The 44,447-nt window shown below is 72.6% G+C and carries 30 protein-coding genes and 1 riboswitch; of the genes, 12 read left to right on the forward strand and 18 right to left on the reverse strand.

Going from position 1 to position 44,447, the window contains the following annotated elements:
* Positions 1–42: 42 nt before the first annotated feature.
* On the forward strand, positions 43–618 hold the full coding sequence (locus ACFU74_RS12690) for a DUF6114 domain-containing protein (protein ID WP_380755631.1): 576 nt from the start codon (positions 43–45) through the stop codon (positions 616–618).
* Positions 615–1,952 (forward strand): hypothetical protein, encoded by a 1,338-nt coding sequence (locus ACFU74_RS12695; RefSeq protein ID WP_380755632.1) that lies wholly within the window; start codon positions 615–617, stop codon positions 1,950–1,952. The genes ACFU74_RS12690 and ACFU74_RS12695 overlap by 4 nt, the downstream gene beginning before the upstream one ends.
* Positions 1,953–2,027: 75 nt before the next feature.
* On the opposite strand, the gene pyk is transcribed toward ACFU74_RS12695, so the two are convergent.
* From pyk to ACFU74_RS12735, 8 genes are all read right to left on the reverse strand, one after another.
* Complete coding sequence (gene pyk, locus ACFU74_RS12700) at positions 2,028–3,455, reverse strand: pyruvate kinase (RefSeq protein WP_380755633.1); 1,428 nt, start codon at positions 3,453–3,455, stop codon at positions 2,028–2,030.
* A gap of 93 nt (positions 3,456–3,548) precedes the next feature.
* Positions 3,549–4,781 carry an acetate kinase gene (locus ACFU74_RS12705; RefSeq protein ID WP_380755635.1) on the reverse strand — a complete coding sequence of 411 codons (1,233 nt, stop codon included), beginning with the start codon at positions 4,779–4,781 and terminating at the stop codon, positions 3,549–3,551.
* Positions 4,778–6,925, reverse strand: coding sequence for a phosphate acetyltransferase (gene pta, locus ACFU74_RS12710; RefSeq protein ID WP_380755636.1), 2,148 nt, complete (start codon positions 6,923–6,925; stop codon positions 4,778–4,780). Before pta ends, ACFU74_RS12705 begins: the two co-directional genes overlap by 4 nt.
* Before the next feature lie 134 nt (positions 6,926–7,059).
* A complete protein-coding gene (locus ACFU74_RS12715; RefSeq protein WP_380755638.1) occupies positions 7,060–7,734 on the reverse strand; it encodes a hypothetical protein in 675 nt (224 codons plus the stop codon).
* A gap of 49 nt (positions 7,735–7,783) precedes the next feature.
* Positions 7,784–10,147 (reverse strand): 1,4-alpha-glucan branching protein GlgB, encoded by a 2,364-nt coding sequence (glgB, locus tag ACFU74_RS12720; protein ID WP_380755639.1) that lies wholly within the window; start codon positions 10,145–10,147, stop codon positions 7,784–7,786.
* Positions 10,148–10,190: 43 nt separating this feature from the next.
* A complete protein-coding gene (locus tag ACFU74_RS12725) occupies positions 10,191–11,681 on the reverse strand; it encodes a phosphotransferase (RefSeq protein WP_380755641.1) in 1,491 nt (496 codons plus the stop codon).
* 242 nt (positions 11,682–11,923) lie between these two features.
* Complete coding sequence (treS, locus tag ACFU74_RS12730) at positions 11,924–13,648, reverse strand: maltose alpha-D-glucosyltransferase (RefSeq protein WP_380755642.1); 1,725 nt, start codon at positions 13,646–13,648, stop codon at positions 11,924–11,926.
* On the reverse strand, positions 13,645–15,600 hold the full coding sequence (locus ACFU74_RS12735; protein ID WP_380755680.1) for an alpha-1,4-glucan--maltose-1-phosphate maltosyltransferase: 1,956 nt from the start codon (positions 15,598–15,600) through the stop codon (positions 13,645–13,647). The genes treS and ACFU74_RS12735 overlap by 4 nt, the downstream gene beginning before the upstream one ends.
* A 1,055-nt stretch (positions 15,601–16,655) precedes the next feature.
* Between ACFU74_RS12735 and glgP the strand changes: the two genes are divergently transcribed.
* A complete protein-coding gene (glgP, locus tag ACFU74_RS12740; protein ID WP_380755644.1) occupies positions 16,656–19,319 on the forward strand; it encodes an alpha-glucan family phosphorylase in 2,664 nt (887 codons plus the stop codon).
* 42 nt (positions 19,320–19,361) lie between these two features.
* Here the strand turns inward: glgP and ACFU74_RS12745 are convergent, their stop codons facing one another.
* From ACFU74_RS12745 to glgX, 4 genes are all read right to left on the reverse strand, one after another.
* Entirely contained in the window at positions 19,362–20,114 is a 753-nt protein-coding gene (locus ACFU74_RS12745) for a class I SAM-dependent methyltransferase (RefSeq protein WP_380755646.1), read from the reverse strand.
* Between the two features lie 107 nt (positions 20,115–20,221).
* Positions 20,222–22,090, reverse strand: coding sequence for an ABC transporter ATP-binding protein (locus ACFU74_RS12750; protein ID WP_380755648.1), 1,869 nt, complete (start codon positions 22,088–22,090; stop codon positions 20,222–20,224).
* Positions 22,087–23,937 carry an ABC transporter ATP-binding protein gene (locus ACFU74_RS12755; RefSeq protein ID WP_380755650.1) on the reverse strand — a complete coding sequence of 617 codons (1,851 nt, stop codon included), beginning with the start codon at positions 23,935–23,937 and terminating at the stop codon, positions 22,087–22,089. Before ACFU74_RS12755 ends, ACFU74_RS12750 begins: the two co-directional genes overlap by 4 nt.
* An 84-nt stretch (positions 23,938–24,021) precedes the next feature.
* Positions 24,022–26,238 (reverse strand): glycogen debranching protein GlgX, encoded by a 2,217-nt coding sequence (gene glgX, locus ACFU74_RS12760; protein WP_380755652.1) that lies wholly within the window; start codon positions 26,236–26,238, stop codon positions 24,022–24,024.
* A 547-nt stretch (positions 26,239–26,785) separates the two neighbouring features.
* Between glgX and ACFU74_RS12765 the strand changes: the two genes are divergently transcribed.
* The 4 genes from ACFU74_RS12765 to ACFU74_RS12780 all read left to right on the forward strand — a co-directional run bounded on the left by ACFU74_RS12765 (position 26,786) and on the right by ACFU74_RS12780 (position 31,780).
* Complete coding sequence (locus tag ACFU74_RS12765) at positions 26,786–28,156, forward strand: Ig-like domain-containing protein (RefSeq protein WP_380755654.1); 1,371 nt, start codon at positions 26,786–26,788, stop codon at positions 28,154–28,156.
* 234 nt (positions 28,157–28,390) lie between these two features.
* Positions 28,391–29,611, forward strand: a complete 1,221-nt coding sequence (locus ACFU74_RS12770) for an Ig-like domain-containing protein (protein WP_380755656.1) — start codon at positions 28,391–28,393, stop codon at positions 29,609–29,611.
* A gap of 192 nt (positions 29,612–29,803) precedes the next feature.
* Positions 29,804–31,090 (forward strand): Ig-like domain-containing protein, encoded by a 1,287-nt coding sequence (locus ACFU74_RS12775; protein WP_380755658.1) that lies wholly within the window; start codon positions 29,804–29,806, stop codon positions 31,088–31,090.
* Between the two features lie 192 nt (positions 31,091–31,282).
* Complete coding sequence (locus ACFU74_RS12780; protein ID WP_380755660.1) at positions 31,283–31,780, forward strand: ATP-binding protein; 498 nt, start codon at positions 31,283–31,285, stop codon at positions 31,778–31,780.
* A gap of 356 nt (positions 31,781–32,136) precedes the next feature.
* Here ACFU74_RS12780 and ACFU74_RS12785 read toward each other — a convergent pair whose 3' ends face one another.
* A complete protein-coding gene (locus ACFU74_RS12785) occupies positions 32,137–32,694 on the reverse strand; it encodes a DUF4240 domain-containing protein (RefSeq protein ID WP_380755662.1) in 558 nt (185 codons plus the stop codon).
* A gap of 121 nt (positions 32,695–32,815) precedes the next feature.
* Between ACFU74_RS12785 and ACFU74_RS12790 the strand changes: the two genes are divergently transcribed.
* Entirely contained in the window at positions 32,816–33,421 is a 606-nt protein-coding gene (locus ACFU74_RS12790; RefSeq protein WP_380755664.1) for a VOC family protein, read from the forward strand.
* 1 nt (position 33,422) lies between these two features.
* Here ACFU74_RS12790 and ACFU74_RS12795 read toward each other — a convergent pair whose 3' ends face one another.
* The 5 genes from ACFU74_RS12795 to gcvT form a co-directional block, all read right to left on the reverse strand.
* Entirely contained in the window at positions 33,423–34,001 is a 579-nt protein-coding gene (locus tag ACFU74_RS12795; RefSeq protein WP_380755666.1) for a CAP family protein, read from the reverse strand.
* A 172-nt stretch (positions 34,002–34,173) separates the two neighbouring features.
* The gene (locus ACFU74_RS12800; RefSeq protein WP_380755668.1) at positions 34,174–35,541 is read right to left on the reverse strand and encodes an L-serine ammonia-lyase; all 1,368 of its coding nucleotides are present in this window, start codon (positions 35,539–35,541) and stop codon (positions 34,174–34,176) included.
* 179 nt (positions 35,542–35,720) lie between these two features.
* On the reverse strand, positions 35,721–36,989 hold the full coding sequence (gene glyA / locus ACFU74_RS12805; protein WP_380755670.1) for a serine hydroxymethyltransferase: 1,269 nt from the start codon (positions 36,987–36,989) through the stop codon (positions 35,721–35,723).
* Between the two features lie 80 nt (positions 36,990–37,069).
* Positions 37,070–37,453, reverse strand: a complete 384-nt coding sequence (gene gcvH, locus ACFU74_RS12810; protein ID WP_380755672.1) for a glycine cleavage system protein GcvH — start codon at positions 37,451–37,453, stop codon at positions 37,070–37,072.
* A gap of 86 nt (positions 37,454–37,539) precedes the next feature.
* Positions 37,540–38,661: a glycine cleavage system aminomethyltransferase GcvT gene (gene gcvT / locus ACFU74_RS12815; RefSeq protein ID WP_380755674.1), complete on the reverse strand. Its 1,122-nt coding sequence runs from the start codon at positions 38,659–38,661 to the stop codon at positions 37,540–37,542.
* A 220-nt stretch (positions 38,662–38,881) separates the two neighbouring features.
* Positions 38,882–38,988: riboswitch (glycine riboswitch) on the reverse strand.
* A 177-nt stretch (positions 38,989–39,165) separates the two neighbouring features.
* On the opposite strand from gcvT, the gene ACFU74_RS12820 reads away from it, so the two are divergent.
* From ACFU74_RS12820 to ACFU74_RS12835, 4 genes are all read left to right on the forward strand, one after another.
* Positions 39,166–39,960 (forward strand): enhanced serine sensitivity protein SseB, encoded by a 795-nt coding sequence (locus ACFU74_RS12820; RefSeq protein ID WP_380755675.1) that lies wholly within the window; start codon positions 39,166–39,168, stop codon positions 39,958–39,960.
* A gap of 175 nt (positions 39,961–40,135) precedes the next feature.
* Complete coding sequence (locus tag ACFU74_RS12825; protein WP_380755677.1) at positions 40,136–41,080, forward strand: enhanced serine sensitivity protein SseB C-terminal domain-containing protein; 945 nt, start codon at positions 40,136–40,138, stop codon at positions 41,078–41,080.
* Between the two features lie 477 nt (positions 41,081–41,557).
* Positions 41,558–42,547, forward strand: coding sequence for an ABC transporter permease (locus ACFU74_RS12830; RefSeq protein ID WP_380755678.1), 990 nt, complete (start codon positions 41,558–41,560; stop codon positions 42,545–42,547).
* Positions 42,548–42,603: 56 nt separating this feature from the next.
* Positions 42,604–44,379, forward strand: coding sequence for an ABC transporter substrate-binding protein (locus ACFU74_RS12835; RefSeq protein ID WP_380755679.1), 1,776 nt, complete (start codon positions 42,604–42,606; stop codon positions 44,377–44,379).
* Positions 44,380–44,447: the final 68 nt, after the last annotated feature.

Below are 44,447 nucleotides of genomic sequence, written 5' to 3' on the forward strand. Positions count from 1 at the left end.
CCCTTTCTGTTTCACCTCGTCACCTCATCGAGGAGCTGCATCGTGTCCAGCACCCTTGCCGAGCCGCGGCCCGTCGAACGCGAGAACCCCGTCCGGTGGGTACGCCGGGTGTTCCGTGACTTCCGCCGCTCCCGGCCGTTCTGGGGCGGGCTGCTGGCCGTCTTCGCCGGCCTCCCGATCATGTACTTCCCGTACGCCAACCTGTCGTTGAACGGCATGACGATCGCCATGGCCACCACGGCCGGCGCGGGCTCGCTGATCATCGGGGTGCTACTGGTGGTGCTCGGGCTGACCGGCTGGTTCCAGCCGGTCGTCCGGGTCTTCGCGGGCATCGCCACCACCCTGCTCACCCTGGTCTCGATCCCGGTCTCCAACCTGGGCGGCTTCGGGCTGTCGGTCCTTCCGGGCCTGATCGGCGGCGGTCTGATGATCGCCTGGGCGCCGCTGCCGGAGGCCGACCCGGCCGAGGCCGAGGCCGTCGCCGCGCCCGCCGACCGGGCGGCCGTCGACGAGCCCGCCCACGAGCCCGCCGACGAGCCCGCCGTCCGGCAGCCCCCGGCCGCCGTCGAGGGGACCGTCCCGGCGCAGCAGGCGGGCGAGCCCAAGGAGGTCCGGTGAGCGAGCCGCGCGAGGAGCTTCCGCAGTCCCCGGCACGGCGCCCGCCCCGGCACGCGGCGCCCCGCACGCCGGTGCGGGTCCGGCTGCGCGGACGGGCGCTGGCGATGGCCGCCGTGCCGACCGCGCTGCTGATGGCCGCCGCCTACACCCCGAACCCGGCGATCGCCGAGTCCACCGCCGGAAAGCCGTGCGCCACCGCTCCGGACGCCGTGCCGCGGACGCCCGTGGTGGCCGAGACACCGGTGCCCAAGAGCGAGCTGCCGCCGCCGGTCCCCGGCCCGTCCGTCCCGCTGCCGGAGGCCCCGGCCACCGGGACGCCCGCCCCGACCGCGGCCCCGACGGCCGCGCCGGAACCGACGGCCGCGACGGCCGGGCCGGAACCGACGGCGACCGCGACCGCAGGGCCGACCGCGACCGCCGGTGGCGGGGCCGTCCGGGCCGGGCTCGTCGACGACACCGTCGGCGGCATCACCGGCCCGGCCTCCCCGGAAAGCCCGGCGAGCCCCACCGCCACCGCGGGCCCCTCCGCCGGGGCACCGACCGCCGGGACCCCGGCCACGGCGGCACCGACGGGCACGCCGACCACCGAGCCGACGGGCACACCGGCCGGCACCGCCGCACCCACGGCCGCCGCCACCCCTGGAACGACCGCGCCGACCCCGCCCGCCACCCCGGGCGCGTCGACGGCGCCGGCCGCCCCGAAGCCGTCCGGCACCCCGTCCGCCCCCGCGAGGCCGACCGCCTCCGGCAGCCCCTCGGCCACCCCGTCGAAGGACCCGAACTGCCTGGTCGACACCGAGGCGCTGGCCCCCGACGGCAAGCCGGCCGACAACCCGGTCCTGGTGCCGGACCAGAACTGGACCCTGGAGACCACCCGGCTCGCCCTGAACCACGCCGTGCTGCTCGGCGTGGTCAACGTCCGGACTCCCACCGGCACCAAACGGGTGCTGAAGTTCGAGGTGGAGAGCGTCGACATCGAGAACCTGCACATGTCGACGCTGGAGGGCAACGGCAGGACCTTCCACGTCAAGGGCGCGCCCGGCTCGGTCTCGACCATGCGCAAGGGCCCGGTCACCATGTACGTGGAGCGGCTCTCCGGCCATCTGTCCAAGGTGCTCGGCCTGCCGGTCCCGATCGACCTGGGCGAGCTCACCCTCACCCCGGACGGCCCGCTGCCGCAGTGGCTGTACGACCTGATCGGCCAGCTGCAGCTGCCGCTGTGGATCGAGCTGACCGGGGTGACCGCGATCCAGTCGGGCCAGTTCGGCGGCACCCTGAGGATTCCGGGCATGCAGCTCTACAACGACGACCTGCCCTACCCCGGGAACGCCTGAGCCCGGCCCCCCGACGCCCGCGGGGCGGCCCCTCCCGTCCGGAGGGACCGCCCCACGGGCGTGCTTCGCGCCGTCTTACGCGGTGCGGGTGCCCAGGTGGTGCACCTGGACCATGTTGGTGTTGCCGGGGACGCCGGGGGGCGAGCCGGCGGTGACGATCACGGTGTCGCCCGCGCCCAGCTCGCTGATGCGCAGCAGCTCCCGGTCGACCTGCGCGACCATCTCGTCGGTGGTGTCCACCTGCTCGGTCACGTGCGCCTCGACGCCCCAGCTCAGCGAGAGCTGGTTGCGGGTGGCGTGGTCCGGGGTGAAGGCGATCACCGGGATCGGCGAGCGGTAGCGGGAGAGCCGGCGCGCGGTGTCACCGGACTTGGTGAACGCGACCAGCGCCTTGCCGTTCAGGAAGTCGCCCAGCTCGCACGCGGCGCGGGCGATGGAGCCGCCCTGGGTGCGCGGCTTGCGGCCGGGGTTGAGCGGCTGGAGGCCCTGGGAGAGCAGCTCCTCCTCGGCCTTCTCGCAGATCCGGCTCATGGTCCGGACGGTCTCGACCGGGTACTTGCCGACGCTGGACTCGGCGGACAGCATGACCGCGTCCGTGCCGTCCAGGATGGCGTTGGCGACGTCGGAGACCTCGGCGCGGGTCGGGCGCGAGGCGTGGATCATCGACTCCATCATCTGGGTGGCGACGATGACCGGCTTGGCGTTCCGGCGGGCCAGGGTGATCAGCTGCTTCTGGACCAGCGGCACCCGCTCCAGCGGGTACTCGACGGCCAGGTCGCCACGGGCCACCATGATCGCGTCGAAGGCGAGGACGATCTCCTCCATCGCCTCGACGGCCTGCGGCTTCTCGATCTTGGCGATCACCGGCACCCGGATGCCGACCTCGTCCATGACCTCGTGGACGTCCTTGATGTCCGCGGCGTTGCGGACGAAGGAGAGGGCGACCATGTCGACGCCCAGGCGGAGGGCGAAGCGCAGGTCCTCCTTGTCCTTCTCGGACAGGGCGGGCACGTTGACGGCCGCGCCGGGGAGGTTGATGCCCTTGTTGTTCGAGAGCACGCCGCCCTCGACGACCACGGTCTTGACCCGCGGGCCGTCGACGCTGACGACCTCAAGGGCGATGACGCCGTCGTTGATCAGGACCGGGTCGCCGGGCTTGACGTCGCCCGGGAGGCCCTTGTAGGTGGTTCCGCAGATGTGCTGGTCACCGGGGACGTCCTCGGTGGTGATGGTGAACTCGTCGCCGTTGTCGACGGTCACCGGACCGTTGGCGAAGGTCGCCAGACGGATCTTGGGGCCCTGGAGGTCGGCCAGAACGCCGATGGTCTTGCCGGTGTCCTCCGAAACCTGGCGGACCTTGCGGTACCGCTCCTCGTGTTCCCCGTGGGAGCCGTGGCTCATGTTCAGGCGGGCGACGTTCATGCCCGCTTCGACGATGGCCTTGAGCTGTTCGTAGGAGTCCGTCGCGGGACCCAGGGTGCAGACAATTTTCGCTCGGCGCATATCGATCAGTCTATCCGTTCGTGTTATTGGTGCATTCGGCGCGAATGGAGAGGAATCGCCGGCCAGGAGTCCGCAGAACGAGACGACGGGGGGTCAGTTTTCGGACGACCGGTGCACCAGGGCGAAGGTCTGCCGGGCGATCTCCAGCTCCTCGTCGGTGGGGACGACGGCGACCGCCACCCGGGCGCGGCCCCCCGAGGGGAGCAGGGCGGGGGAGATGATCCGCGGCTCGCGCGAGCGTACCGAGTTGAGTTCGGGGTCGACGGCGATGCCGAGCTCCTCCAGGCCGGCCGTGGCGGCGGCCCGCACCGGTGCCGCGTTCTCCCCGACGCCCGCGGTGAAGGCGATCGCGTCCACCCGGCCGAGCACCGCGTAGTACCCGCCGATGTACTTGCGCACCCGGTGGACGTACGCGTCGAAGGCCAGCTTCGCGTCCGCGTCGCCGTCGTCGGCGCGGCGCATGATCTCGCGCATGTCGTTGTCCCCGCACAGGCCCAGCAGGCCGCTGCGGCGGTTGAGCAGGTCGTCGATGCCGTCGATCGACAGCCCGCCCACCCGGTGCAGGTGGAAGACCACGCCCGCGTCGATGTCACCCGAACGAGTGCCCATCACCAGGCCCTCCAGCGGGGTCAGGCCCATCGAGGTGTCGACGCAGCGCCCGCCGGCCACCGCCGAGGCGGAGGCGCCGTTGCCCAGGTGCAGCACGATCACGTTGACCTCGGCCGGGTCCTTGCCGAGGAGCCGCGCGGTGGCCCGCGAGACGTACTGGTGCGAGGTGCCGTGGAAGCCGTAGCGGCGCACCCGGTGCTCGTCGGCCACGTCCTTGTCGATCGCGTACCGGGCGGCGTGCTCGGGCATCGAGGAGTGGAAGGCGGTGTCGAAGACGGCCACCTGCGGCAGGTCGGGCCGCAGCCCCCGGGCCACCTCGATGCCGGTGATGTTGGCCGGATTGTGCAGCGGCGCCACCGGGATCAGCCGGCGGATCTCCTTGAGCACGTCGTCGGTGATCACGGTCGGCTCGGTGAACCGCAGCCCGCCGTGCACCACCCGGTGGCCGATCGCGGCCAGCTCGGGCGAGTCCAGCCCCAGCCCGTCGGCGGCCAGCTCCTCGGCGACCGCCTTGAGCGCCGCGCCGTGGTCGGGGAAGGCCTGGACGGTCTCCCGCTCCGCGCCGCCGCGGGGGGCGTGCAGCAGCCGCCCGCCGGCCTCGCCGATCCGCTCGACCAGCCCGGAGGCGAGCCGGTCGCCGTCCAGCATGTCGATCAGCTGGTACTTCACCGACGAGGAGCCGGCGTTCAGCACCAGGACCCGTGTGCCCGCACTCATGCCGTGCCCCCTTCACCGCGCGGCCCGGACCCGCGCTCCTGCGACTGGATGGCGGTGATCGCCACCGTGTTGACGATGTCCTGCACCAGCGCGCCGCGCGACAGGTCGTTGACCGGCTTGCGCAGCCCCTGGAGCACCGGTCCGACGGCGACGGCCCCGGCCGAGCGCTGGACCGCCTTGTAGGTGTTGTTGCCGGTGTTGAGGTCCGGGAAGATCAGCACGGTCGCCCGGCCGGCCACCGGCGAGCCGGGCAGCTTGGCCGCCGCGACGTGCGCGTCCACCGCGGCGTCGTACTGGATCGGCCCCTCGACCAGGATGTCCGGGCGCAGCTCGCGCACCAGCTCGGTCGCCTTGCGGACCTTGTCGACGTCCGCGCCGGAGCCGGAGGTGCCGGTCGAGTAGGAGAGCATCGCGACCCGCGGCTCGACGCCGAACTGGGCGGCGGTGGCGGCCGACTGGATGGCGATGTCGGCGAGCTGCTGGGCGTCCGGGTCCGGGTTGACCGCGCAGTCGCCGTAGACCAGCACCTTGTCCGCCAGGCACATGAAGAAGACGCTGGAGACGATGGCCGCCCCCGGCGAGGTCTTGATCACCTCGAAGGCGGGGCGGATGGTGGCGGCGGTGGAGTGCGCCGCGCCGGAGACCATGCCGTCGGCGATGCCCTCCTGGACCATCAGGGTGCCGAAGTAGGAGACGTCGGTGACCACGTCCAGGGCCAGCTCGACGGTCATGCCCTTGTGCGCCCGCAGCTTGGCGTACAGCTCGGCGAACTGGCGGCGCAGCGGGCTGGTGGCCGGGTCGACGATCCGCACCTGCGCGCGGTCGGCGGCCGGGTTCTCGGCGGGCAGGCCGATGCCGAGCGCGGCGGCCTTGCGGCGTACGGCGTCGGGCTCGCCGAGCAGGGTGAGGTCGCAGATGTTGCGGCGCAGCAGGATCTCGGCGGCGCGCAGCACCCGCTCCTCGGTGCCCTCCGGCAGCACCACGTGCCGGCGGGCCGCCCTGGCCCGCTCCAGCAGCTCGTGCTCGAACATCATCGGGGTCACCCGCTCGGACCGGCCGACCTCGATCAGCTTGGTCAACTCATCGGTGTCCACGTGCAGTTCGAACAGTCCGAGGGCGGTCTCGGCCTTCCGGGGGCTGGCCGCGGAGAGCTTGCCCTCCAGGTGGGTCAGCGCGGCGGCGGTGAGCCAACTGCCCTCCGGGACGACCGCGACCGGGGTGCCGGGCGCGAGCCGGGCGGCCAGCGCCATCACGTTCGGGCCGGGGTGCTGGCCGAGGGTGAGCAGGACGCCGGCGATCGGCGGTGCGCCGGCGGCGTGCGCGGCCAGCGAGCCGATCACCAGGTCGGCGCGGTCCCCGGGGGTGACCACCAGGGCGCCCTCGGTCAGGGCGTCCAGGAAGGTCGGCAGCATCGCGCCGCCGAAGACGAAGCCGCGCACGTCCCGGGCCAGGCCGGCCGCGTCGCCGATCAGCACCTCGGCGCCGGTGGCGTCGACCAGCTGGGCGACGGTCGGCGCGGCCAGCGCCGGCTCCTCGGGGATGACGTAGGCGGGGATCGGCAGCTTCTCGGAGAGCTTGTGCCGGACCGGCTGCTCGGCGGCCGGGGCGACCCGGTTGGCGATCATCGCCAGGGTCTCGCAGCCGAGGTCGGTGTAGGCGCGGTGGGCGTTGCGGACCTCGGCGATCACCGCGTCGGCGTCCTCGCCGTGCCCGCCGACCACCGGCAGCACGGCGGCGCCGAACTCGTTGGCCAGCCGGGCGTTGAAGGCCAGCTCGTCGGGGATGTTGGTGTCGGCGAAGTCGGTGCCGAGCACCAGGACCGCCTGGCAGCGCCGCTCCAGCGCGTGGAAGCGGTCCACCAGCACCGAGACCAGCTCGTCCTGCCCGTGCGCGGCCTGGAGCGCGGCGGCCTCCTCGTAGCTGAGGCCGTACAGCTCGGCGGCCGGCAGGTCCAGCCGGTAGCGGGCGCGCAGCAGCTCGACCACGTGGTCCGCGCCCGCCTCCCCGGGGGTCTGGGCGTGCACCAGGGGGCGGAACACCCCGACCCGGTCCACCCGGCGGGTGAGCAGCTCCATGACCCCGAGCTCCACCGCCTGCCGGCCGTCCCCCCGGCCGATCCCGGTCACGTACACGCTGCGCGCCACGCGGCTCTCTCCGTCCCGTCGTCTCAGGAAGTGGTCATATCGACCATACCTTCGCACCGTGAACGCCCGTTCGCGAGCAGAACGGCCCGGCGGGGGGCAAGGGGCCGAAGGTCATCCGGGACGGCCGGAGGTCATCAGGGGAAGCGGTCGGGGCCGGTGAGCCGGACGGTCACCGCGGCGGGCTGCTCGGTGAGGGAGAGCAGGGTGATCCGCTTGTCCAGCAGCCAGCCGTGCCGGTGGGCCAGGGTCCCGCCGGGACCCGGGGTCCAGCCGTCGGCGGCCAGCCGGGCGCGCAGCCGGCGGGCCGCCTCGGCGCCGGACAGGCCCTCGGTGCTCACGATCACGAGGTCGCGGCGGCAGGCGTGCAGGCCGCAGCTGCGGTCGGGGCCGCTGTCGTGCCCGACGGCCAGGCCGTGCGGCAGCGACACCTCGTGGCGTTCCGGGGAGAAGGGCTCGTGGACGGCGAGCTGGTAGAGCAGACCGATGACCAGGCCGACCAGTGAGTGGGCGGCGATCGCGATGGTCGCCCCCGCGGCCGGCTGGACGGACCCCCGGGCCGGCCGGGGGCCGTGGCGCCGCCGCTCGGTCAGGGTGCCGAGCAGCACCACCAGCCCGGCGGCGAGCGGGTAGCCGGACTGGGACTCGGCGGTGGCCCGGCTGTGGAACCACTCGCGTTCCAGCCCGACCGGGACCACCGCGAGGGCGACCAGTACGGCGGCGACCACCAGCCCGGTCGCCCGGGTGCGGGCCAGTGCGGCCCAACAGGCCAGTGGCAGCAGGAGGTAGCACCAGCCCAGCACCAAACCCACAGAAGGCCCCCCGCCTGCTGCCGACGTCTCAGGCGGGGAGCCTAGAACGTCACGCCGGGCGGAGCCAGAGGGTCGCCAGCGGGGGCAGGACCAGTTCGGCGCTGCGCGGCTGGCCGTTCCAGGTGACCGGTTCCGCCTTCACCGGAAGGGAGTTGGCCGTTCCGCTGCCACCGTACTCCGTGGCGTCGGTGTTGAGGGCCTCTTCCCAGAGCTGGTCGCGGCCGGGCAGCTCGGGCAGGCCGATCCGGTGGCCGTGCCGGACGACGGGGGAGAAGTTGCAGACGGCGACCAGCGGGGTGCCGTCGGCGGCGTACCGGACGAAGGAGAGCAGGTTGTCCTCGGCGGAGCCGCCGTCCAGCCAGCGGAAACCCGCGGGGGCGGTGTCCTGCTCCCAGAGCGCCGGGCTCTCCAGGTAGCGCCGGTTGAGGTCGCCCACCAGCCGGCGTACGCCCCGGTGCTCCTCGTGCGCCGGCCACTTCCGGTCGAGTACCCACCACTGCGGGCCCTGCTCGTGGTGCCACTCCGCGCCCTGGGCGAACTCCTGCCCCATGAACAGCAGTTGCTTGCCCGGGTGGGCCCACATGAAGCCGAGGTAGGCGCGGTGGTTGGCGCGCTGCTGCCACCAGTCGCCGGGCATCTTGGCGACCAGCGCCTGCTTGCCGTGCACCACCTCGTCGTGCGAGATCGGCAGGATGTAGTTCTCCGAGTAGGCGTACACCATCGAGAAGGTGATCTCGTTGTGGTGGTACTTGCGGTGCACCGGGTCCTTGCTCATGTAGACCAGCGAGTCGTGCATCCAGCCCATGTTCCACTTGAGGCCGAAGCCGAGCCCGCCCTGGTCGGTGGGCCGGGTGACGCCGTCCCAGGCGGTGGACTCCTCGGCGACGGTGATCACCCCGGGGCAGCGCCGGTAGACGGTGGCGTTCATCTCCTGGAGGAAGGCGGCCGCGTCGAGGTTCTCCCGCCCGCCGTACTGGTTGGGGCTCCAGTCGCCGCTGTCGCGCGAGTAGTCGAGGTAGAGCATGGAGGCGACGGCGTCCACCCGCAGGCCGTCGACGTGGAACTCCTCGCACCAGTAGACCGCGTTGGCGACCAGGAAGTTGCGCACCTCGGTCCGGCCGTAGTCGAACTCCAGGGTGCCCCAGTCCGGGTGCTCGGCGCGCTGCGGGTCGGCCGGCTCGTACAGCGGCTGGCCGTCGAAGCGGGCGAGCGCGAAGTCGTCCTTGGGGAAGTGCGCGGGCACCCAGTCGACGATCACGCCGATGCCGTGCTGGTGCAGGGTGTCGACCAGGAAGCGGAAGTCGTCCGGACTGCCGAGCCGGGCGGTGGGCGCGTAGTAGCCGGACACCTGGTAGCCCCAGGAGCCGCCGAACGGGTGCTCCATGACCGGCATGAACTCCACATGGGTGAAGTTCAACTCCTTGAGGTACCCGGGGAGTTCGGCGGCAATGGCGCGATAGGTGGTGAGGTCGGGGCGCCAGGAGGGCAGATGCAGCTCGTACACCGACATCGGGGCGCGGTGGTGCACCGTGCGCGCCCGGCGGGCCATCCACTCGCCGTCCTGCCAGCGGTGGGACGAGGCGGTGACGACCGAGGCGGTGCCGGGCGGGATCTGCGCGGCACGGGCGAGCGGGTCGGCCTTGTCCAGCACCCAGCCCTGCCGGGTGTGGATCTCGTACTTGTACTGGGCGCCCTCGCCGAGGTCCGGGACGAACAGCTCCCAGACCCCGGAGGAGCCGAGCGAGCGCATCGGGTGGCCGGTGCCGTCCCAGTGGTTGAAGTCGCCGATCAGCCGGACGCCGACGGCGTTCGGCGCCCAGACGGCGAAGGCGGTGCCGGCCACGCCGTCCACGGTGCGCAGGTGCGAGCCGAGCGCCTGCCAGAGCTGCTCGTGCCGGCCCTCGGAGATCAGGTGCAGGTCGAGTTCGCCGAGGGTGGGCGGGGTGCGGTAGCCGTCGTGCTGGCGGATCGGCTCGCCGCCGGGGTAGCCGACCAGCAGCCGGTAGTCGGGTGCCTCCGGGGCCGCCAGCAGGCCGGTGAACAGACCGCCCTGTTGGTGGGTGAGCTCCACGGGGCCCTGCTCCGTCTCCACCACGACCCGCTCGGCGAACGGGCGGAGCACCCGGATCGCGGTGCCGCCGTGCACGGGGTGGGCGCCGAGCAGGGCGTGCGGGTCGTGGTGCTGGCCCCGGACCAGCCGGTCCACCTCGCCGGGCGGCAGCGGCGCCTCGGGCAGCCGCAGCGCCCCGGGGGACGCCGGCGCGGCGGGCGCCGGCTCGGCGGGCCGGGGGGCGGCCGGCGCCGGCTCGGCCCGCCGGACGGTCGCGGGCTCACGCTGCGGGGAGTCCGGGCCGGCCAGGAAGGTGGCCGGCACGGAGCGGGTGGTGCGGCCTGGCGGGTCGAGCGGCGTCACGGCGGGGACCTCTCTTGGAGCGGGGCGGGAGGGACGGGGGACGTCAGACGGTGAGCGCCAGCCGGTTGATCGCGGCCAGTGGGATCGGCAGCCAGCTCGGCCGGTGCCGGGCCTCGTACACCACCTCGTACACCGCCTTGTCGATCTCCAGCGCGCGCATCAGCTCCGGCGAGGCGGCCGGGTCGGTGCCGCCGCCCGCGGTGTAGCCGGCGCAGAACGCGGTCCGGTTGCGCTGCGCCCAGGCGGCGGCCAGGTGCGCCAGCTCCGGGTCGGGCGGCCCGCCGGCCAGCAGGTGGGCGGCGGCGTAGTCGAAGGAGCGGAGCATCGCGGCGACGTCCCGCAGCGCGGTCTGCGGCTCGCGCCGCTCGGCGACCGACTTGGCCGGCTCGCCCTCGAAGTCCAGCAGCACCCAGCCGTGCGGGGTGCGCATCGCCTGGCCGAGGTGCAGGTCGCCGTGGATCCGCTGGACCGGCAGGCCGTCCGGGTGGGCGTCGGCCATCTGCTGGAAGGCCGAGCGCAGCGCGCCCCGGTAGCGCATCAGCCCGGGTACGGCGGCCACCGCGCTGTCCAGCCGGTCGGCCATCGCGGTCGCCAGCTGCCGGGTCTGGGTGCGGTCCAGCCGGGCGACCGGCATCGAGCGGGCGAGCACCCGGTGCACCTCGGCGGTGGCCCGGCCCAGCCGGTGCGCCTCGATCGCGAAGTTGCCCGGAGACGGGTCGCCCTTCAGCCGGCCCACCTGGTCGAGGGCGAGCTCCCAGCCGTCCTCGGCCTCGGGGAGGTAGCGCTGGAGCAGCCCGAGGGTGGCCGGCTCGGCGCGCTCCAGGCGGCTCTCGAACCAGGCGGCGACCCGGGGGATGCGGGTCGAGCCGGCCCGGGAGAGCGCGAGCGACAGTTCGAGGTCGGGGTTGGTGCCGGGGTGGACGCGGCGGAACAGCTTCAGGATGTAGGAGGTGCCGTAGATGACCGAGCTGTTGGACTGCTCGGCGGTGGAGGCGCGGCCGGGCAGGTTGGTGGGGAGTCCGGAGCCCGGGGTGCGGCGGAAGGACAGCGAGCCGAACCGGTCGCCGGTGGCCAGGTGCTCCAGCAGCCGCCCGGTGAGCTCCGGGTCGTGCACCGCGTCGTAGAGCGCCGCCCCGTCGTACGGGCCCTGGGTGAGCCGGCCGAGGACGGCGGACGGCTCGATGCCGTGGGGGCCCTGCGAGCGGATGCCGAGCAGCAGTTGGTACAGGTCGCCGTGCGGCGCGCCGGCGGTGGCGGCGTGCTCGACCCGGAGCAGCAGGTGCAGCAGGGCGGGATCGCCGACCTGGAGGGGGGTGCCGACCACGGGGGTGAGGCCGGTGATCGGCCGCCCCTTCCCGGCGTACCAGCGCTGGGTGGGGAGCCACTCGGCGATCAGCGGCAGTGCCGCCTGGACGAGTTCGCTGACCCCCAGGGCGGTCCTCCGGACCCCGGTGCCCCGCGGGGCGGCCGCCGCGGTGGGGCCGGCTGGGGCGTCACGGTGCAGGGGGGCTTGCGAACGGGAGGTTTCGGACATGACTCCCTTTCCCCGGAGGAGCTGGGCGGATCGCCCGACGGGTCTGGCCGGGTCCGTCAGTCTTCCGGATTGCGGCGGCGCGGCGGCTGCGGCACGCGAGCGGTGGGCCCGGGTGTCACGCCTTCGTGTGGGTGGCCGTTGGGCTGTTCTCCGTACGCGGTGGTGCAGAGACGACCGGGGGCGCGGGATGCGAACTCGCGCCCCCGGAGGCTTCGATGGGGCCTGCGGCGGGTGCCGGATCGTTACTTCGATCGCCTGGTTCCGCTCAGCCTGGGCGGCCGGCGGAGCTGGAACCAGTAGAAGCCGTGGCCGGCGAGGGTGAGCAGGTACGGCCACTCACCGATCGAGGGGAAGCGCACCCCGCCGATCAGCTCGACCGGGTACCGCCCGCCGTACTGCCTCAGGTCCAGTTCGGTCGGCTGCGCGAAGCGGGAGAAGTTGTTCACGCACATGACCAGGTCCCCCTCGTGCTCGCGCACGAAGGCCAGCACCGCGGGGTTGCTGGAGGGCAGTTCGGTGTAGCTGCCGAGGCCGAACGCCGGGTTGAGCTTGCGGATCTCGATCATGCGACGCGTCCAGTGCAGCAGCGAGCTCGAACTGCTTTGCTGCGCCTCGACGTTGGTCACCTGATAGCCGTACACCGGATCCATGATGGGCGGCAGACTGAGCCTGCCCGGGTCGGCGGAGGAGAAACCCGCGTTGCGGTCCGGGGTCCACTGCATCGGGGTCCGGACGCCGTCCCGGTCGCCCAGCCAGATGTTGTCCCCCATGCCGATCTCGTCCCCGTAGTAGAGCACCGGCGAGCCGGGCAGGGAGAGCAGCAGGGCGGTGAAGAGTTCGATCTGGTTGCGGTCGTTCTCCAGCAGCGGGGCGAGCCGCCGGCGGATGCCCACGTTGGCGCGCATCCGCGGGTCCTTGGCGTACTCGGCGTACATGTAGTCGCGCTCCTCGTCGGTGACCATCTCCAGGGTCAGCTCGTCGTGGTTGCGCAGGAAGATGCCCCACTGGCACCCGTGCGGGATGTTGGGCGTCTTGGCGAGGATCTCCGAGACGGGGTAGCGGGACTCCCGGCGGACCGCCATGAAGATCCGCGGCATCACCGGGAAGTGGAACGCCATGTGGCACTCGTCGCCGCCGGAGGCGAAGTCGCCGAAGTAGTCGACGACGTCCTCCGGCCACTGGTTGGCCTCGGCGAGCAGCACGGTGTCCGGGTAGTTGGCGTCGATCTCCTTGCGGACCCGCTGGAGGAACTCGTGGGTCTCCGGCAGGTTCTCGCAGTTGGTGCCCTCCCGGGCGAACAGGTACGGCACCGCGTCCAGCCGGAACCCGTCGATGCCGAGGTCCAGCCAGAACCGCAGGCCGGCGATCATCTCGTCCTGGACCCGGGGGTTGTCGTAGTTGAGGTCCGGCTGGTGGGAGAAGAACCGGTGCCAGAAGTACTGCTTGCGCACCGGGTCGTACGTCCAGTTGGAGGTCTCGGTGTCGACGAAGATGATCCGGGCGTCGGGGTACTGCTTGTCGTCGTCGGCCCACATGTAGAAGTCGCCGTACGGGCCGTCCGGGTCCTCCCGGGAGGCCTGGAACCACGGGTGCTGGTCGCTGGTGTGGTTCATGACGAAGTCGATGATCACGCGCATGCCGCGCAGGTGCGCCGCGTCCACGAACTCCATGAAGTCGGCGAGGTCGCCGAACTCCGGCAGCACCGCCTTGTAGTCGGAGACGTCGTACCCGCCGTCGCGCAGCGGCGAGGCGAAGAACGGCGGCAGCCAGAGGCAGTCGACGCCGAGCCACTGCAGGTAGTCGAGCTTGGAGGTGAGCCCCCTGAGGTCCCCGACACCGTCGCCGTTGCTGTCCTGGAAGGACCGCACCAGCACCTCGTAGAAGACCGCACGCTTGAACCACTCGGGGTCCAGGTTCTTCTCGGAGGTCTCGGGGAAGGTGTCGGGGACGGGCTCGTTCACTGTCACGCTGGGTTCCTCCGAACCGTGAGGAGGTGGGCCGGCTCGGCTGAGGGGTCGAGCCGGACGTAGTTGTGCCGGCCCCACGTGTAGGCGGCACCGGTGAGCTCGTCGTGGACCGCGTACGGCCCGTCCCCGTCGAGGGTGACGGTGGCCTCCTGGGCGTGGTGGGGATCCAGGTTGACCACGGTGATGAGGTGGTCGGTGAGGCCGTCGGGGGTCGGTGCGGTCTTGGAGTAGGCGAGCACCTGGTCGTTGTCGGTGGGGTGGAAGCGCAGCGAACGCAACTGCTGGAGGGCCGGGTGACGGCGGCGCAGCCGGTTCAGGACGGTGAGCAGCGGGGCGAGGGTGTCGGTGCGGCTCCAGTCCCGGGGGCGCAGTTCGTACTTCTCCGAGTGCAGGTACTCCTCGGATCCGGGGTGGGCCGGCTCGTTCTCGTAGAGCTCGTAGCCGGCGTACACGCCGTAGCTGGGGGAGAGGGTGGCGGCCAGCACGGCGCGGATCGCGAAGGCGGCCGGGCCGCCGTGCTGGAGGTAGGCGTGCAGGATGTCCGGGGTGTTGGCGAAGAGGTTGGGCCGCATGTGGGCGGCCGCGTCGCCGGACAGCTCGGTGAGGTACTCGGTGAGTTCCGCCTTGCTGTTGCGCCAAGTGAAGTACGTGTACGACTGGTGGAATCCGATCTTCCCCAGGGTGTGCATCATCGCGGGGCGGGTGAAGGCCTCGGCGAGGAACAGGACGTCGGGGTCGGTGCGGGCGATGTCGGCGAGCACCCGCTCCCAGAAGACCACCGGTTTGGTGTGCGGGTTGTCGACCCGGAAGATCCGTACGCCGTGCGCCATCCAGAACCGGAGGACCCGGATCGTCTCCTTGACGATTCCGTCCATGTCCTGGTCGAAGTTGATCGGATAAATATCCTGATATTTTTTCGGCGGATTCTCGGCGTAGGCGATGGTGCCGTCCGCGCGGTGGCTGAACCATTCCGGGTGCTTGTTCACCCACGGGTGGTCCGGCGAACACTGGAGCGCGAAGTCCAGCGCCACCTCCAGGTGCAGCGCGGTGGCCTCGGCGACGAAGTGGTCGAAGTCCTCGATGGTCCCGAGGTCCGGGTGGACGGCGTCGTGGCCCCCCTCCGGCGAGCCGATCGCCCACGGCGAGCCGACGTCGTGCGGACCGGCCGTCAGGGTGTTGTCCGGGCCCTTGCGGAAGGCTCGTCCGATCGGGTGGACCGGCGGCAGGTAGACCACGTCGAAGCCCATCGCGGCGATCGCCGGCAGCCGCTCGGCGGCGGTCCGCAGGGTCCCCGAGCGGGGCGGCTCCACCCCGGCGGGGTCGACCACCGCGCCCTCCGAACGGGGGAAGAACTCGTACCAGGAGCCGAACAGCGCCCGCTCCCGGTCCACCTGGAGCGGGAGCGGCCGGGAGGCGCTCACCAGTTCGCGCAGCGGGAAGCGGGCCAGCAGCTCCTGCACCTCGGGGGCGAGCGCGGCGGCCAGCCGGGACAGCGGCGGCAGGCCCGGGTCGCGCAGCGCCTCGGCGGCGGCCAGCACCACCGCCCGGCCGTCCTTCTTCGGCACCCCGGCGGCGGCGCGCTCCAGCAGCTGGGCGCCCTCCTCCAGGACGAGCGCCGTGTCGATCCCGGCCGGCAGCTTGACCGAGGCGGTCCTGCGCCAGGTGGCCACCGGGTCGGACCACGCCTCCACCAGGTACGACCAGCGGCCGGGGGCGGTCGGGGTGACGTGCGCGCCCCAGCGGTCGCTGCCCTCGGCCAGCTCGCGCATCGGGGTCCACGGGCCGCTGCGGCCGCGCGGGTCGCGCAGCACCACGTTGGCGTTCACGGCGTCGTGGCCCTCGCGGAACACGGTCGCGCTGACCGGGAAGGCCTCGCCCACCACGGCCTTGGCCGGGCGGCGGCCGGCGTCTACGAGTGGGCTGACGTCCAGGACGGGGATGCGGCCGATCACGGTGTCGCTCTCTGTCGTCGTGCGGGCGGCGGTCTTGCCGGCGGAGGTCTTCCGGGCGGCGGCGGGCTTCGCGCGGGCGCGTCCCGCGGCGGGGCGCGCGGCGGCGGCCCGGGCCGGGGCTGCGTCCTCGGCCGGTCCGGCGGAGGGGTCGGCGGTGCTCGCGCTGCGGCGGGTGGTGGTGCGCTTGCGCGGTGCCTCCGCCCTTGTGGGGGGAGTGGCCCGGCTCTCGTCGGCCCCGGGTTGCCGGGCCGGTTCGTCCGGTCGCTCCGTACGGATAGCCCCGGCGCCCCGGGGCCCCGGCATCGCCGCGTCTGTCCGAGTGTCAGAATCCATCCGTCCGGCGGATTCCGCGACCGCTGCGTCGAGGGTGTCGGCCACCGGTGTGGACTGGTCCCGCGTGTCGCCGTGCATGCCAAACTCCTGCCCGAGATCGGCGGTGGCTCCCGCGGGCCGGAGCGGCCAGGGGAGTACCGGGAGGACTACTGGGTGGGGAGGACGTGCGACGGAAGCCTGCCCGCGCCGCCGTTCCGGGCAACCTGCCCCGCTCCCGCTCGGCCCGCGGCGGAGAGCCCGAGAGCCCGCGCGCGTTCCGGCGCACGCCTTCGGGGGCGCGCATCCGGACGACCCGGCCCACCCGTGAACGAGCCGGGCCGGGGCGAGGACACGCGGCGGTCCGCGATGCTCGCCGAATGGACCAATCAGGATGAGGAACGGTCAACGCGAAAAGGATTCGGACGTGCTGCTTCGCGGGGGAACGCCACCCGTCTCCGCACACCCCGCAGCATCGACGACCGTGCTTCATCCTCGCACCGGTGACCCCGATTCCGCAGCGGTACGCCAGGAGTTCCATCGGCGATCCGGCGCGGGTCCGCCGGGGGAAAAGGATCTGTTCCACGGCGTTCACGCATTGGTGGCGCGGCCCTGCGGAAAGTGCGCCTCGCGCGCCCCCCGTGCAGACCAATGCGCCGAATGCGATCTCATCAATAGGCCGAACGGATGCCGAATAGCCCAACTGACGCACCATCATGCCATCCGTCGCGGCTACGCTTCACGCCGTGAAGGCAATCCGCAGATTCACCGTCCGCACCGTCCTGCCCGAACAACTCCAGCCGTTGCACGAGCTGGCCCTCAACCTGCGCTGGTCCTGGCACCCCGAGACCCGGGACCTCTTCCGGTCCGTGGACCCGGACGTCTGGGCCGCGACGGGCGAGGACCCGGTGCGGCTGCTCGGGGAGGTCCCCGCCGCCCGGCTCGCCGCGCTCGCCGCCGACCGCCGGTTCCTGCGCCGGCTCGGCGACCTCGCCGACGACCTGCGGGAGTACCTGGCCGGCCCGCGCTGGTACCAGAGCGCCGGACAGCAGGCCGCCGCCCCGCTGCCCGCCGCCATCGCCTACTTCTCGCCCGAGTACGGCATCGCCGCCGCGCTGCCCCAGTACTCCGGCGGCCTCGGCATCCTGGCCGGCGACCACCTCAAGGCCGCCAGCGACCTCGGCGTCCCGGTCATCGGCGTCGGCCTCTTCTACCGGCACGGCTACTTCCGGCAGTCCCTCGACCGGGACGGCTGGCAGCAGGAGCGCTACCCCCTGCTGGACCCGGACGAGCTGGCCGTCACCCTGCTCCGCGAGGCCGACGGCACCCCCGCCCGGGTCGACCTCGCCCTGCCCGGCGGCCGCACCCTCGCCGCGCACATCTGGAAGGCCCAGGTCGGCCGCGTCCCGCTGCTGCTGCTCGACTCCGGCATCGAGGCCAACTCACCCGCCGAGCGCGACGTCACCGACCGCCTCTACGGGGGCGGCAGCGAGCACCGGCTGCTCCAGGAGATGCTGCTCGGCATCGGCGGCGTCCGGGCGGTGCGCGCCTACCAGCGGCTCACCGGCCACCCCGCCCCCGAGGTCTTCCACACCAACGAGGGCCACGCCGGCTTCCTCGGCGTCGAGCGGATCCGCGAACTGGTCGCCGACACCGGCCTCGACTTCGCCGCCGCCCTGGAGGCGGTCCGGGCCGGCACCCTGTTCACCACCCACACGCCCGTCCCGGCCGGCATCGACCGGTTCGACCGCGAGCTGGTCGCCCGGCACTTCGCCGGGGACGCCGCGCTGCCCGGCGTCCCGGCCGACCAGGTGCTCGCGCTCGGCGCCGAGACCTGGCGCGGCGGCGACCCCAAGCTGTTCAACATGGCCGCCATGGGCCTGCGGCTCGCCCAGCGCGCCAACGGCGTCTCCACCCTGCACGGCGAGGTCAGCCGCTCGATGTTCAACGGCCTCTGGCCGGGCTTCGACGCCGCCGACGTCCCGATCACCTCGGTCACCAACGGCGTGCACGCCGCCACCTGGATCGACCCGGCCGTGGTGCGGCTCGGGGCCACCGAGATCGGCGCCGACCGCGCCGAGGAGGCCATGACCACCGGCGAGACCCAGCGCTGGACGGGGCTGGAGCGGATCGGCAACGCCGAGGTCTGGGACCTGCGCCGCACCCTGCGGGCCCAGCTGGTCGACGAGGTCCGCCACCGGCTGCGCGCCTCCTGGCGCCAGCGCGGGGCCGGCGAGGCCGAGCTCGGCTGGGTCTCCTCGGTGCTCGACCCGGACGTGCTGACCATCGGCTTCGCCCGCCGGGTGCCGTCCTACAAGCGGCTCACCCTGATGCTCCGCGACCAGCAGCGGCTGCGCGCCCTGCTGCTGCACCCCACCCGGCCGGTGCAGATCGTGGTCGCCGGCAAGGCCCACCCGGCCGACGACGGGGGCAAGCGGCTGATCCAGCAGATGGTCGCCTTCGCCGACGACCCGGCCGTGCGGCACCGGATCGTCTTCCTGCCGGACTACGACATGGCGATGGCCCAGCACCTCTACCCGGGCTGCGACGTCTGGCTGAACAACCCGCTCCGCCCGCTGGAGGCCTGCGGCACCTCGGGGATGAAGGCCGCGCTCAACGGCTGCCTCAACCTGTCGGTGCTGGACGGCTGGTGGGACGAGTGGTACGACGGCCAGAACGGCTGGGCGATCCCCACCGCCGACACCGGTGAGGGCGTGCTCGACCCGGACAGCCGGGAGGCCGAGCGGCGCGACGACATCGAGGCCGCCGCGCTGTACGACCTGATCGAGGAGCAGGTGGCCGCCCGCTTCTACGACCGGGGCTCGGACGGCCTGCCGCACCGGTGGATCGCGATGGTCCGGCACACCCTGGTCACCCTCGGGCCCAAGGTGCTGGCCGGGCGGATGGTCCGCGAGTACGTCGAACGGCTCTACGCCCCGGCCGCGCTGGCCCAGCGCGAACTGGCGGGGACCGGCGCGTTCCGGGCCGCCCACGAGCTGGCCGAGTGGAAGGCCGGGGTGCGCGAGGCCTGGCCGGTCGTCCGGGTGGAGCACGTCGAGGCGGACTGCCCGGACGAGGCGCAGGAGCTGGGCAGCGCGCTGGCGCTGCGGGTGCAGGTGGCGCTCGGCCCCCTGGAGCCGGCCGACGTCGAGGTGCAGGTGGTCTCCGGCCGGGTCGACGAGTCGGACCGGATCTCCGACGCCTGCCTGCTCGCCCTCAAGCCGGTCGGCGGGCCCGACCTCGACGGGCGGACCAGGTACGAGGGCTCCCTGGAGCTCTGCCGCACCGGGCCGTTCGGTTACACCGTACGGGTGCTGCCCGCCCATCCCCGGCTGGCCTCGCCCGCCGAGTTGGGGCTGGTGGCGCTGCCGCCGGAGATGGCGGGGATGGACGCCGGAGTGCTGCGCTGAGCGGCGGGAGCGGGGCGCCGGTCCGGCCGGCGCCCCCTCCTGCTACCGCACGGCGGCGACCATGGCGTCGGTGACCGAGCGCCAGGCCACCCCGGCCTCGGCGAAGCCCGCCTCGCGCAGCCGCTCGACGTGCCAGCCGGCCGGGTGGGACTCGCCGTCGGCGTGCGAGCCGTACATCCGGTTGCGGACGGCCACCTGCTCGGCGAGCAGCGGGTCGGCCGCGGCGGCGATCCACCAGCCCTCCCAGTCGAGGACGCCCTCGGCCTTCTCCCGCTCCTGCCGTCCGTGCCGCAGTGCCCGTTCGGCGGCGTTGAGCAGCGGGACCGCCGGGTCGGGCATGTGGTCGGCGTTGAGGAAGACCCCGCCGGGGCGGACCAGGCCGGCCAGGTCGCCGAGGAGCCGGACCAGGGCGGTGCCGGGCAGCCAGTGCAGCGCGGTGGCGGTCACCACCGCGTCGAACGGGCCGGGCGGGAGGGCCTCGGCCCACCGGGGGTCCTTGAGGTCGGCGGAGACCAGGGTGAACCGCTCGTCGTCGCCGAGGACGCCGCGGGCGATGGTCATCAGCGCCGGGTCCTGGTCCACGCCGACGCTGGTGGCGCCGGGCAGCCTGGCGAACAGCCGCTCGGTGATGCTGCCGGTGCCGCAGGCGAGGTCGAGGACGCGCGGGGCGGGCCCCGCCACCGCCTCCACCACGTCGAGCATCACCCGGAACCGCTCCTCGCGGTCGGGCAGGTACCACTCCTGCTGGCGGTCCCAACTGCGCTGCCACTGCTCCCAGTGGTGACGGTCGACCATGGTCGTTCCCCTTCGTGATCCCGAGGCGGTGAACCCGGGAACGACCATAGGCCCTTTCGGTAATGGATGAAAGGGCCTATGGACTGTTACTCATGGGGTGTCGGCCGTCAGACCAGACTGTCCCGCCAGGCCTGGTGCAGCTTGGCGAAGCGTCCGGCGGCGTCGATCAGCTCGCCCGGGGTGCCGTCCTCGACGATCCGGCCCTGGTCCATCACCAGCACCCGGTCCGCGATCTCCACGGTGGAGAGGCGGTGGGCGATGATCACGGCCGTCCGGCCGGCCAGCACCGTGCGCATCGCCTGCTGCACGGCCTGCTCGCCGGGCACGTCCAGCGAGCTGGTGGCCTCGTCGAGGATCAGCACCGCCGGGTCGGCGAGCAGCGCGCGGGCGAAGGCGACCAGCTGCCGCTGGCCGGCCGAGATCCGTCCGCCGCGCTTTCGCACGTCGGTGTCGTAGCCGTCCGGCAGCTCGGCGATGAAGTCGTGCGCGCCGATCGCCCGGGCGGCCTCCTCGATCTCGGCGCGGGAGGCTCCCGGACGGCCGATCGCGATGTTCTCGGCGACCGTGCCGGAGAACAGGAAGGACTCCTGGGTCACCATCACCACCCCGCGCCGCAGCTCCGGCCCGGTCAGGTCGCGCAGGTCCACCCCGTCCAGGGTGATCCGGCCCTCCGTCGGGTCGTAGAACCGGGCGAGCAGCTTGGCCACCGTCGACTTGCCGGCCCCGGTGGCGCCGACCACGGCGACGGTCTGCCCGGCCGGCAGCAGCAGGTCGAACGGCGGCAGCACCTCCGCGCCGGTCCGGTAGGCGAACCGGGTCTTCTCGAAGTGCACCTCCCGGCCCTTGATGGCCGAGGCCGGCAGCTCCCGGGGCGCCGCCGGCTCGGCCACGGTGGGCTCGTGGGCGAGCAGGCCGGCGATCTTCTCCAGCGCGGCGGCGGCCGACTGGTAGCTGTTCAGGAACATCGCCAGCTGGTCGATCGGCTCGAACAACCGGTGCAGGTAGAGCACGAAGGCCGTCAGCACGCCCAGCTCGGTCGATCCGTCGGTGACCAGGTAGGCGCCGAGCACCACCACGCCGGTGGTCCAGATGTTGGCCGTCATGCGGGACAGGCCCCCGTACCGGGCGACCTCCAGCAGGCTGTCCGCGGTGGCGGAGGCCGACTGCCGGTTCACCACGGCGAACGCCGCGTCGTTGGTCCGCTCGCGGCGGAACGCCTTCACCGGGCGGATGCCGTTCATGGTCTCGGTGAAGCGGACGATCAGCGAGGCCGCCGCGGTGCGCGAACGCCGGTAGACCAGACGTGAGCGGCGCCGGAACGACTGGGTGATCACCCACAGCGGGAGGAAGGCGAGCAGCGCGGCCAGGCCGAGCTGCCAGTCCAGCACCAGCAGGATCACCGAGATGGAGCAGACCGACAGCGAGACCGTCAGCAGCTCCTGGAGCCCTTCGGAGAGCAGTTCGCGCAGCGCCTCCACGTCGCTGGTGGCGCGCGAGATGATCCGGCCCGAGGTGTACCGCTCGTGGAAGTCCAGGCTGAGCCGCTGGGCGTGCCGGAAGATCCGGCCGCGCAGGTCCATCAGGACGTCCTGGTTGACCCGGGCGCTGACCCTGATGAACGTCCACTGGAACAGCGTGCTGAGCAGCGCGCAGCCCAGGTAGGCGGCGATCACCGCGATCAGCGGGCCGGAGTCGTGGTCGCGCAGCGCCGGGATGCCGCGGTCCATCGCGAGGGCGACCAGCAGCGGCCCGGACTGCAGGGCGGCCTGCTGGAGCAGGATCACCGTCATCGCGGCGGCGATCCGGCCCCGGCGCGGGCGGAGCAGCGAGCGCAGCAGGGCGCCGGGTGCGCCGGGCGGGACGGGGATGTCCTCCTCGTCGGCCGGCGGGGTGGGCGGCTCCTCCTCGTGCGGACCGGCCGGATGCGGGTGGACGTCCTCCGTCAGGGTGTCGACGGGCTCGCAGGCGGTGGTCATCGGGCGGTGCTCCTCTCCGGGGCGAGGGCGGCCTCGCCCGACATGAGTGCGCGGTAGCGCGCCGAGCTCTGCAGCAGCTCCTGGTGGGTGCCGACCGCCTCGATCCGGCCGTCCGCCAGGACGGCGACCCGGTCGGCGAGCAGCACGGTGCTCGGACGGTGGGCGATCACCAGGGCGGTGGTGGAGGCGAGGACCTCGCGCAGGGCGCGTTCGACCAGTGCCTCGGTGTGCACGTCCAGCGCGGAGAGCGGGTCGTCGAGCACCAGGAAGGCGGGGTCGCCGACCACGGCGCGGGCCAGGGCGAGCCGCTGGCGCTGGCCGCCGGACAGGCCCAGGCCCTGCTCGCCGACCTCGGTGTCGACGCCTTCGGACAGGTGGTCGACGAATCCGGCCTGGGCGGTGGCGAGCGCGGCGCGCAGCCGGTCCTCGCCCGCGCCGGGGGCGCCCATCAGCACGTTCTCCCGGATGGTGGTGGAGAACAGGGTGGGGTCCTCGAAGGCGACCGCGACCAGCTCGCGCAGGTACGGGCGGTCCAGCTCGCGGATGTCCCGGCCGTCCAGGGTGATGGTGCCGGCGGTGGTCTCGTAGAGGCGGGGGAGCAGCGCGGTCAGCGTGGTCTTGCCGCTGCCGGTGGCGCCGACCAGGGCCATCGTCTCGCCGCTGCGGATGTGCAGGTCCACGCCGCGGAGCAGGTCGGGGGTGCCCGCGGGGGCGTCGGGGTAGCGGAAGCGGACGTCGGTGAACCGGATGCCGTCGGGGGTGGTGACGGTCTTCACGGCCGTGGTGGCGGGGCGGATGGTTTCGGCCGGCTCGGCGTCGGGCTCGTCCAGCACCTCGAAGAAGCGGTCGGTGGCGGTGGCGGCCTCGTTGGAGTAGGCCATCAGCCAGCCGAGGGACTCGATCGGCCAGCGCACGGTGAGCGCGGTCGAGAGGAAGGCGACCAGGGCGCCGGCGCTGAGTTCGTCGTGCGCGACCAGGTAGGTGCCGACGGCGATGGCGCAGCCGAGGGCGAGTTCGGGCAGGCCGATGACGATCGACCAGAGGTTGGCGAGCATGCCGGCCTTCTCCAGCTCCGTATGGCGGAGCACGGCGGACTGCTCGTGGAACCGCTCCGCCATGGAGCGGTGGCGGCCGAAGGCCTTGAGGATGCGGATGCCGAGGACGGACTCCTCGACGAGGGTGGTGAGGTCGCCGTTGCGGTCCTGCGTCAGGCGGGTGGCGCGGGAGTAGCGGGACTCGAACCGGCGGGTGAGCAGGAACAGCGGGAGGGTCGGGCCGAGGGTGATGAGGGCGAGCCGCCAGTCCTGGGTGAACATCAGCGCGATGCCGGCCAGGAAGGTCAGCGTGTTGACGACGAGGAAGACCAGCGGGAACGACAGGAAGGTCCGCATGACGTACAGGTCGGACATCGCGCGGGAGAGCAACTGGCCGGAGCCCCAACGGTCGTGGAAGGCGATCGGCAGTCGCTGCAGCTTGCCGTAGAGCTCGCCGCGCAGCGTCGTCTCGACGTCGGCCAGTGGTCTGGCCACCACCACGCGGCGGAGGTGGAAGAAGGCGGCCTCGGAGAGGCCGAGCAGGAGCAGGAGGGCCGCGAGGGGCCAGAGGGCTTCGAGGTCGTGCTCGGCGATCGGGCCGTCGACGATCCGGCCGAGGACGATCGGGACGAGCAGAGTGCTGAGGGAGGCGAGCAGCGCGGCGGTCACCGAGACCACCAGGCGCATGCGGACCGGACGGACGTAGGGCCACAGCCGAAGGAGCGATCGCACTGTCGAGCGCGGCGCGGGAGGCGCGGTGCCGGGCACTGCGACGGAGTCGGTGGCTGTGTCAAGGACTTGGTTCTTGGCCATCGCGGCGAGAATAGGCCGGATACCCTCTATCGCTCAGCCGGATATCGAACGAACCGTCGATTACCGGCCAAGTGCTCGGCCGGATCAGGGCGTTGCCCGGAAAAGGTGCAGCGAGCGGCCGGTGAGCAGCACGGTGTCGTTCGGGAGGTGTAGACCGGTGGGGCCGTCGCCGCCCTCGCCGGCGGTGTCGACGACGGTCTCGTAGCGGGTGCTCTCGGCCGTCCACGGGGCCCCGGGCAGGACGAAGGGAAGGGGGCGCGCACCCGCGTTGAGGAGCAACAGGAAGCTGTCGTCGAGCAGTGGACGGCCGTAGGCGTCGCGCTCGGACATGGCGGTTCCCGACAGGAGCATGCCCAGTGATGCGGACGGCGTAAACCAGTCGGTCTCGGTCATGTCCCGGCCAAGCGGGGTGAACCAGACCAGATCGGGCCGACCGTCCGGAGAAGTGGCGCGGCCGGAGAAGAACGCCCGCCTCCGGAGCACGGGGTGGCGGCGGCGCAGCCGGACCAGTGCGGCGGTGAACGCGTGGAGGTCGCGCCAGGCCGGGTCGTCCAGCAACGACCAGTCCAGCCAGCTCACTTCGCTGTCCTGGCAGTAGGCGTTGTTGTTGCCGCCCTGGGTGCGGCCGAACTCGTCCCCGGCGGTGAGCATCGGGACGCCGGCGGAGAGTAGCAGGGTGGCTGTGAGGTTGCGCAGTTGGCGGTGGCGCAGCGCGATGACGCCGGGGTCGGCGCTCTCGCCCTCGGCGCCGTGGTTCCAGGAGCGGTTGTCGTCGGTGCCGTCCCGGTTGCCCTCGCCGTTGGCCTCGTTGTGCTTGCGGTCGTAGGAGACGAGGTCGCGCAGGGTGAAACCGTCGTGCGCGGTGACGTAGTTGACGGAGGCGTACGGGCGGCGGCCGGCGTGCTGGTACAGGTCGGAGGACCCGGAGAGGCGGTAGCCGAGCTCCCGGACGTCGGGGCGGGCGCCGCGCCAGAAGTCCCGTACGGTGTCGCGGTAGCGGTCGTTCCACTCGGCCCACGGGGGCGGGAAGCCGCCCACCCGGTAGCCGCCCGGGCCGACGTCCCAGGGCTCGGCGATCAGCTTCACCCGGCTGAGCAGCGGGTCCTGGGCGATGGCGGTGAGCAGCGGGTGGTCCGTGGTGACCTCGTCGCCGCCGTGGCCGCCGCCGCGGGCGAGGGCGGCGGCGAGGTCGAAGCGGAAGCCGTCGACGCCCATCTCGTGCACCCAGTACCGCAGCGAGTCGGTGATCAGCCGGATCACCGGGGGGCGGCGGGTGTCCAGGGTGTTGCCGCAGCCGGTGTAGTCCGCGTAGCCGCGCGGGCGGTTGGGCGGGAGGCGGTAGTGGCCGGCGTTGTCGACGCCGCGCAGGAACAGCGAGGGGCCCCTCTCGGCGCCCTCGGCGGTGTGGTTGTAGACCACGTCGAGGATCACCTCGATGCCGGCCGCGTGCAGCGCGCGGACCATCCGCTTGAACTCGCCGACCTGGCCGCCGCGCGAGCCGGAGGCGGAGTAGCCGGCGTGCGGGGCGAAGTAGCCGACGGTGTTGTAGCCCCAGTAGTTGACGAGGCCGCGGGCCTGGAGGTGGTCCTCGCTGACGTGCTGGTGGACGGGGAGCAGCTCGACCGCGGTGACGCCGAGCCCGGTGAGGTGGGCGAGGGCGGCGGGGTGGGCGAGGCCGGCGTAGGTGCCGCGCAGGGCGGGCGGGACGCCGGGGTGGCGGAGGGTGAAGCCGCGCACGTGCAGCTCGTACAGGACGGTCTCGGCCCAGGGGGTCTTGGGGCGGTGGTCGTCGGACCAGTCGTCGTCGTCCCGGACGACGACGGATCGGGGAACGTACGGGGCCGAGTCGCGGTTGTCCCTGACGGTGTCGGCGACGTCCGCCTCGGGCCAGCCGCGGACGGCGGCGCAGACCGCGTCGTGGGAGGTGTAGGCGCCGTCGACGGCGCGGGCGTAGGGGTCCAGCAGCAGCTTCGCCGGGTTCCACCGGGCGCCGGTCCACGGGTCCCAGCGGCCGTGCACGCGGTAGCCGTAGCGGGTGCCGGGGAGGACGCCGGGGACGAAGCCGTGCCAGGTCTGGGCGTCCTGCTCGGTGAGGCGCAGCCGGGTCTCGCGGCCGTCGTCGTCGAAGAGGCAGAGGTCGACGGCCTCGGCGCCGCCGGCCCAGAGCGCGAAGTTGGTGCCGGGGCGGCCGTCCGGGCCGGGGTGGAAGCGGGCGCCGAGCGGCTGCCGGCTGCCCGGCCACGGCACCGCGCCGCCGGGCTGCGCGCGTACGGCGGTCGCCGACTCCTGCCCTGACGCCATGGCGCTGCCCTCCCTGCCGGAGTGTCCCGGACCCCGTGCGGACTCTCATTCCCTGTTCACACCGGACGGAAGCGGCTGAACACCGTCTTACCGGCAGATGGCGCCCGTGCACACACCCGCGAAGCCCGCCCCGCCGACCCCTCCCCCCGCCCCACCGCCCCGCCGCCCTGGGGTGGATTATGTCGACCGGTCTACTGATTCTGGGGTGTGTTGGAGTGGGAAGTCGGCGGGTCCGACTTCCCACTCCTTGCACCCGCGCGTGCCTGCGGCGGGGGGTGGACTATGTCGACCGGTCTACTGATTCCTGGGGGTGCTGGAGCAGGAAGTCGGCGGGTCCGACTTCCCACTCCGCTACGCCCGCGTGCCCGCCGCCCTCGGGATGGAATATGCCGACCGGTCTACAGAATCTGGTGGGCGCTGGAGCAGGAAGTCGGCGGGGCCGACTTCCTGCTCCGTGGGGGTGGGAGTCGGTCGGTCGGGGCGGCGTGTCCACGGGGGGATCGGCCTCGTTGTGGGGGTGTTGGACGGCGAGGGTGGGAGGCCCCGGATGTGGGTACGGCGGCTGGCGGCGCTGGGCTGCTGCCTGGCGGTGCTGGCCGGGTGCGCCGGCGGCGGAGGTGTGCCGGAGGGCGTGAACGGGGACGCCGCCCCGACCAGCGGGCCGGCCGGGCCGCCGCCGGCGTCCAAGGCGACGATCACCGCCGTGCCCGCCGACGACACCCAGAACCTGCCGCCCGAGGGCCCGGTCCGGGTGGCGGTCGCCCAGGGCCGGCTGGTCTCCGTCCGGCTCGCCGACACCCGGGGCGCCGAGGTCCCCGGCACGCTCTCCCCGGACGGCACCGGCTGGGCGCCGGACGGCCCGCTGCCGCTGGCCACCGCGTTCACCCTGGACGCCGTCGCCGAGGACGACCAGGGCCTGCGGGCGGTCCAGCACGCCGACTTCTCCACGATGGCCCCCTCCCACACCTTCGTCGCCTTCTTCACCCCCGAGGACGGCTCCACGGTCGGCGTCGGCATGCCGGTGTCGCTGCGGTTCAGCCGTGCGATCACCGACCGCGCCGCGGTCGAGCGCGCGATCGCGGTGACCGCCGACCCGCCGGTAGAGGTGGCCGCGCACTGGTTCGGCGGCCAGCGACTGGACTTCCGCCCCCGCGACTACTGGCCGGCGGGCACCAGGGTGACGGTCGCGCTGCGGCTCAAGGACGTGCAGGGCGCGCCGGGCGAGTTCGGTACCCAGAGCAAGGACGTCCGGTTCACCGTCGGCCGGGCCCAGGTGTCCACCGTCGACCTGGACGCCCGCACACTCACCGTCCGGGCCGGGCAGGGCGGCCGGACGGTGCGCACGCTCAAGGTGTCGGGCGGGGACGACAAGCACCCGACGTACCGGGGCGTGCTCGTGGTGTCCGAGAAGTACAAGGTCACCCGGATGAACTCGCAGACCGTCGGGATGGGCGACGAGTACGACATCAAGGACGTGCCGCACGCGATGCGGCTGACCAACTCGGGCACCTTCGTGCACGGCAACTACTGGGCGAACCCGTCGGTGTTCGGCACCGCCAACACCAGCCACGGCTGCATCGGCCTGGCCGACGTCAAGGGCGGGGCGAGCGGCGAGACCCCGGCGGGCTGGCTGTTCGAGCACACCATCCCGGGGGACGTGTTCGAGGTGCGGGCCGCGACGGGGGACGTGGTGCCGTCGAACAACGGCCTGAACGGCTGGAACCTCTCCTGGGCGCAGTGGGTGGCCGGGAGCGCCCTCCGGCCCTCCCCGGCGCCGTCCCCGGGCCCGCCGGTGAGTCCGTCCGCGAGCCCGTCCGCGAGCCCGCCGGTGAGTCCGCCCGCGACCCCCTCCCCGGCGCCGTCCGCGACCCCTGCCGCGACCCCTTCCGCGAGCCCGTCCCAGACGGCCGCCCCCTGACGGTCAAGCGCGGATGATCTTCACCCGGGTTCACCGGTAACCTCCCCAGGATTCACCCGTTCGGCCCAGCTATCCTGCTTGCCGCGCCGGAAGCCCGGCGCGAATGATCGCCGGTCCGGTGCAACCCGTCGGGCGAACAGGGCGTCCATCAGGATGAACACCGGGAGGGGAGAAACCGTGAAGCCGGTTAGGGCGGCCGACGCCGCGATACGTACCACCGTCACCCGCCGTCGCGTGCGTCAGAGCGCGGTGGCGTTGGCGATGGGCGGTGTCCTGCTGCTCACCGCGGCGTGCGGCGGCGACGACGACAAGGACGCCGGCGGCGGCGACACCGCCGCGACGGCCGGCACCAACGGTGCGGGGGGCGCCGGTGACGGCGGCACGCCGACCCCGAGTGCGACCACGCCGAAGACCTCGGCCGCCGTGCTGTCCGTCGAGCCCAAGGACGGCGCCCAGGACGTCGCCCCGGACGCGCTCAAGGTCGGCGTGACCAACGGCAAGCTCACCGCGGTCGAGGTGACCGACAAGGAGGGCAAGCCGGTCGCGGGCGCCATCAGCGCGGACGGCAGCGGCTGGAAGCCCGACGCCGCGCTGGCCGTCGGCATGGCGTACAAGGTGAACGCCCAGGCCACCGACGCCGAGGGCCTGGTGGCCGCGTCCACCACCGCGTTCACCACGCTGACCCCGGCGAAGAAGGTCTCCACCAACGACAACATCGCCGACAACGGCACGTACGGCGTCGGCATGATCGTCTCGGTGGAGTTCAACAAGGAGATCAAGAACAAGGACGCGGTCGCGCAGGGCATCACCTTCGAGACCAGCAACGGCACGACGGTGAAGGGCCACTGGTTCGGCTCGAAGCGCCTGGACTTCCGCCCCGAGAAGTACTGGGAGCCCGGCACCAAGGTCACCATCAAGTACCGGCTGAAGAACGTCGAGGTCGCCCCGGGCATCTACGGCGACGTCGACAAGGACGAGCCGTTCACCATCGGCCGCTCCCAGGTCTCGGTGGCCGACTCCGCCAGCCACCAGATGACGGTGACCAGGTCCGGTGCGAGCCACACCGTGCCGGTGACCCTGGGCGACGAGAAGAACCCCTCCTGGAACGGGACCATGGTGGTCATGTCCAAGGAGAAGGTCACCCGGATGAACTCGCAGACCGTCGGCCTCGGCGGCGAGTACGACATCCCGGACGTGCCGCACGCGATGCGGCTGACCAAGTCCGGCACCTTCGTGCACGGCAACTACTGGGCGAACCCGTTCGGCAAGACCAACGCCAGCCACGGCTGCATCTCGATGCAGGACGAGAAGGGCGGCAGCGACAGCTCGGTGGCGGGCAAGTTCTTCAACGACTCGATGATCGGCGACGTCATCGTCATCAAGAACTCCAAGGAGAAGACCGTCGCCCCGGACAACGGCCTGAGCGGCTGGAACATCGGCTGGGCGAACTGGTAGGCCCCACCCGCCGGTAGGCCCGACGGCCCCGGCGCGGCGACGACCGGCCCGACCCCCTCACATGGGGGCCGGGCCGGTCGCGTTCCCCGCGCAGGTCGTTCCCCGGGCAGGTCGTGCCCCGGACGGCGCAACCTTTCCGGCGGACGGTGCGTGTATCTGACGGACGCCGGAACGCGAGGGAGGGAGCCGACGGTGAGGTCGATACGCACGGTGGTGGCCGCCGGTCTGGTCGGGGGAGCGCTGGTCCTGACCAGCGCCTGCGGCGGCGGTGGCGGCGGATCCGGGAACGGGGGCGCGAGCGCGGCCAAGGCGGAGCTCGGCGCGGGCGGGGCCGCGGGGGCCCCGTCGGCGCCGTCCGCCCCGGCCGCGTCGACGGCCCCGACCCCGGCCGCCCCCACGAGCGCGCCCCCCACGAGCGCCGCGCCCAAGGCCTCGCAGGCCGTGGTGGACATCCAGCCGAAGGCGGGCGCGGTGGACGTCGCCCCGGCCGGCGCGCTCAAGGTCGCCGTCTCCGGTGGCCGCCTGACGGCCGTCAAGGTGAGCGACAAGGCCGGCCAGGAGGTGGCCGGCACCCTCGCCGCCGACGGTTCGAGCTGGACCCCGTCCGGCCCGCTCGCGGTCGGCACCGCCTACCGGGTGAGCGCGCTGGCGGCCGATGCCGGCGGCGTGGTCGCCTCGGCGGACAGCAGCTTCACCACGCTGACGCCCGAGCGCGAGGCGGAGGCGAGCGACAACGTCGACGACGGCGCCACCTACGGCGTCGGCATGATCGTCTCGGTCGCCTTCGACCGGGACGTGCAGAACAAGGAGGCGGTGGCGAAGGGCATCACCTTCAGGACCAGCGACGGCACCGTGGTGAAGGGCCACTGGTTCGGCTCGGACCGCCTGGACTTCCGTCCCGAGAAGTACTGGACCCCGGGCACGAAGGTCACCGTCCAGTACCGGCTGAAGAACGTGGAGATCGCACCGGGCGTCTACGGGGGAGTCGACCGGGACGAGCCCTTCACTATCGGGCGATCCCGGATTTCGACGGTTGACGCCCGGACGCACCTGATGACGGTGGTCGAGGACGGCCGGAGCTCGGTCGTCGAGATCACCTCCGGCTCGCCCGAGCACCCGACCTGGAACGGCACCATGGTCGTGATGTCCAAGGAGGGGGTGGTGCGGATGCGGTCCAGCACCCTGCCCGGGATGACCGGCGAGCCCTACGACCTCCAGGTCCCGCACTCCATGCGGCTCACCGCCTCCGGCACCTATCTGCACGGCAACTACTGGAGCAACGCCTTCGGCGAGGACAACGTCAGCCACGGCTGCGTGGGCCTGAAGGACGTCAAGGGCGGCGGCCCGGGCACCTCGGCGGGCAGGTTCTACGACGGGTCGCTGGTCGGGGACGTCGTCGCCGTGCAGAACTCCGCCCGCGGCCGAGTCGCGCCGGACAACGGCCTCAGCGGCTGGAACCTCGACTGGAGCGCCTGGTGACACCAGGCCCGGTGACACCCGGCACGCCGTGACCCGGACCTGCCCGAACGCGGGTTCGGGTTGCACGCGGCATATGCCGAAACACCCGTGATCGTTTGCTCATTGTCCGTACGCGGCCGCTTGCGTTCCGCAATGATGGACCGCATGGCGGGTTGGGGCGAAACAGATCAGTCATCACTTCCGGGATCCAGCTTGGTTGCTGACGTGTCGTTGGAGCCGTTCAAGGACGCCCTCGCGGCGCTGGAACGACTCAGCTCCGACGAGCTGGAGCAGTTGTACGTCGGGAGATTGTGCGACCGGGACACGCCGCGCGAGGTGCGGCTGCCGTCCCGGCCGGCGACCGGCCCGTTGGCGCGCCGGCTGGTGCTCACGGCCCTGGAGGCCTGGGACCTCCACCAGCACCTGGAGGTCGGCGAGTTACTCACCAGCGAACTCGTCGCCAACGCGGTGCGGCACGCCGCCGGCCGGACGATCGGACTGCACGTGGTGCGCAAGCCGGGCTGGGTCCGGGTGGAGGTGCGGGACTCCTCGCGGGCGCTGCCGTGCATGATCCTGGCCGAGCCGGTGCCCGCCAACGAACGCGGGCGCGGGCTCCAGGTGGTCGACGACCTGGCCGACCGCTGGGGCGCCGACTTGTTGCCCCGCGGCAAGGGCGTGTGGTTCGAGCTGAAGGTCCGCGAGCGGGTCTGAGCGCACGGGGCGGCCGTCCGGCCGGGAAAACACGCGGGGCCCCCGACATCACCGTGGTCCGGTGGCTGGGGGCCCCTGCAAGTCATCGCGCCGGCCAAGGGGGTGCGTGCCGCGCGATGGGCGTCGGCCGTGCCAGGTCGGGCCAGCCGAAGTCATCTGCCCACGGCGGTGCGCGCGTCAGGTTGGTGACGTCCGCCGTTGGACGCTTCGACTATCGCATGGATCTCAGCATGTGGGCAAACCGGATGGCTTCGATTTCAAGGTTTGTAACCTAGTTCACCTTGGGAATTTGCATAGGTTCACGCCGTGGCCTGAGATTATTCATGATCGGCACTATTGGCGGCGTCGCAGGAGCATCACAGGAACAGCGCGGCCAGGCCCGGGAGCCTGCGCCGCATCTCCTCGTCGTCGTCGAAGTCGAAGTCCTCGCCCACGGGCTCGTGCGAGGCGGGGCGGTGGGGATCCGCGAGCAGTTCGTGCCACTCCTCCTCGTCGCCGTGCACGGCCTCGAACGCCTTCGCCGCCGCGTAGTTGGTGTCCTCGTCGAAGATCTCCTCCAACTCCTCCGGTTCCCCCGGAAACCCGGCGAGGCTGTCGGGCGCGGCGAGGACGCGCCCGTACCGGTCCCGGCCGAGGGCGATCACCCCGGTGCGGAAGTCGATGAACGAGTCGTCCGAGCAGCCGCCGCCGATGAGGTACCCGGCGGCCCACACGTCCCAGCGGTACAGCGCGTCGTGCAGCGCCGTGAACCGGCGCTCGAACGCGACGACCTCGTCCCGGGTCCGCCCGGTCAGCAGTTCGGTCAGGCGGTCGGCGAACGTCGGCTCCGACGCGGCCCGGGTGCCGGCGTCCGCGATCAGCGCCCAGAACGCGTCGAGCGGCAGCAGGTCGGGCGAGGGGGATTCCGTGGTCATGGGCCACACCTTCGCAGACGGGTCCGACAGAGGGCGCTTGACCTGAAGCCGGCTTCAATTCCCACGGTGTTCCCCGGGCCGCCGGTGGACGACCGGTGGCACCTGTGGAGGGGGCGACGCCATGACCGGTGCCGACGACGGCTTCGTTCCCGAGCGCTACCGGTACGCGGCCGTTCCGCACGTCATGGTCGGTGATGCCGCCGGCGCGATCGACTTCCACGTGCGGGCCTTCGGGGCGCGCGAGGACGTCCGGATCGAGGCACCCGGGGGCGGGGTGCTGCACGCGGAGATCGGCATCGGGCGGTCCGTCCTGATGCCGGGGGACGTCGCGGACGGCGCGCCGTTCACCGCCCCGACCGTGCTCGGCGGCACGAGCGTCGCCCTGCGCGTCCACGTGCCGGACGCGGACGCGCTCGCCGAGCGCGCCGCGGCCGCCGGCGCGGAGGTGTTCCAGCCGCCGGCCACCACGGCGCCGTACGGCTCCGGGACCTCGGCCCCTCCTCCCCGTCGGCTCGCCCTTCCCCAGGGCCGGGGACGGTGTGCTCGACCTCGCGTTCCCGGCGGACCCGGCGGTGCTGAACGCCGCCGGATCGCATGCGCCGCCGCAGCGGACCGGGGGCGCGCCGGACGCCGCCGCGGCGGACGTGTGCCGTCGGGCGGGGGCGGGCTGGACCGCGGGCAGTGGGGTGTCCGCCTGCCCGGTGTGCCGTACCGGGGGAGCTGCTGACTCAGGCGCGCGGGGGGAGGACGTTCTCCGGGAACTGGCCGATGACGTTGCCCGGCGGGCCGTAGTTGCAGACGACGTACGTCTCGTACCAGGTGCTGCCGCGGCCGAAGGCGCGGGCGCAGCCCAGGCGGGTGGAGGACTTCCAGACCACCTGGGTGAACAGGCCGGTGGAGTTGGCGAAGCCGGGCTGCTGGTAGTCGTAGTTCCGGTGCTGCCCGTACCAGCTGTCCACGGCCTGGCGGCAGCCGGCCCGGACGTCGGCGCTGTTGCCGAACCAGGACTGGTTCTCGCCGTACGCGGGGTCGAGGCCGTGGTGGCCGCCGGAGAGCCCCTCGTACGTGGAGAGCCGGGCGACCCGGGTCCTGGCGTAGTCCTGGACGGTGGGGTCCAGGGTCAGCGCCGGGACGCCGTGGCGGGCGCGGTACTCGTTGTGGGCGCGCAGGCAGTCCTCGGCGAAGGCCTCGTCGGTGGCGTCCGGCAGCGCCGCGCGCGCCGCCGCCGGCCCGGTGCCGGCCGCGCCGACGGCGGCGGCCAGCAGCAGGGTGGTGAGGGTGCGGACGCCGAAGCGGGTGCTGGTCATGCACGTTCCCCCGGGGTTCGTGTGGTGCTGTCCCGGTCACCATGGCACCCTCCGGGCCCCGGGGTGTCCGGGCCCGGAGGGGTTCACCCGCGCGGGCGAGCGTGCGGCCGGCCCGGTGCGCCGCCGGGGGAACGGGCCGGGGAACGGGCGGGGGGAGGTGCCGGGGGAGGCGTCAGCACTCGATGACGTTGACGGCGAGGCCGCCGCGCGAGGTCTCCTTGTACTTGATCTTCATGTCCGCACCGGTCTCCTTCATGGTCTTGATCGCCTTGTCGAGGGAGACGTGGTGGCGGCCGTCGCCGCGCAGGGCCATCCGGGCGGCGGTGACGGCCTTGACGGAGGCCATGCCGTTGCGCTCGATGCAGGGGATCTGGACCAGGCCGCCGACCGGGTCGCAGGTGAGGCCGAGGTTGTGCTCGATGCCGATCTCGGCGGCGTTCTCGACCTGCTCGGGGCTGCCGCCGAGGACCTCGGCGAGACCGCCGGCGGCCATCGAGCAGGCGGAGCCGACCTCGCCCTGGCAGCCGACCTCGGCGCCGGAGATGGAGGCGTTCTCCTTGAAGAGCATGCCGATCGCGCCGGCGGCGAGGAGGAAGCGGACGATGCCGTCCTCGTCGGCGCCCGGGATGAAGTTCAGGTAGTAGTGCAGGACGGCGGGGATGATGCCGGCCGCGCCGTTGGTCGGGGCGGTCACCACCCGGCGGCCGGAGGCGTTCTCCTCGTTGACCGCCATCGCGTAGAGGGTCACCCACTCCATCGCGTTGGCCGGGCCGATGCCCTCGGCGCGCAGCGCGCGGGCGGCCGCGGCGGCCCGGCGGCGCACCTTGAGGCCGCCGGGGAGTATGCCCTCGCGGGACATGCCGGCCCGGACGCACTCCTGCATGACCCGCCAGATCTCCAGCAGTCCGGCGCGGATCTCCTCCTCGGTGCGCCAGGCCTTCTCGTTCTCCAGCATCAGGCCGGAGATGGACAGGCCGGTCTCCCGGGTCAGGCGCAGCAGCTCCTCGCCGGTGCGGAAGGGGTACTTCAGCACGGTGTCGTCGGGCTTGACCCGGTCCGCGCCGATGGCGTCCTCGTCGACGACGAAGCCGCCGCCGACCGAGTAGTAGGTCTTCTCCAGCACGGTGGAGCCGTCGGCCCGGAAGGCCCACAGGGTCATGCCGTTCGCGTGGTACGGCAGCGAGCGGCGCCGGTGCAGCACCAGCTGGCTGTCCGGGTCGAAGTCGATGGCGTGGACGCCGAGCAGGTTGATCCGCTTCTCGGCGGTGATCCGCTCGACGTCGCGGTCGGCCTGGTCGACGTCGACCGTGCGCGGGGAGTGGTTCTCCAGGCCCAGCAGCACCGCCTTCGGGGTGCCGTGGCCGTGGCCGGTGGCGCCCAGCGAGCCGTAGAGCTCGGCGCGGACGGCCGTCACCTCGGTGAGCAGGCCCTCCGACTTCAGGCGGCGGGCGAACATCCGGGCGGCGCGCATCGGGCCGACGGTGTGGGAACTGGACGGACCGATGCCGATGGAGAAGAGGTCGAAGACGCTGATGGCCACGGAGGGACGTCCTTGTCTGGTCTCGTGGGTGGTGCCGGCAGGGAGGGGGAGACGGGAGGGGCGGTCGGGCGGCTGACACGGGACGGGGCACCGCGCGCACTCTCCAGTGTGCGCGGTGCCCCGGAATCCCCGGTGTCCGGGCGGAGTGAGCCCGGTCACCAGACGCCGAACGACAGGTCCTACAGGTTCGGGTAGAGCGGGTACTTCTCGGCCAGGGCGGTGACCCGGGCCTTGAGCGCCTCGGCGGTGCCCTCGTCGAAGGCGGGCTTCAGGGCCTCGGCGATGATGTCGGCGACCTCGCGGAAGTCCTCGGCCCGGAAGCCGCGGGTGGCGAGCGCCGGGGTGCCGATCCGCAGGCCGGAGGTGACCATCGGCGGGCGCGGGTCGTTCGGGATGGCGTTGCGGTTGACGGTGATGCCGACCTCGTGCAGCCGGTCCTCGGCCTGCTGGCCGTCGAGCTGGCTGTTGCGCAGGTCGACCAGGACGAGGTGGACGTCGGTGCCGCCGGACAGCACCGAGACGCCGGCCTCGGTGACGTCGGCCTGGAGCAGGCGCTCGGCGAGGATCCGGGCGCCGTCCAGGGTGCGCTGCTGGCGCTCCTTGAACTCCTCCGAGGCGGCGACCTTGAAGGCGACGGCCTTGCCGGCGATGACGTGCTCCAGCGGGCCGCCCTGCTGGCCGGGGAAGACCGCGGAGTTGATCTTCTTGGCGTGCTCGGCCTTGGAGAGGATGACGCCGCCGCGCGGGCCGCCCAGGGTCTTGTGGGTGGTGGTGGTGACCACGTCCGCGAACGGCACCGGGTTGGGGTGCAGGCCCGCGGCGACCAGGCCGGCGAAGTGGGCCATGTCGACCATCAGCAGCGCGCCGACCTCGTCGGCGATCCGGCGGAACTCGGCGAAGTCGAGCTGGCGCGGGTAGGCGGACCAGCCGGCGATGATCAGCTGCGGGCGGTGCTCCTTGGCGAGGCGCTCGACCTCCGCCATGTCGACCTGGCCGCTCTTGTCGTCCACGTGGTAGGGGGCGACGTTGTAGAGCTTGCCGGAGAAGTTGATCTTCATGCCGTGGGTCAGGTGACCGCCGTGGGCCAGGTTCAGGCCCAGGATGGTGTCGCCCGGCTTGATCAGCGCGAACATCGCGGCGGCGTTGGCCTGCGCGCCGGAGTGCGGCTGGACGTTGGCGTGCTCGGCGCCGAACAGGGCCTTGATCCGGTCGATGGCGATCTGCTCGACCACGTCGACGTGCTCGCACCCGCCGTAGTAGCGGCGGCCGGGGTAGCCCTCGGCGTACTTGTTGGTCAGGACCGAGCCCTGGGCCTCCATGACCGCCACCGGGGCGAAGTTCTCGGAGGCGATCATCTCCAGGGTGGTCTGCTGGCGGTGCAGCTCGGCGTCGACCGCGGCGGCGATCTCCGGGTCGAGGGCGTGCAGGGACTGGTTCAGAACCGTCATGGTGGAGTCTTCCCGGGAGGAGAGGGGGAGGAGCCGCGGCGGCGGGGCGGCCGCGCTGCGGCGGCCGCCCCGGCGGTGGCTCAGGCCGAGGGGTTGGTGAGCGCGGTGTACTCGTCGGCGCTCAGGAGCGGGCCGGTCGACTCGACGCGGACCTTGAACAGCCAGCCACCCTCGAACGGCTCGCCGTTGACCAGGCTGTTGTCGTTCTTGACGTCCTCGTTGACCTCGGTGACCTCACCGGTCACCGGCGAGAACAGGTCGCTGACCGACTTGGTCGACTCCAGCTCGCCGCAGGTCTCGCCGGCGGTCACGGTGGTGCCGACCTCGGGGAGCTCCACGTAGACGATGTCACCGAGGGCGTCGGCGGCGTGCTGGGTGATGCCGATCGTGGACACACCGTCGGCGTCGGCGGCGGTCAGCCACTCGTGCTCCTCGGTGTACTGCAGGTGCTGGGGGTTGCTCATGGCGTCATTCTCCAGGATGGGAAGCGGGTACGACGAAGCGGCCCGGCGCGCGGACGTTCCTCGCGGGGAAATCAGGTGGGGGAGGGTCAGCGGGCGCGCTTGTAGAACGGCAGCGCCACGACCTGGACCGGCTCGTGCTTGCCGCGCACGTCCACCGCGACGGTGGAGCCGGGGGTGGCGTGGGCCGCGTCCACGTAGGCCATCGCGATCGGCTTCTCCAGGGTGGGGGAGGGCGCGCCGGAGGTGATCCGGCCGATCGCCTCGCCGTCGGCGGAGACCACGGTGTACTCGGCGCGCGGCACCCGCTTGCCCTCGGAAACCAGGCCGACCAGCACCCGCGGCGGGTTGGCCTCGGCCTCGGCGGCGGCCCGCTCCAGGGCCTTGCGGCCGACGAAGGCGCCCTCGTTGGTGGTCTTGTCGAAGCGCACGACCCGGCCCAGGCCCGCGTCGAACGGGGTCAGGTCGGTGGACAGCTCGTGGCCGTACAGCGGCATGCCGGCCTCCAGGCGCAGCGTGTCGCGGCAGGACAGGCCGCAGGGGACCAGGCCGCGGTCGGCGCCGGCCTCGGTCAGCGCCTGCCAGATCTGCTCGGCGTCGCCCGGGTTGCAGAAGATCTCGAAGCCGTCCTCGCCGGTGTAGCCGGTGCGGGCGAGCAGCACGTCGCGGCCGGCCACCTGGGCCGGGAGGATCGCGTAGTACTTCAGGCCGGGCAGGTCGGCCCCGGTGGTGCCGGCCAGGATCGCGGTGGACTCCGGGCCCTGGACGGCGATCAGCGCGTAGGCGTCGCGGTCGTCGGAGACCACCGCGTTGTAGCCCTTGGCCCGGGCGATCAGCTCGTCCAGCACCAGCTGGGCGTTGGAGGCGTTGGCGACGACCAGGAAGGCGTCCTCGCGCAGGCGGTAGACGATCAGGTCGTCCAGGATGCCGCCGTCCTCGGCGCAGATCATGGTGTAGCGGGCGCGCAGCTCGCCGAGCGCGGAGACGAAGCCGACCAGGGCGTGGTCCAGCATCTCGCCGGCCTGCGGGCCGGTGATGGTGATCTCGCCCATGTGGGAGAGGTCGAACAGACCCGCCTTGGTGCGGACGGCGAGGTGCTCCTCGCGCTCGCTGCCGTAGCGCAGCGGCATGTCCCAGCCGGCGAAGTCGGTCATGGTGGCGCCGAGGGCGCGGTGCAGCGCGTCGAGCGCGGTGAGGCGGAGGGACGACATGGCCAGGAACTCCTCGGTCGGGGCACTCAGGGGTGCGCGCGCCGGGACCGGCCCTGCTTCGGGGGCGGCGGACCCTGCACGCGGGCATGCGGCGGCGTGGGTCTCCCCATCTGTCGTCGAACCTGAGAGCTTCACCGTCCACTGCCCTGCAAGGGACAGCATGGCGGCTTGCACCGTGGGTGGGCGGACGGCAGGGCCGTGCGCCGCTTTCCAGATGTGCCTAACCCGTGCGGTAGGGGTGCCTGAGAGATTCCGGGGAGGACTTGCTCCTTCGGCGCCGGCTGTGCCGCCTGACGGGGGCACTCCGGACTCTCCCGCGCGGGTTCGAGCGGCCGGTATGGAGTTGGAGGGGCCTGGGTGGATGCCACCGCAGACGCGCACATCATGGCACGTCCGCACGGATGAGGGGAGGGGGACTCCCTCACGTCCGGCCTGGCAGCCCGGCGCGGGGGGCCGAAACGCTAGGCTGCGGGCATCGGAGAGCAGAGGACGGTACGGCGGCGGATGGGGTACCCGGTGGAGCAGCAGGGGTGGGGCGGGCCGGAGTCGGCGCCGCCGGGCGGCGCGTGGCCGGCCAACGAGCTGGAGCAGGTGCTCACCGCCGCGCTCGGCGACCCGGGTGCCACCCCCCGGGTGATCGAGGTGCTGGCGCGCAGCCAGGTGTGGATCCCGCTGCCGTCGGGCGGCGACCCGCAGGGGGGATCGCTGGACCTGCCGATGATCGAACTGGCCGGCGACCCCTATGTCCCGGTGTTCTCCTCCCAGGAGGTGTTCCTCCAGCAGGCGCCGGGGATGGCCTTCGCGGTCGCCCCGGTGTGGGAGTTCGCCCGCGGCCTGCCGCTGGGCGTGGGCATCGCGGTCAACCCCGAGGCGGCGGTGGGCATCCCGGTGCCGCCGGAGGGCGTGGCGGAGCTGCGCCGCGGACCGCGCGAGGACCGCTGGGACGGCGACCCGGACGCGCCGCAGGGCGGCCGGGTGGCGCTGCGCGAGCCGGTGCCGGGGGAGGACCCGGAGGCGTTCCTGGCCGCCTGCCGCGGCGAACTCGCGGCGCTGCCGGGGGTACTGACCGCGCGGCGCGCGCTGGCGAGCGTCGAGGGCGAGCCGACCGTGATGTTCGTGGGCGTCCAGCTGGATCCGCTGGCCCCGGCCGACCCGGTTGCGGTGAACGGGGCATTGGGGCGGGCGCTGGGAACCGCGCCGCTGCCCGGCGGCGTCCACCTCGTACTGCTCGACCTCGCGGACGATCCGGTGGTCGACTGGTTGGTGAACCGGGTCGCGCCGTTCTACGTGCGGGGCTGATCCGGCCTCCCGCCGTCCCTCCGGCATCCGCCGGACGGGGTGCGGGCGGGGTGGCGGTGCGAACCCTGGCACGTCGGCGTGGCGGCGGTCGGCGGCCGCCCCATAGGGTTCGTGCTGACGGCCGCCGGGCCGCCGGTGACGGACGAGGAACGAAGAAGCGCAGCGAGGTGGGCGCATGAGTGCGGGATCGGTAGCTGGCGGTGCACCGGGGCCCTGGGGCCAGGCGCCCACCGGACGCCCGGATCCGGGCGCGCTGGAGCGCGCGCTGCGCGAGGTGGCGCCGGAGCGGTACGAGGCCTACGAGACGATGCTGCACGCGCTCGCCGAGGGCCGGGTCTGGATGCTGCTCTGGCACGGCACGCCGGGCAGTGCGGACGCCCAGTACGGGAACATGGAGATCAGCGGTCACGGGTACGCGCCGGCCGTCACCTCGCCCGAGCAGTTGGCGGCGTCCGGCTGGGCGCGGGCGCACGAGGTGATCTCCGGGCGGGAGATCGCGGCCTCGCTGTACCGGACCCGGTGGGGGCTCTGGCTGAACCCGCACGCCCCGGGCGGCGGGGTGGGCGTGCCGTGGGCGGACCTGCGGCGGGTCGCCGCCGGGCTGGACCGGCTGCCGGCCGGGCCGCTGAAGCTGAGCGAGCCCCAGGTGCCGGCGCAGCAGTTCTTCGCGCTGCTGGAGCGGCAGGCGGTCGAGGTGCGCGCGGTGAAGGCGCTGCGCCGGGCCTGGGTGCGTCCGTCGGTGGGCGAACCGTACCTGGCCATCGGCCTCGACCTGTACGAGAGTTCGCCGCCCACGGTGGAGGCCGTGCGGGCGCTGATGCAGCGGGCGATCGCGGTCGCGCCGGAGGGGCTCGCGGTCTCGACGGTGGCGATGGCGGACGAGTACGACCCGGTGGCGCTGTGGATGCGGGCCAACGCACGCCCGTTCTACGACCGGGAGGCCTCCGGGCACGGACGGCCGCAGACGGGTCCGTACCCGCCGGTGCCCCCGCCGCCGTACGCCTCGCAGCAGGGGCCGGCCCAGGGCCAGGGCTTCGGCTACGGCACGCATCCGCCGTCCCAGGGCTGGCCGGGGCAGCAGCCGCCGCAGCAGCCGTGGCCCGGCTACCCCGGTCGCTGACCGGGCGGACGCGCCGAACATTCTTCCACCGGAACCGGCTTGACAACATGTCAGGCCGGTTTCGGTGTTTTTCCGGACGATCTCGCCGAAGTGGCAGGCGGCCATCTTGACATGGCTGTTACAGCTATGTGAAGAGGGATATGCCGAAGATCGTGGAGGTGCATGCGTACAGATCACAGTTGGGCATCTGTCGGTTGTCAGGGCTGGCGCAAGCCAGTTCGGATGGCAGAGAGTTCTGCAACAGCCGCCGCGCGTGGTTGGCGCCCCACAAAGGCGAACGCGCTGACGGACCGCATGATCCACGCGAAGCCCATCCCGCGTGGCAGCAGTACTGAGCACGTCGTACCGCTGGGAAACAGTCCCGCACCTGCACCTCACGCACGTCCGCACCCAAGCACGTCCGCACCAGCCGAGCCGCCGATCCCGGCGTCCGGCACCCGTGGGCCGGCCACCGTCGGCGAGGGGACCGAACTGACCATGACCGCACCCATCAAGACCGCCGGGAAGGCGCCGGGGGCAGACGCCGCCGCGAGCCCGGCGAAGAAGATCGAGGGCCGCTCGCTCGGCCAGATCGCCTGGACCCGCTTCAAGCGGGACAAGGCCGCCGTCATCGGCGGTGTCGTGGTGATCCTGCTGATCCTGCTCGCCGTGCTGGCCAAGCCGATCGAGTCGGTCTTCGGCCTGGACCCCGACGCCCTCCACCAGGACCTGCTGGACGCCGACCTCGGCGGCCTGCCGAGGGGCGACTGGGGCGGCATGAGCTGGGACCACCCGCTCGGCATCGACCCGCTGCAGGGCCGCGACCTGCTCACCCGCGTCATCGAGGGCTCCTGGGTCTCCCTGCTGGTCGCCTTCGGCGCGACCGTGATCTCCAACGCCATCGGCGTGGTGCTCGGCATCATGGCCGGCTACTACGGCGGCTGGGTGGACACCCTGATCAGCCGGGTGATGGACGTCTTCCTCGCCTTCCCGCTGCTGCTCTTCGCCATCGCGATCTCCACCTCGCTGCAGGGCGGCGCGTTCGGCCTGCACGGCCTCCCGCTGCACATCATGGTGCTGATCTTCGTGATCGGCTTCTTCAACTGGCCCTACATCGGCCGGATCGTGCGCGGGCAGACCATCTCGCTGCGCGAGCGCGAGTTCGTCTACGCGGCCCGCAGCCTCGGCGCCCGGGGGCCGTTCATCCTGTTCAAGGAACTGCTGCCCAACCTGGTCGGTCCGATCCTGGTCTACGCGACCCTGCTGATCCCGACCAACATCCTCTTCGAGGCCGGGCTGAGCTTCCTCGGCGTCGGTATCCAGCCTCCGCAGGCCTCCTGGGGCGGGATGCTCCAGGACGCGATCCGGTACTACCAGGTGGACCCCCAGTACATGGTGGTCCCCGGTCTGGCGATCTTCATCACCGTGCTCGCCTTCAACCTGCTCGGCGACGGGCTGCGTGACGCCCTCGATCCCAAGAGCAACTGACCAAGCGTCAGGATCCCTCGTTCGGCCACCACTTCCTCAAGGGGTTGATCTCACCCATGCGTAGGTCCCGTACCGTCGCGCTGACCGCCGCTGCCGCGGCCGCGGTCCTGGTCGTCACCGGATGCTCGTCGGGCTCCAAGAGCGACGACACCAAGTCCACCGCCTCCGGCACCGAGGCCGCCGGCGGCTCCGGGGCCAACGCGGCCACCAAGGGCATCGTCAACGCCTCGGACAAGAAGGGCGGCACGGTCACCTTCGAGATGAAGGGCACCCCGGACTCGCTCGACCCGGGCAACACGTACTACGCCTACATCTACAACTTCGCGCGCCTGTACGGCCGTCCGCTCACCACCTTCGCGCCGGGCGCCGGCCCGGCCGGGGCCAAGATCGTCCCGGACCTCGCCGAGTCGCTCGGCCAGGTCAGCCCGGACGGCCTGACCTGGACGTACAAGCTGCGCAAGGGCCTGAAGTTCGACGACGGCACCCCGATCACCTCGAAGGACGTCAAGTACGCCGTCGTGCGCTCCAACTTCGCGCCGGAGGTCAACTCCAACGGCCCGACGTACTTCAAGGAGCTGCTGGTCGACAACGAGACGCCGTACGCGGGTCCGTACAAGGACAAGACCGGCGACCTGAAGTCGATCGAGACGCCCGACGACACCACGATCGTCTTCCACCTGAAGCACGCCTTCGCCGACTTCGACTACCTGGTCAGCGCCCCGCAGACGGCCCCGGTCCCGCAGGCCAAGGACACCGGCGCGGAGTACGTCAAGAAGATCGTCTCCTCCGGCTCCTTCAAGTTCGAGTCCTACGAGGACGGCAAGCAGGCCGTCCTGGTCCCGAACACCAACTGGGACCCGAGCACCGACCCGATCCGCAAGCAGCTGCCGGACAAGATCGTGCTGCGGATGAACATCGACCAGGCCACCATCGACAAGGACCTGCTGGCCGGCAACGCCCAGGTCGACCTGGTGGGTGGCGGCGTCGACCCGCAGACCCAGGCGCAGATCCTGCAGAACCCGAAGCTCAAGGCCAGCACCGACAACGCCTACGGCGGCCGCAAGGTCTACATGGCGATCAACACCCAGGTCGCGCCGTTCGACAACATCGAGTGCCGCAAGGCCGTCCAGTTCGCGGTCGACAAGGTCTCGGTGCAGACCGCGCTCGGCGGCCCGGTCCGCGGCCAGGTCGCCAACACCATGCTCCCGCCGGACATCCCGGGCCACCAGGACTTCAACCTGTGGGAGACCAAGGACAACAAGGGCGACGAGGCCAAGGCCAAGGAGGCCCTGAAGGCCTGCGGCAAGGACAGCATCAACACCGTGCTCTCCGCCCGCACCGAGCGCGCCACCGAGGTCGCCGCCGCCACCTCGATCCAGGCCGCGCTGAAGAAGGTCGGCATCAACGCCGAGATCCAGCAGTTCCCGCAGGCCAAGTACCTGGGCGACGCCGCCGGTGCCCCGGCGTTCGCCAAGGAGCACAACATCGGCCTGATGATGATGCAGTGGGGTGCCGACTGGCCGACCGGCTACGGCTTCCTGCAGCAGATCGTCGACGGCCGGGCGATCAAGCCCGCCGGCAACAGCAACCTGCCCTCGCTGAACGACCCCGCGATCAACAAGCTGCTCGACGACGCCGCGGTCAACCCGGACCAGGCGGCCCGCGAGAAGATCTACGCCGACATCGACAAGAAGGTCATGGAGCAGGCGGTCTACGTCCCGCTGACCGACTTCAAGGTCTTCCTGTACCGCCCGGAGAACGCCACCAACCTCGTGTCCACGTCGGCCTTCTCGGGTGAGTACGACTACCTGAACATCGGTACGACCAAGTAAGAGCCTGGCTCCGCATCCCTGAAGGCAGGTGAAGGCAGCGGCGCCCGCCGCCGTCCGGAGGATCCCGG

The sequence above is a fragment of the Kitasatospora sp. NPDC057500 genome (assembly GCF_042802195.1).
Lineage (GTDB): Bacteria > Actinomycetota > Actinomycetes > Streptomycetales > Streptomycetaceae > Kitasatospora.

Bases quoted from the DNA above. Each gene is read 5' to 3' on its own strand.
- pyk (WP_380755633.1), bottom strand. From the start codon at position 3,455: ATGCGCCGAGCGAAAATTGTCTGCACCCTGGGTCCCGCGACGGACTCC.
- ACFU74_RS12705 (WP_380755635.1), bottom strand. From the start codon at position 4,781: ATGAGTGCGGGCACACGGGTCCTGGTGCTGAACGCCGGCTCCTCGTCG.
- ACFU74_RS12725 (WP_380755641.1), bottom strand. From the start codon at position 11,681: ATGTCCGAAACCTCCCGTTCGCAAGCCCCCCTGCACCGTGACGCCCCA.
- ACFU74_RS12745 (WP_380755646.1), bottom strand. From the start codon at position 20,114: ATGGTCGACCGTCACCACTGGGAGCAGTGGCAGCGCAGTTGGGACCGC.
- ACFU74_RS12750 (WP_380755648.1), bottom strand. From the start codon at position 22,090: ATGACCACCGCCTGCGAGCCCGTCGACACCCTGACGGAGGACGTCCAC.
- ACFU74_RS12755 (WP_380755650.1), bottom strand. From the start codon at position 23,937: ATGGCCAAGAACCAAGTCCTTGACACAGCCACCGACTCCGTCGCAGTG.
- glgX (WP_380755652.1), bottom strand. From the start codon at position 26,238: ATGGCGTCAGGGCAGGAGTCGGCGACCGCCGTACGCGCGCAGCCCGGC.
- ACFU74_RS12765 (WP_380755654.1), top strand. From the start codon at position 26,786: ATGTGGGTACGGCGGCTGGCGGCGCTGGGCTGCTGCCTGGCGGTGCTG.
- ACFU74_RS12785 (WP_380755662.1), bottom strand. From the start codon at position 32,694: ATGACCACGGAATCCCCCTCGCCCGACCTGCTGCCGCTCGACGCGTTC.
- ACFU74_RS12790 (WP_380755664.1), top strand. From the start codon at position 32,816: ATGACCGGTGCCGACGACGGCTTCGTTCCCGAGCGCTACCGGTACGCG.
- ACFU74_RS12795 (WP_380755666.1), bottom strand. From the start codon at position 34,001: ATGACCAGCACCCGCTTCGGCGTCCGCACCCTCACCACCCTGCTGCTG.
- glyA (WP_380755670.1), bottom strand. From the start codon at position 36,989: ATGACGGTTCTGAACCAGTCCCTGCACGCCCTCGACCCGGAGATCGCC.
- gcvH (WP_380755672.1), bottom strand. From the start codon at position 37,453: ATGAGCAACCCCCAGCACCTGCAGTACACCGAGGAGCACGAGTGGCTG.
- gcvT (WP_380755674.1), bottom strand. From the start codon at position 38,661: ATGTCGTCCCTCCGCCTCACCGCGCTCGACGCGCTGCACCGCGCCCTC.
- ACFU74_RS12820 (WP_380755675.1), top strand. From the start codon at position 39,166: ATGGGGTACCCGGTGGAGCAGCAGGGGTGGGGCGGGCCGGAGTCGGCG.
- ACFU74_RS12825 (WP_380755677.1), top strand. From the start codon at position 40,136: ATGAGTGCGGGATCGGTAGCTGGCGGTGCACCGGGGCCCTGGGGCCAG.
- ACFU74_RS12830 (WP_380755678.1), top strand. From the start codon at position 41,558: ATGACCGCACCCATCAAGACCGCCGGGAAGGCGCCGGGGGCAGACGCC.
- ACFU74_RS12835 (WP_380755679.1), top strand. From the start codon at position 42,604: ATGCGTAGGTCCCGTACCGTCGCGCTGACCGCCGCTGCCGCGGCCGCG.